This window comes from uncultured Aquimonas sp., assembly GCF_937888285.1.
In the GTDB taxonomy this organism is placed as follows: Bacteria; Pseudomonadota; Gammaproteobacteria; order Xanthomonadales; family Xanthomonadaceae; genus Aquimonas.
In genome coordinates, this window is sequence record NZ_CALART010000090.1 from 1 (window position 1) to 57,671 (window position 57,671).

Genomic DNA, 57,671 nt, shown 5'->3' on the forward strand with positions numbered 1-57,671 from the left:
GATTGGGGATTGGGGATTGGGGATTGGGGATTGGGGATTGGGGATTGGGGATTGGGGATTGGAAGAGTTTCGGCCTGAGCCGCGCCGCGAGCCACCCGAATGCCGACCTCCCCTCTCCCCTTGAGGGAGAGGGGCCGGGGGAGAGGGGTAGGAAGCTTGCGGCCAGGTTCCCCCCTCTCCCCAACCCCTCTCCCTCAGGGGGAGAGGGGCTCAACAGCGGGCTTGCGGAAGCTCTACGAATCCCGAATCCCGAATCCCCAATTCCGAATCCCGAATCCCGGTTCCCTAATCCCTAACCCCGGCTCTTGCCCACCTCGGCGCGCATCTCCGCGATCACCTTGGCGTAGTCCGGCGCGTTGAAGATCGCCGAGCCGGCGACGAAGGTGTCGGCGCCCGCTGAGGCAATTTCCGCGATGTTGTCGACCTTGACGCCACCGTCGACCTCCAGCCGGATGTCGCGGCCGGAGGCGCGGATGCGCTCGCGCGCCTCGCGGATCTTCGGCAGCACGGAGGGCAGGAAGCTCTGGCCGCCGAAGCCCGGGTTCACCGACATGATCAGGATCAGATCGATCCGGTCCATCACATAGTCGAGGTGGTGCAGCGGCGTGGCCGGGTTGAAGACCAGGCCGGCCTTGCAGCCGGAGTCGCGGATCAGCTGCAGGCTGCGGTCGACGTGCTCGCTGGCCTCGGGGTGGAAGCTGATCAGGCTGGCGCCGGCCTTGGCGAAGTCGGGAATGATGCGGTCCACCGGCTTCACCATCAGATGCACGTCGATGGGCGCAGTGATGCCGTGCTTCCGCAGCGCCTCGCAGACCAGCGGGCCGACGGTGAGGTTGGGCACGTAGTGGTTGTCCATCACGTCGAAGTGCACCCAGTCGGCGCCGGCCGCGAGCACGTTGCGCACCTCTTCGCCGAGGCGGGCGAAGTCGGCGGAGAGGATGGAAGGCGCGATCAGACACTTGGACATGGCGGGCTCGGGGTGGACGGGATTTGAATGTTCAGCGCCGCATCAGGCTTCGCGCTCGGCGCGGATGCGGTCGTAGGCGGCATTGATGGCGCGCGCGCGGGCTTCGGCGCGGCGGCGCACGGCGGCCGATTCGTTGGCGACGCGATCGGGATGGTGGCGCGACATCGCGCGGCGGTAGGCACGGTCGATCTCGTCCATGCTGGCCTCGGGATCGACGTCCAGCACCGCGTAGGGATCCTCACCGCGCTGCGGCCGCGGCGTGCGCAAGGCCAGCCAGCCGCCGTCGAAGCCCCAGCCGATCAGGAAACCCAGTACGGCACCGGCCGGATGCCGCAGCAGGATCCAGCCGAAGGTGAAACCCAGCAGGCGGCCGGCATAGCGCATGGGCTAGTTGGCGTTGTCGTTGGCGGCAGCGGCCGCCGCAGCGCGCTGGCCCTGCCGCGGCTGACTGGCATACCAGCGCGCCAGCGCATCGAGGTCGGCGTCCTGCAGGGCGCCCACCACCGCCTGCATCGGCGGGTGCCGGCGCTCGCCGTTCTTGTACTTCTGTAGTGACAGGCGCAGGTAGGCCTCGTCCTGGCCGGCCAGATGCGGGTTGCCAGGGGCGAGCGCGATGCCGTCGACGCCGTGGCAGCTGGCGCACATGCCGAGCTGGGCCGGGCGTTCGATCGGCGCAGCGCCAGCCGGCGCACCGGGGCTGCAGGCGGAGAGTCCAAGGCCCAGCAGCGGGGCCAGCATCAGGGCGCGAGGGTTCATGGCCGCGCATTCTACCGGCGCGCTGTCGGCGCGAGGTCGGCATCGCGATCGATCGCCCTGTCCGCTGGGCGTGCTCGCCGCCCCTGAGCCGCAGATCGCGCTGTGAGCCCTGCGCCTGCGTCGATAAACTATCGCGCTTCCCGCATGCCCAGGCCTCCGCCGTGACCACGACCCTGCACCAGTCCGACCTCGACCTGCCGCTGCTGCACCGGGGCAAGGTGCGCGATGTCTACGGCCTGCCGAACAATGAGCTGCTGATCGTCGCCAGCGATCGTCTGTCTGCCTTCGACGTGGTGCTGCCTGATCCGATTCCCGGCAAGGGCGAGATCCTCTGCCAGATGTCGAACTTCTGGTTCGCACAGACGGCCACGCTGCAGCCCAATCACCTTTCGGCGACGCCACTGGCCAGCGTGCTGCCGGCCGGCACCGACCTCGCGCTCTATGCCAAGCGCAGCGTGGTGGCCAAGAAGTTGAAAGCCCTGCCGGTGGAAGCCATCGCCCGCGGCTATCTGATCGGCTCGGGCTGGAAGGACTACCAGCGCACGGGCGCGGTCTGCGGCATCGCCCTGCCCGCCGGCCTGCGCCAGGCCGAGGTGCTGCCGGAGCCGATCTTTACCCCCTCGACCAAGGCCGCGGTGGGCGACCACGACGAGAACATCGGCTTCGACCGCGTGGTCGAGCTGATCGGCGGCGAGCTGGCCGAGGCCGTGCGCACGGCGACGCTGAAGATCTATCGCTTCGCGGCAGCCTACGCCGCCGAGCGCGGCATCCTGATCGCCGACACCAAGCTGGAGTTCGGCCTCGACGAGAACGGCGCGCTGATCGTGATGGACGAGATGCTGACGCCGGACTCGTCGCGCTTCTGGCCGGCCGACCAGTACCAGATCGGCATCAGCCCGCCGAGCTACGACAAGCAGTTCGTCCGCGACTATCTGGAAACCCTGGACTGGAACAAGACCGCGCCGGGCCCGCGGGTGCCGGTCGAAGTCATCGGGGCGACCCGCGCGAAGTACGCCGAAGCCCTGCTCAAGCTGACCGGCATCGTTGCCTGAGCGCTGCCCTGCCCTGCGCGACGGGCGCGGTATTCCTGAACAACTCCGGATTCGTCATCCCCGCGTAGAGCCTGTCCTCGCGAACGCGAGAACGCGGATCCAGGGTTCGAAGCGAGGTCGCTGGTCCCCGTGCCACCTTCGCGATGACAGGCGCTTCGCGGGGGCGACGCTGGCAGTGGTCAAGCAAGAGTTCTGCTTCCCGCGAAGCTCTCCGCTCGCGCCACTGACGCCACATGCGCGCTCACACGGCGCGACCTACAGCGGAATCCGCAGCCGCCGCATCAGTTTGCCCATCACCCAGGCGGGGCCAATGAGCAGATAGACGAGGTCGGTGAAGAAGCTCGGCTTCTTGCCCTCGTAGCGGTGACCGATGAACTGTCCGATCCAGGCGACGACAAACACCGCGATGGCCAGCCACAGCAGGTTCGTCGCGCCCAGCGCGCCGTACAGCAGATGCGTCATGAAGCCAAGCGCCACCAGCTTGATCGCCATCACCAGGCCGAGCGGCCGCGAGAGCCGGTAGTAGTAGATCGCCGCCACCGCCATGGCCATGCCGGCCCAGGCGCCATCGCGGCCCAGCGCGGCCGGCACCGGAATCACCCACAGCAGGGCGATCACCGACCACAGGATCAGCGGCACGCAGACGACATGCAGCGCCTGGTTGGTGGCGTTGCGGTGGTCGCCCGAGTAGTTCGCGAACCAGCGGTCGACAGGGCGCCGCTCGTTGGCGGGCAAAAGGTCATCGGTCGTGTTCATGCGCGCGGCACAGCCTTGGAGCGGGCGCCCACGGTAGGGGTTTGGCGAATCCCGGACAAGACCGTGGTGGGCGATGGCAGACCCCGCAGCGCGCGGTGCAGCTCGACAAGGTCGGCGCAAGGCGGCGTCCGTTCACCCGGTGATGCGTGCAGCCCGGCACGGCGCCTGAGCCCTCCGGTGACCGGGGCGGGCGTATGGTCCATGGTGGGCCGGGGCCCACCCTATGAAAGCGTCGGCCACGGCTTCGGCTTCGGCTTCGGCTCTCGCTCTCGCTCTTGCTCCAGCTCTTGCGGGCAGGAGCCCGCGCTTTGCCCGGGGCCCCTGGGAAGCGGCGGGAGGCGGTCGATCCGCCCGCAGGGTTGGCCGCAGGGATGCGGCCAAGGTTTTCGACAGGCCAGGGACGGCCTGTCCGAAAACCCCGACCGACTCTCGCGAACCCGGAGCGCAGGGATGCGCGTAGGGCGCGGACGAGGGGTGGCCTTTCTTTGGCCTACCTTTCTTGACTCCGGGCCTCCTGCCCTCCGCCCCTCCCGGGCCGCCTTCGGCGTTCGCGCCGCTCCTCCGGCGCAGTGACCACGCAAAGAAAGGTAGGTCGGGCCGGCCGAAGGACGGACCGAAAGCTCTTGCTCTTGGCTTCAAACGACTGAGCGACGAAGCGACGGAGCGACGGAGCGACGGAGCGACGAAACGACACCGAGGCGAGAATGGAGCCCATGGTGGGCCAGGGCCCACCCTATGACCGCCGCGGGCTCGGGCCGGCAGCGGTAACGGAAAGGGGCCCCGAAGGGCCCCCGTGATTCCGTCCCATCGCCTTCAGGCGACGCGGCGCCGGATCAGTCCTCGCCGGAGAGCATGTTCATCAGGTTCAGCAGGTGCGAGAACAGCACCACGATGCTGGAGAACAGGCTGACGGTGATCATGATCGGGTTGGCATTGGGCTCGTGGATCAGCCGGCTGACGTCCCAGAGGATGAAGCCACTCATCAGCAGCACCGCCACGCCCGAGATGGTCAGCGACAGCGCGGGGATCTGCAGGAACAGGTTGGCGACCACGGCGACGATCAGCACCAGCGCGCCGACCATCAGGAAGCCGCCCATGAAGCTGAAGTTCTTGCGCGAAACGACCGCGTAGGCGGCCAGCGCGGTGAAGATCACCGCCGTGGCGCCGAGCGCATTCAGCACCACCGACGCGCCGCCGGGAATGCTCAGGTAGGCGCCGATCATCGGGCTGAACAGCAGGCCGACCGCGAAAGCCCAACCGAAGGTGGCGAGGATCTGGGCCTGGCCGTTGCCGATGCGCGAGATCAGGAAGGGTCCGCCGATGAACAGGGCCATGAAGACCAGCCACATGCCCATGCCCAGCGGGATGCGCATCGCAAGGCCAGCGCCGGCGCCGACCGCAGCGACGCCCAGCACCAGGCTCAGCAGGATGAAGGTGTTGCGGATCAGGGTGTTGCCGGCGGTGGCGGGAAGCGCCGCGGCCACCGGTACTGCAGGACGATCATTCATCGAGGCGACTCCCATCCAAAGACCAAGGAGCCGGGATGGTACCCAAAGCGGGGTCGCCGGTCTGCATTCACCGGCGCCGGCGCGCAGGCCCGTTCGAGCTGCCTGAGCGGTTTCCCCGAGTTGGGACACTTGGGCTCGGTGCGGTGGCAGGCGGCGGTGCCACCGGCTGCGGATCGAGCACGCGGTGCTCGCCCGGGCGCAGCCCGTCCAGCGCATGCGGACCCATCGCCACGCGCAGCAGGCGCAGGGTTGGGAGTCCCACGGCGGCAGTCATCCGCCGCAGCTGGCGGTTGCGGCCTTCGCGCAGCACCACCTGCAGCCAGCTCTCGGGCACCGACTTGCGGTAGCGCACCGGCGGCTCGCGCGGCCACAGCCAGTCCGGCGGGCCATCCAGGCGCCTGACCTCGCAGGGCAGGCAGGGGCCATCCTTCAGGGTCGGGCCCGCGGCCAGGGCCTGCAGCTGCGCGGCCGTGGCGTCTCCCTCGACCTGCACCACATAGGTCTTGGGCCACTTGTGGCGCGGCTGGGTGATGCGCGCGATCAGGCCGCCGTCGTCGCTCAGCAGCAGCAGACCCTCGGAGTCAGCGTCCAGCCGCCCGGCGGGATAGACACCCGGCTGATCGATCAGCCCGGCCAGCGTCGGTCGCCCCTCTGCATCGGTGAACTGGCAGAGCACGCCAAAGGGTTTGTTGAGGGCGATCAGCATGCGCGCAGGTGGCTTGGTGGGTCGACAGTCGCGCGCCTTGCGTTCAAGGCGACGCGCCGCCTGACGGCGGATGCGCCAGCGGCCGCACGAGGCGGCCGCTGGCGGTCTTGCCCGGCGCGAACGCCAAGGTGATCGCTTCGACGATCAGTTGCCGGTCTTGGTCTCGCCCGCGGCCGGCTCGGCGCTGACTTCCGCCGCCGGCGCGGCCGGCTTGACGAAGCGCAGGGTCATGCGGTCGGACTCGCCGATGGCGACGAACTTCTCGCGGTCCTCGTCACCGCCGCGCAGCACCGGCGGCAGCGACCACACGCCATTGGGATGGTCGCGGGTGTCCTTCGGGTTGGCGTTGATCTCGGACTTCTCGACCAGCTGGAAGCCCGCGGCTTCGGCAAGGGCGATCACCTGGGCCTCGGTGACATAGCCACCGCGGCCGTCCGGCTCGGTGCCTTCGGCAGCGCGATGCTCGACCACGCCCAAGGTGCCGCCCTCACGCAGGACGTCGTAGAAGCCCTTGAAGTAGGCCGGTGCCGCGCCCGAAGGCATCCAGTTGTGGACGTTGCGGAAGGTCAGCACGGTGTCGACCGAGCCGGGCGCACCGAAGGCCGGATTGGCGGGATCGAACTGGACGACCTGCGCCTTGCCGTAGACCTCGGCATTGCCCGCCAGCTTCTCCTGATAGCTCTTCAGCGCGTTGCCGTAGTACTCGGCGGCGCGCTCGTTGGCGGCCTTGGCCGGGTCGACCACGGCGGCGATGTAGGTACCGCCGTCGCGCAGCAGCGGCGCCAGGATCTCGGTGTACCAGCCGCCGCCCGGGGTGATTTCGAGCACGGTCTGACTGGCATCGACGCCGAAGAAGCCGAGCGTCTGCACCGGATTGCGGAAGGCGTCACGGGCGACATTCTCGGGCGAGCGCCAGGCGCCGGCGACGGCCTGTTCGATCGGCGACTTGACCGGCTCGGCAGGTGCCGGCGCCGGCGCCGGGGCGGTCTCGGCGGGCTTGGGCGCTTCGGCCGGCGCCGCGGTGCTCGGCGCTTCCGACTGGGAGCAGGCGGCCAGCGACAGCACGATCAGCAGGGGCAGGGTCTTCTTCAACATGGGCGGCATTCCTCGTAGGGGCTGCAATGTCCACGCGCTGCCGGGTCGGCCGCGCGACCTGAATCAGCCCATCACGCTAGCACAGGCCCGTGAGGATGAAGAAAAGTCCGCGCCTGTTCGATCATCAGGAAGTTCGTGGGATCGGAAGACGCACACCGAGCTGCCGCCCCGGCGGCGCGCGACGCCGCCGGGAAGCGTAGTCGGACGTCAGTTGCAGACCGACTGGTAGACGCAGGCCACCCACTGCGGCTGGTCGATGAAGGGGTTGCGGTTGCCCTGGTAGCTCTGGATCAGGGCATTGCGCAGGCGCTCGGCCTCGTCGGGCGGGTCCTGCTGGTGCCACTGGATCAAGGTCGAGAGCCGGCCCATGTAGGCCACCGAGGCATTGCCCGAGCTGCCAACGACGAGACCGAGGTCGTTGGTCAGGCGCAGATCGGGCTCGGCCGCGCCGGTGCCGCCGTGGCTGCCGCCCTCGTAGCGGAGGTCCATGTAGAACATCGCGCGCGCCACATTGCCTTTCAGCTTCGACCAGACCTCGAACACGCTGCCGTTGGTCCAGTTGGAATTGCCCGGATACACACCGCTGCCGCCGCCCTGCCCGGCATAGGCGCCGGTCGGATATTCGGTACAGCCGCTGGGGCAGTTGTCATAGGCCTTGTTGCCGCGGGCCGCGTTATAGGCGATGTCGGAGGCCATCAGCATGTGCAGATCGGTGTAGGCCGAGTTGGTCGGGCCGTCATTGGGAAAGCCCAGCGAGTTCGGCCAAGTGTGCTCGCGGTTGTAGAAATCGTTGCCGCCGGCGACCTTGGCGTAGGACGCATTCCTGTAGATGTCGAGGATGCGACCGCTGTTGAGCGGATCCTGCTCGGCCCGGTCGAGCACGTCCCAGGTGTCGGTGCTGCTCGCCGTGTAGGGGATGCGCGTGTGGTCGTCGATCAGCGCGTGCAGGCTGGCGCGCAGCGCGCTGGCGCTGCCGGTCTGCACCCCGCTGTAGTAGCCGGAGGGCGGTGCGCTCGCCGCGTCGAAGCTCGGCGTAAGGCTGAGGCCACTGAAGCTCGTGTAGGCGCGGATCAGCACGTGCCAGGTGCCGGCCTGCGGGCTGGTGAAGCTGCAGGTCTCGGTGTTGCCGGTCTGGAACGGACGGCAGTCGTAGACCGTGGTGGTCGGCGCGCTGCCGAAGCGCACATAGAGGTCGGCGTCACCACTGCCGCCGCTCATCGCGAAGCGCAGGTTGCTGGCCCCGGCCGGCACGCTCAGGGTGAAGGCCAGGCTGCTGCCGGCGGTCGCCGCAAGCCCCGTACGGGCGACGCCATTGCTCAGGCTCGTGCCGCCGCCGCTGCCCGGCGCCACCAGGGTCTGGCCGCTGTTGCAGGCGCCGAAGCTGGCCGCGCGCGGCGCCTGCCAGGTGAAGTCACTGGCGCGGCTGCCGCTGCCGGCGAGCTGCAGGGACTGCCCCACCGGCGTGGTGGCGGTCTCGGCCACAGTGATTTGCGTCGCCACGCGACCCGCGGCAGGTCCGTCGCTGGCGGTGAAGCCGCCCTCGTAGCTGAGGAGCTGCACGACCGCGCCGCTGGCGTCGATCAGGGCCAGGCCATCCGGGCTGCCGTTCTGGATGCCCGGCACGTTGATCGCCACGGTGCCGTGGCCGCCGCACTGGTTGGCGGTGGTGCCCGTCAGGCTGTAGGTGGCGTACTGGCGGCCGTCGCTGCCGTTGTAGAGCACCAGCTTCCAGCCGCCCAACGAGGTGCCGGCCGGGGCGATGATCTCGACGCGTTCACCGCTGTCGGTGCCGTCGTTGTCGTAATGGAACTCGTTGATGAAGACATCGGCGCGGGCGGAGCCGGCGGCGATCAGGCACAGCGAAGCCAGCGCGCTGCAGACAGGCGCGAGACGTCCACGCAGGGACAGGGTCATGGAAACTCCGTAAGCCGCGCGCCGCGGCATCCGGCCGCGGGCACGCTGCGGAAACGAGCGGTTCCGCGTGATGCACGAGCCCTCCCCGGCTCGGCATCCGGCGGTGGCGGCCACCGCGGCCGCCCCAGCGCGCGCGGGAATCGTTCCCGACGCGGTGCGCGGAGTCTGCGGCCTCCGCGTGACGCTGTGAAGTCGGCGGGCTACACCCGCAGGCGCGCCGGATACGGCGGCACGTCGGCCAGCGCGCCGGCGCGGATGTCCTGCTGCAGGGCCAGCCACCAGCCGACAGTGAAGATCTCGCCGTGGGCCTCCAGCAGGGCTGCGCGCAGCTCGGACGACAGGCCGAGGAACTGCGGGAACTGCTCGGGGAAGACGTCGTTCTCGTCGACGTGGTACCAGGCGCCGGCGTGCATTTCCTCGTCCTCGTGGCGTGCGCTCGGCAGCGCGCGGAAGCGGCACTCGGTGACGAAGCAGAGCTCGTCGTAGTCGTAGAAGATCGCCCGGCCGGCGCGGCTGATGCCGAAGTTCTTGAGCAACAGGTCGCCGGGGAAGATGTTGCTGCGCGCGAGGTCCTTGATCGCCTGGCCGTAATCGACAATCGCGGCGATCGCGCGCGCCGGCTCGACCTCGCGCAGGTACAGGTTCAGGGGCCGCAGGCGGCGCTCGATGTAGCAGTGCGAGAACACCAGGTCCTCGCCGTCCGTCTGCACCGTCTCGCGGCAGCCTTCAAGCAGCTCCTCCAGCAGGGCCGGCGCGAACTGCCGGCGCGGAAAGCGCAGGTGGCGGAACAGCTGGGCATCGACCAGGCGGCCGACGCGGTCGTGATGGAAGACCAGCCGGTACTTCTGTTCGACCTCGGCGCGGGCCATGTTCTTCGGGTAGGCGAAGCGGTCGCGGATCAGCTTGAACACCACCGGATAGCTGGGAAGGGTGAACACCGCCATCACCATGCCGCGCTCGCCGTCGGCGTGGACGAAGGCCTCGTCAGGGTGGCGCTGCAGATGCGCGAAGAAATGCCGATAGCGCTCGGTCTTGCCCTGCTTGGCGCGACCCAGCACGGTGTAGAGCTCGTCGACCGGCTTGTGCGGCAGCAGGGTGCGCAGGAACACCACCGCGTCGCCCACGGTTTCGAGGTCGGCATGGAAGTAGCTGCGGGTGTAGCCGAACAGCACGGCGACCTGGGCGCGTTCGGTGATAAGCGCATCCACGCGCAGGCCCTGCCCGGTATGCATCAGCGCGATCACGATCGGCGCGAAGCGGCTCTCGCCGTAGACGCGGCCGACCAGATAGGCGCGGCGCTCGCGGTAGAACACCGTCTCCATCAGCTCCAGGCCGCGCACGGCAGGAGACTCCCAGTCGGCCAGCTGCTGCGCGATGCGCTGCGCCAGCTTGTGCGCGCAGTCCTGCGGATCGGCATAGGGGACGGCGAACGGATAGTCGTCGAGCACGCGCGCGAATACCGGAGCGAGATCGCCCGCCACCGCATAGCTGCGACGCGCCACCGGATGAGTGATGCGATCGGTGGGCGCGATCGACAGCGCCACGAACTCGATCGCCGCATCCACCCCGCGGGTCGCGAAGAAGCGCCGGGTCAGGGTGTTGAAGAAGGTCTTGTACAGCTCCTGGTCGAGCAGGCCGGCGATCAGCTCGGCATAGCGCGCATGGATGCGCGCCCACAGCGCCTTGTCCTGCGACTGCCCCTCAAGCTGGGCGGAGAGCCGCGCACCGGCGGCGGCGACGCAGCGGTCGTAGAGCTCGATGCGCTCGACCGCGTCGGAGCGCGCGCCCAGCCAGTCGCGCTGCTCGAAGCGCCGGCGCGCGCGCTGGGTGATCGCGCGGAAGTGGCCGTTGTAGCCCTCGAAGGCATCGCGGATCGAAGTCGCCGCCAGCTCGACGCGGGCCTCTTCGGGCGTGCGCTGCGGGAGTGCGTCGGGACAGGGCTCGATCATGTCGGCTCTCTGGGTCGTCGTACGGGTCAGCACCGATCTTCAAGGCAAGCAGCCAGCGCCAAGGTCATCTCAAGCCTTACACCACAGGCGGCATGTCAGGAACACCCTGACCTTGCATGCGACGTATCCGGCTATTTCCTTCACTAGCCGCGTGAATAATGAACCTGTGCCCGCGTTGTCCTGCGAGGCGCTCCGGACCGGCTCTCCGACCTCCCCCACGGCCCCGGTCCCATGCTCTCCCCGAAGCACACAGCCGGATCGCAGGATGCGATTCGGCTGTTTCGTTTCTGCGCCCCAGAATTCGCGTCTTTCCGAGGTCGCGGGCCTCAAGTCGGCCCACCGGCTGCCGTTATCGCTCCCGAGCCGCAGCGCGGCCCGCACCGGCCCCGGTGCGGCGGGTCATGGGTTGCCGCCTTGTTCCGCCGCACCAGGGTCAACCCCCTGCAGCGACTAGGCATGGCGCGCCCACAGGCGCTCGAACTCGGCGCCGAAGTCCGTGACCAGCTGGGCGTGCTCGATCACCAGCAGATTCTCCTCATTCGAGGTCGTGGCGCTGCGCGTCCAGTTGAAGCTGCCGTTCAACAGCAGCCGCGCATCGAAGATCGCGAACTTGTGGTGCATGTGGAAGCCGCTGCGATCCAGACGCACCGGCAGCCCCTGCTCGCGCAGCCAGCCGACGTCGCTGCCGGCATCGTGGAACTTGTCGTTGTCGGTCAGCAGGCGCACGGCGACGCCGCGGCGGTGACAGGCCAGCAGGGCCTCGGCCAGCAGGTCATCGGCAAGGGTGAACACGCAGACATCGATCTGCGCGCGCGCGGCGCGGCACAGCGACAGGATTTTCTGGCGGCAGCTCTCGCCCGGGCTGAAATGCGCGCTGGCCGGCTCGCGCGCGGCCTGCGCCTTCAAATCCAGCGTCTTGACCACCTGCTCCAGCCACTTCAGCGCCGGCTGCGCCTGCGCGGGGTCGGCGACCAGCTCGCGCACCAGGGCGAAGGCGCGATTGCGCAGGTAGCGGACCGCGTCCGGCGACAGCGACTGGCCGAGCTCGCGCAGCTCGTCGCGTTCTTCCACGCTCAAGCGCAGGTCGGCGAGGCTGTCGCGCAGTTTCTGGTCGAGCTGCTGGAAGTCCATGGGCGGCGTCCTCGATCGGGCCCGCATGATCGACGCAGGCCACCGTCGTCGTCGAGTATCCGCAGGGCTTGCCGCCGCAGCCGGGATTCGCCAGCCTGCCGGATATCCGAGCCGCAGCTGCGAAGCCGTGATGACGCCGCATCCGATCGACCGCGAATTCCTTGAGGCCTGGCACGAGGTCGGCGCCCGCGGCACCGGCGAGGCCTGCCTTGCCGCACTGCGCGCGGCCTGGCGCGAGCCGCAGCGGCACTACCACAGCCTGCAGCATCTGTCGGAATGCCTGGACCTGCTGCGCGCGCATCGCGACGTGGCCGAACGGCCGGACGAACTGGTGCTGGCGCTGTGGTTCCACGATGCCGTCTACGATCCGCGCGGCAAGGACAACGAGCAGCGCAGCGCCGACTGGGCGAGGCGAGCGCTGGGACAGGCCGGCACCGATCCCGCGGCGACGGCGCGCATCCACGCCCTGATCCTCGACACCGCGCATGCCGCAGAGCCCACGCCCGGCGACGCCAGCCTGCTGGTCGACATCGACCTCGCCATCCTCGGCGCCGTCCCCGAGCGCTTTGCCGAGTACGAACGGCAGGTGCGCGCCGAATACGCCTGGGTGCCGGGTTTCCTCTACCGCTACAAGCGCCGCCAGCTGCTGCGAGAGTTCGCCAGGCGCGAGCAGATCTACCGCACGCCGGCCCTGCGCGAACGGCTGGAGGCGCAGGCGCGCAGCAACCTCGAACGGGCGATAGGCTGACGCCGCGGGCACTCAGCGCCGGAGGCTGAAGCCCAGCGCGAAGCCCTCGCGCCGCCACACCCAGGCCAGCAGCAGATACCAGGCCGTCATCAGCGCGCCGATATGCCACTCCAGCAGGTTTTCCATGCGGTCCTTGAGCTTGGGATCGTCGAAGCCGTTGGCCACGGCCGTGTAGCCCAGCCCCAGCGCCAGCATCACCAGCGAGATCGCCAGCCAGACCGCACCGACGCGGTCCCAGCGCCCGAGCCGGCGGTGCCAGTGCCGCACCACCACCAGCTGCGCCAGGTAGACCGAAGCGAAGTAGAGCTGCGCGCCATAGCGGCGCAGGAAGCGATAGGCCTCGCCGTCGGTGCCGAGAAAGGTGACGTAGACCGCCAGCGCCAGCCCGGCAAACGGCGCCAACAGCCACAGGCTGCGCCCGGCGCGCGGATCGCCGGTGCTCCGCCGGAGCCAGACGAGCGTTGCCAGCCAATGCAGGGTGAGCAGCAGGGCCGAAGGCAGCATCAGCAACCGGAACAGGTGATTGCCCAGCCCATGCCGCGCCGCCCGGCTGATCGAGGTGCAGCCTTCGACATAGGGCACGCAAGCAGGCACATGGCCGGCCTCGATCGACAGGGCGTAGGCGAGGTGGGCGGCCAAGACCGGCACCAAGGCCACGGCGAGGGGGAGGGGCCAGATGGCGAGCGTGGATGTGCGCGGGATCATCGTGTCGTCACCCTACTGGGCGATGTGGTCGGACTTGCACCCCCGGGAGCGTGGCCAGCTATCGGGAACACGGCAGACGAGAGTACCCCCTGTTCCGGCGCCCTGGACAAGCAACTTTTGCCTGAACTTTCCGCAGTTTGGGTCGCAGCAACGAAGAAGCTCGGCCGCAAAGGGTAGAACCCGCGCGCTGGCAGAAGTGCGCACAGGCTTCGGTATTCGTTAGACGCATCGACCCTGACACTTGCAAGACGCTAAAGTCCACGGTCCTGCTCGGCGTGTTTGCTTGCGCCGCCTTGCCTCGCATCGCGAAACCCAATGCCCCCCACCCAGCTAGGCTTCAAGACCACCGCCGGCGGCGCGCATGCCGCACGTACCATGATGCTGCAGGAGCTTACGGAGCTGCTGGCTGCGACAGCGCTCGACGATCGCCCCGATCAGCTGCGTGCGGCGGTAGTCGAAGCCAACGTGTTGGGCAAGCGCTCGGTCAGCACCCGGCGACTCACCTGGAGCCACCTTGTGGACCTCTACGGCATGAGCCCGGACCTGCTGCTGTTTCGGGCACTCACCTGGTTCTGGAGGCTGGACCCGAACGGCCATCCGCTGATGGCTTTGAGCGCCGCCCTGGCCCGCGACGGTCTACTGGCTGATATCGCCCCCTTTGTTCTAGAGTTTCCGCAGGGTGCGAAGGTGGCCCGCGAAGCGGTAGAGGCCAAGCTGGAAGAGCTGCATCCCCAGAGATTCAGCCCGGCGACGCTCAAGTCGGTCGCGCAGAACATCAACTCCAGCCTCACCCAATCAGGGCACCTACACGGTCGCGCCAGCAAGACCCGTGTCTGCGCCACCGCCACCGCCGGCTCGGTCGCCCTTGCTTTGCTCCTCGGCTACGCCAGCGGCGCTCGTGGCCTCGAGCTGTTCCGCACGCGCTACATGGCGGTGCAGGATGTGCCGCTGTCGCGCGCGATGGAGCTGGCGGAGGAAGCCACCCGCAAGGGCTGGTTGGACCTCAAGCGCGTTGCCGATGTGGTCGAGGTGGCGTTTCCCCGGATCATCCGCCCGGACGAATTGAAGGCCATACATGAGCAAGCTTAAGCGCCTGCTGCAGTCTTATGAGCGTTTCATCCAGGCCCCCTGGCGGCCGGATGTGGCAGCCGCACAGCGGGTCGTGTTCTGTGTCTATGACCCTACCGAGGAACGCGCACTGCGCGCACGCGTCGAGGAGTTCGAGCTGGCCACGCGCGGCGCCGCGCACGGCTGGTGTGTGTTCGACCTCACAGACAGCTTTGCCAAGTGGCTGGCCGCGCAGCGCTACGCGCAGAAGTACTTCGCCAATCCCGAGCTGCTCACCAATCTGATGCCCAAGTACCTCGCGCATCTCGGCGAACGCTTTGCCGAGTTCCTTGCCCAGGCTGGTGCAGATGGCAACGGCGTAGTGGCCGTGCATGGCGTCGGCAGCCTGTTTGGGCTGGTTAAGGTCAAGGACGTGGTCGACCTGTTTGCGCCGCAGGTCCAGGGCCGCCTGCTGGTGTTCTTCCCCGGCAGTTTCGAGAACAACAATTACCGCCTGCTCGATGGCTACGACGGCTGGAACTATCTGGCTGTGCCAATTACCGCCGAACAAGCGCTCTGACTCCGCGTATCCGACCGGGACTCACCATGCTCAATCGCGACATCTACCTGAAAGATCCTTCGACTCGGCGCCTGATCAACCAGGGCGTAGCCACCGTCAATGACGACCGCACCCAGCCGGCCTTGGAGGTGCTGCGCTACGAGCTTGAAACCTTCGTCTGCGACGGCCAGTACGAGAAGGGCCTGCGCGACATTCTCGAAACCTTCCTGAGCAATGCAGAAAAGCCGCATCAGCCCGGCGTGTGGATTAGCGGCTTCTTCGGCTCGGGCAAATCGCATCTGGTGAAGATGATGCGCGCACTCTGGCAGGACGACCCCTTCCCGGATGGCGCCACCCCGCGCGGCCTGGCAGAGCTGCCCAGCAGCGTGCGCGACCTGCTCACCGAACTCAGCCGCAAGGCGCGCGCCCACGGTGGCCTGCATGCAGCCTCCGGCACGCTGGGCGCCGGCGCCAGCGGCAGCGTGCGCCTTGCGCTGCTGCGCATTCTCTTCAAGTCGGCCGGGCTGCCCGAGCAATACCCGGTCGCGCGCTTCGTAATGTGGCTGAAGAAGGAAGGCCAGCTCGATGCGGTCCGCAAGGCGGTGGAGGCCGCGGGCTACGACTGGCAGGAAGAGCTCGACAACTTCTATGTCGCCGATGGCATCGCCGATGCGCTGATCCAAGTCTGGCCGCAACGCTTCAGCTCGCGCGCCGCCTGCGTTGAGGCGCTGACGCATATGTTCCCGAGCGTGCGCGATGTCTCCAGCGACGAGATGATCAAGGCGATTCGCGACGCGCTCACCGTCGATGGCAAGTTCCCGCTGACCTTGGTGGTGCTCGACGAAGTGCAGCAATACATCGGCACCGACACCCAGCGCTCCATGGACGTGCAGGAAACCGTCGAAGCCTGCTCGAAGAGCATCGGCGGCAAGCTGCTGTTTGTCGGCACCGGGCAAACCGCTGTCACCGGCACCGCAAACCTCGCGCGGCTGCAGGGCCGTTTCACCGTGCGCGTCGAACTATCGGACAGCGATGTCGATGCAGTGATCCGCAAGGTCGTCCTGGCCAAGAAGCCGGAGACCATGCCGACGATTGCCGCACGCCTGCAGGACAACCTGGGCGAGATCTCGCGGCATCTTGCCGGCAGCACCCTGGCGCACAAGCAGACCGATATCGCATTGTTCGCGCAGGACTATCCCCTGCTGCCGGTGCGGCGGCGCTTCTGGGAGGCCGCGCTGAAGGTGCTGGACCAAACCGGCACGGCCGCGCAGCTGCGCAACCAGCTCTCGGTGGTACACAAAGTCATCCAGACCAATCTCGATCGGCCGCTGGGCTCGGTGGTGCCGGCCGACTACATCTACTTCGACAGCGCCGAGAACCTGCTGCAGTCCCGCCTGCTGCCGCGCAAGCTGTTTGAGAAAACCAGTCTGTGGGTTCAGGGCAGCGCAGACGAGCGCCTGCTGGCCCGCGCCTGCGCCCTGATCTTTCTGGTTAACAAGGTGGCGGCGGTCAACCCCGAGCTGGGTCTGCGCGCCACGATCGACACGCTGGCCGATCTGCTGGTGGAAGACCTACCGACCGGGTCCAGCGCCCTGCGCAGCCAGCTGCCGCAGCTGCTGAAGGGCTGTGAGCTGCTGATCCAGGTGGGCGAGGAGTACCGCATCCAGACCGATGAAAGCGCGGCCTGGAACGACAGCTTCATGGCCCAGCGCGGGTTGCTGGCCAACCAGCCGCACAGCCTGGAGCACGAGCGCGACACCCGCATCCGCAAGCTCTTCGGCGAGACCGTGCGCAAGCTGCGTTTGGAACAGGGTGACGCCAAGGTGCCGCGCGAGGCCCTGCCCCTGTTCGACGCCAATCTGCCCAAGGACGCGGATCAGCGCATCTATCTCTGGGTGCGCGATGGCTGGAGCAGCGACGACAACACCATCAAGGCCGACGCGCGTCAGGCTGGCAGCGATTCCCCCACCGTCTTCGTGTTCCTGCCCAAGCGCCACGGCGATGACCTGCGCCAGCAGCTGATGGAGTACAAGGCCGCCCGCAATACCATCGACGAGCGCGGCACGCCCGGGCCCACGGCACCGGCGGACGTGCGCGAGGCCTACGAGGCCATGCACACCACCCTGCGCAATGCCGACCAACGCATCCAGGCCATCCTGCGCGACTGCTTCAGCGATGCTCGCGTGTTCCAGGGCGGCGGCGCCGAAGTGCTGGCCAGCGATCTGCAGGCCATGGTGCTGGAGGCGGTGGAGAACGCCCTGCATCGGCTCTACCCGCAGTTCGGCGCTGCCGACCACGCGGGCTGGGCCAAGGTCTATGAGCGCGCCAAGCAGGGTGCGCCCGATGCTCTGAAGGCCGTCGGCGATGAGGGCGAAGTCGACAAGAACCCGGTGTGCAAGGCCGTGCTCGGCTTCATCGCCGGTGGCAAGAGCGGCGCTGAGCTGCGCGCGCGTTTCGAGTCCGCGCCCTACGGCTGGTCGGGTGATGCCATCGACGGCGCACTGTTCGCCCTGCTGGCCGCGGGCAGCGTCCGCGCCCAGGACGAGCGCGGCCAGCCGGTCGACTTCAAGAGCATGGATCGCAAGGCCATTGGCAAGACCCACTACCGGGTCGAGGCCACCACCATCTCCACCCCGCAGCGCATCCAGATCCGCAAGCTGATGCAGGCGCTGAGCCTCGTGGCCAAACCCAATGAAGAGTTGGCCAGCGTTCCGGCGTTCTTGGAAGGGCTGCGTGCGCTGATTGAGCACGCCGGTGGCGAAGCACCGCAGCCCGCGCGCCCGGATGCTGGCTTTCTGGATGATCTGCGCCGCAGCCTGGGTAACGAACAGCTGCTGGCCCTCTACAACCAGCGCGAAACCCTGGAAGCCGACATCCGCGACTGGCAGGCCCGCGCTGAGAAAATCCAGGCGCGCTTGAAGCCCTGGCAGCGCCTGAAGCAGCTGGCTCAGCACGCCGTGGCGCTTGAGCACACCGCTGCCCTGCGCGCCCAGGTGCAGGCCATTGAGGACAGCCGCCAGCTGCTGGCCGAGCCCGACCCCGTGCCCACACTCAGCCAGGCCCTGGCCCAAGCCCTGCGCGAGCAGCTGAAGCAGGCCGAGACGCGCTATGCCGAGCAGCACGCCGCCGGCCTGGCCCTGCTGAAGGCCGATACGCACTGGGGCTCGCTGGAGCCCGAGCAGCGCAACCAGCTGCTGGCCGCGCAGAAGCTGACCCTGGCCGATGCGCCGCAGATCAAGCTGCAGTCGGTGGATGACGTGCTGGACAGCCTGCAGGCGCATCCCCTGCCCGGCCTGACTGACCGCATCGCCGCCATGCCTGGCCGCTTCGCCCAGATTCTGGAAGAGGCGGCCCTGCTCTGCGAGCCCAAGGTGCAGTTCGTTGATCTGGGCAAACCCACCCTGCAAACCGCAGCCGAAGTCGATGCCTGGGCCACGGAGGCCGCCGACAAGCTCAAGGCCGCCCTGGCCCACGGCCCCGTGCGCCCGCGCTGAAGGATCACTCCATGCACGCACTCGAACGCAGCCTGCGCAGCCGGCTGGAATCCGCCGTCAAGCGTGCCCGTACGCTGGCCGAAGCCGGCGCGCGCGCCACGCTGGATGAGCTGGGCGTGGCCGAAACCAGCCCGCCGCCGCACCTCAGCGACGCCCGCCGCGAGCTGCGCAAGCGCCTGCGCGCGCATGGCCGCCAGCTGGGCGACAGCTTGAACGGCGGGTCTGTGCAGACCATGGAGCGCCTGGTTGAAGAAGTCGCCTACGAGCACTGGCACCGCATGCTGTTCGCGCGCTATCTGGCCGAGAACCAGCTGCTGATGTATCCGGACCCCGCCGGCCCGGTGCCGGTCAGCCTCGAAGAATGCAGCGAGCTGGCCGCCGACGAAGGGGCCGCCAACGGTTGGGAGCTGGCCGCGCGCTATGCCGCGCAGATGCTGCCGCAGATCTTCCGCGTCGATTCGCCGGTGTTCGCGCTCAAGCTGCCGGCCAACCACCAGCTGCCGCTAGAAGCCCTGCTGGCCGAACTGCCGCGTGATGTGTTCACCGCCTCCGACAGCCTGGGCTGGGTGTACCAGTTCTGGCAGGCCGACAACAAAGACCGCATCAACCGCGCTGAAGTGAAGATCGGCGCGCGCGAGCTGCCGGCCGTCACCCAGCTGTTCACCGAGCCCTACATGGTGGCCTTCCTGCTCGACAACGCGCTGGGCGCCTGGTGGGCATCGCGGCGGCTGAGCGAAGACGACCTGCGCCACGCGCCGGATGAAGCCACCCTGCGCCGCAAGGCCAGCCTGCCCGGCGTATCGCTGAGCTACCTGCGCTTTGTGCGCGAAACCGGCGCCGACGGCATCGAGCGCTGGGCGCCAGCGGCCGGTACGTTCCCCGGCTGGCCGCAGCACCTCTCCGAGCTGAAGTGCCTGGACCCCTGCTGCGGCTCCGGCCACTTCCTGGTCAGCCTGCTGCTGATGCTCACGCCACTGCGGATGGAGATGGAGGGGCTCGATGCCCTCGCGGCGGTGGACTCCGTGCTGCGCGACAACCTGCACGGCCTGGAGCTGGACCCGCGCTGCGTCGAGATCGCCGCCTTTGCGCTGGCGCTCACGGCATGGAGCTATCCCGAGGCCGGCGGCTTTCGGCGGCTGCCGGAGATTCAGGTCGCGTGTTCCGGCCTGTCGGTCAGCGTGGCCAAGGAGGAGTGGAAGGCCCTGGCCCGCGAAGGCGGCCTGGGCGGCAAGAACCTCGCGATCGCGATGGACTGGCTGCACGACACCTTCCGCGATGCGCCGGTGCTGGGCAGCTTGATCGATCCGAGCAAGTCGGATGCGGCCAAGATCGTGGCCTGGGATGATCTGTCGGCGGCGCTGCAGCGGGCGCTGGCGGCGGAGAGCACGACCGAGCAGCACGAGGTGGCGGTAGTGGCGCAGGGACTGGCCAAGGCGGCGACCTTGCTCTCGCAGCGCTACAGCTGGGTGGTGACCAATGTGCCCTACTTGGCGCGTGGCAAGCAGGATGAGCGATTGCGTCTTTTTTGCGAGCAGGAGCACTCAGTCGCCAAAAATGATTTGTCCACGGTCTTCCTCGATCGCTGCCTAGACTTCTGCCATGAAGGGGGCACAGCTAGTGTGACTCTCCCTCAGAACTGGCTATTTCTGACGACCTATCGCGCCTTTCGCGAGCAATTACTTCGGACAGCGGAATTCAATGCGACTGCGCTATTGGGGGCGAGAAGCTTTCGAACTCCGATGTTTGACTTCAATGTACAGCTATTAACGCTGAGCAAGTCATCAAGTCCTTTCGACCTAGGCCACAGCTTGGGGGCGACTGCGTGCAAACGCGTGAGCAATGAAATTCGAGGGGTAGACGTAGGCAAGTACCAGAGTGCGGACGAAAAACAAGAAGCGCTTGCATCGACACCACTTCTGTCTGCAAGAGTGATCGAATTGCTCGAGTCTCCAGGCACCAGGATTGGTTTCTCTGGCGCAACATCTAAGGGTCTCCTTAAAGATGTAGCTTCGAGCAACCTTGGCATCTGTACCGGTGACTTCTCCCGCTTTGGAAGGACATTCTGGGAAGTGGAGTGCGGCAATGGCCGCTGGTCGTTCTTGCAATCTTCGGTGAGTGAAGCGTTGCATTACGGGGGAAGGTCTTCCGTTCTTTTTTGGGATGGCGGCTGCGAAGGGGAGTTCATTGGTTTTTTGAAAGCAAGGCTTGGCGAAAACGGAATTAATGCCTGGGTTCGCGGGCATGGTGCTTGGGGCAAGAAGGGCGTTGTCATTACGGCAACTGGAAGGCTTCCTTCTACGATTTATACGGGCGAGCTGTTTGACAATAACGTCAGTGTAGTTTGTTCGGATGACTCGAGCTTGCTGGCTGGACTGTGGAATTATGTCTCTGGTCAAGATTTTTATGACCAAGTCCGAGCGTTTAATCAGCAGTTGAAGATAACCGACCAAAGCTTCGTCGAGGTCCCTTACAGCCGGGACTTGACAGATATCGGAAACGAGATTTTTCCAAAAGGAATACCTTCTCCATATTCCGACGACCCCACCCAGTGGATCTTCCACGGCCACCCCTGCGGCTCCGTCGTCTGGGACGAATCCGCCAAGTGGACCGTCTACGGCCCGCTTCGTGTCGAGGCAAACGTGCTGCAGATCGCCGTCGCCCGCCTGCTCGGCTACCGCTGGCCCGCCGAGCTCGATGCCGGGATGGAGCTGGCCGCCGAGCAGCGCGATTGGGTGAACCGATGCACAGGGCTGACGCCGCTGGCCGATGAGGACGGCATCGTCTGCATCCCACCGGTGCGCGGCGAGCCCGCCGCCGACAGCCGCCTGCGCGATCTGCTGGCCGCGGCCTACGGCAGTGAGTGGTCCGGCAGCATCGAGGCCCGCCTGCTGGCCAGCGCCGAGTTTGCCGGAAAGTCACTGGAGGCTTGGCTGCGCGAGGGCTTCTTCGCCCAGCACTGCGCCCTGTTCCAGCAGCGCCCCTTCATCTGGCAGGTCTGGGACGGCCTGCGCGACGGCTTCTCGGTGCTGCTGAACTACCACCAGCTCGACACCAAGCGCCTGGAAACCCTGATCTACACCTACCTCGGCGACTGGATCAGCCGCCAGAAGCAGGACATCGCCGCCGGCATCGACGGCGCCCAGGAAAAACTCGCCGCCGCCGAAGTGCTCAAAGCCCGCCTGGAGCTGATCCTGAAGGGCGAGCAGCCCCACGACATCTTCGTGCGCTGGAAGCCGCTGGCCGAACAGCCCATCGGCTGGGCGCCCGACTTGAACGATGGCGTGCGCCTGAACATCCGCCCCTTCCTGAGCGTGCCCGACATCCGCAAGAAGGGCGCTGGCGTGCTGCGCGACAAGCCCAACCTCCACTGGAAGAAGGACCGCGGCACCGACGTCGAATCCGCTCCCTGGTACCACCTCGGCTCGGCCTACGGCGGCAAGGAAGGCGACCGCATCAACGAGCATCACCTGAGCCTGGCTGAAAAGCAGGCGGCCCGGAACGGGTAGGATCGCGCCATGATCGAAGAGCTCTCCCTACGCAACGTCGGCCCCGCCCCCGCGATGCAGCTGCGCTTCGCCAAGCGGCTGAACCTGCTGACTGGCGACAACGGACTGGGCAAGAGCTTCTTGCTCGACATCGCCTGGTGGGCTATGACGCGGCGCTGGCCGGGTGAGTTGAATCGACGTTTGCCGACGGGTCTGCCCGCGAAGCCTCAGCCCGGCAAGTCGGGATCAATTTCCTTTTCGGTGACGGGCAAGTCCAAACCGAAGGCCTACGAGAGCACCTTCGACCGCAAGCTTCAGTCATGGACAGGGGCAGTCGGTCGACCCTTGAACCCTGGTCTGGTGCTCTACGCCCAGGCGGACGGCGGATTTGCAGCTTGGGACCCAGCGCGCAATTACTGGCGCAGCAAAGGCACCGGTGACGTTCCAGATCGCCCGCCGGCCTACGTGTTCTCCACCCAGGAAATCTGGGATGGCCTGAGAGACAACGACCGCGGCTTGCTTTGCAACGGCCTGATATCAGACTGGGCGGGGTGGCAGAAGGAACGCGGCGTGGCCTACAAGCGTCTGTGTGCTGTGCTGGCCGCGCTGTCTCCTTCAGAAGCCGAAGTGATCAAGCCGGGCGACTTGATGCGCATCAGCCTGGACGACGCCCGCGACATCCCGACCGTTCGCATGCCGTACGGACAGGATGTACCCGTGCTGCATGCCTCGGCTGGCATCCGCCGCATCCTGGCCCTGGCCTACCTGCTGGTGTGGACTTGGGAAGAGCACCTCAAGGCAGCCGCGCTCATAGGCGAGGATGCAGCCCCTCAGGTCACGTTTCTCATCGACGAGATCGAATGCCACCTGCACCCCAAGTGGCAGCGTCGCATTGTCGGCGCGCTGCTTGAGGTGATGCAGTCGCTGGCGCAGGAGGCCAGCGTGCAAGTGATCGCGGCAACGCATTCGCCGCTGGTGATGGCCTCCGTCGAACCGATCTTCGATGCAGCACAAGACGCCTGGTTTGATCTCGATTTTGAACTGGTCGGCGAGCAGCACCAGGTCGTTCTGCGACAGCGCCCGTTCGAGCTGCTCGGCGACGCCGATCGCTGGTTGACCAGCGAAGCCTTTGACCTACAGAGCTCAAGGTCGATCGAAACCGAGGAGCTCTTGCACGAGGCCGCTGCGCTGCTGGAGGCCGAATCGCCAGATCCCGATCGGGTCAAGCAGATGAACCACAAGTTGGTGCAGGCCTTGTCCCCGACGGACGACTTTTTGTTCAACTGGCGCTACATCGGCCGCACCAAGGGATGGTTGGCGTGATCCCGGTGAGCTTGCAGCCCGAGCCCGCAGATTTCGATCGCAAGGTGCGACAGCCTGGCTTGGCCTGGCTGGCCGCCCAAGGCATCCCAAGCACTGGGCCTGCGCCGCAGAAGCCGCAGCTACGCGCGTTCTGGTCAGCGAGTAACAAGGCGCTTTGGGATGCCTACAAGGGCACCTGTGCCTACCTGGCCATTTATTTTGATTGGGACACGGGCGCCAGCTCGACAGATCACTTCATCCCGAAGTCGGTCGACGTCGGGCAGGCCTACGAGTGGGCCAACTATCGTCTGTCTTGCCTGGGCGCCAACCGCAACAAGAACAAGTTCGGCGATGTGTTCGACCCGATTGGAATGCCGCCGGACGCCTTTGAGCTCAATCTTCTGTCCGGCGAGATCAAGCCAGACCGAACCTTGGCCGCCCGGCACGGGCCAGCAGCCGTGGAACTCGCTGAGAAGACGATCAGTCGGCTGAAACTGGACAGCCCCGATCTCAACTCGATGCGCTCGCGCCACTTCCGTCAGTACCTGAGGAAGAAAGACGCAGACACCCTGCGCGATCTCTCACCCTTCGTGTATCACGAGGCGCTGCGCCAAGGGCTGTTGTAGTCCAAGCCGTGCCACGCGAGTGCTTTCCTCACTTGTGTTCCAACAGCCATATTTACACTAACAATTTGATTGTTAGTGTTTTCTAGCCGTGTTAGCCTGCGCCGATGGCGCCGCTGTTCGCCCACCTTGCAAGCTATGTCCAAGCCGTCGCCGGCCGCAGAGTCGTGTGGGGTGAGCCCACGCACGCCGCTCTGCCGGCCTATCTGGACCGTGGCTACGCCGGCCACTGGATGGATGTTGGGGGCGAGGCCTGGCTCGCCGTGCTGCTGAAAGGTGAGGAACCTCCAGCGCCTCTGGTCCTGAGCAAGCAGTTGGCGCAGCTCGCCGAGCGCTTGGGCACCACACCCGAGCGTACCTGCCTGGTGGCAGAGCAGCTGCCCGCCTATCTGCGCCGACGGCTGGTGGAGCTCAGACAGACCTTTGTCATCCCCGGCCGCCAGCTGTTCTGGCCCTCCCTCGGCAGCGCTGAAACGGTGCAGCGGCCGCGCAGGTTGAAGCCGGAGCCAGTCGCGCAGTTCAGTCCCGTGGCTCAGCAACTGCTTCTGGCGCTTCTGCTTGGGCGGCTACCCCAGGCAAACACGGTCAGGCTAGCCGCGCAGGCCCTCGGCTATGCCGAAATGAGCCTTAGCCGTGCGGTCAAGGAGCTGGAGGCCACCCGGATGATCGAAACGCGGACCCGCGGCAAGTCGCGTGGCTTTGCCCTGCAGGACTCCGCCCAGGCCACCTGGGAGCGCGCTCAGCCGCTGCTGCGCAGCCCAGTGCTGCGCGCGATCTGCGTGCGCGAAGAGAGCCTGCCTACGGGAGGCCTGGCCCTGGCCGGCGAGACGGCACTGGCCGAATTCAGCAACCTCGCCGCCCCTTCCACTACGGTGTACGCCGCCTGCAGCCGCCACTGGCAGCGGGATGTCCCGAACGCCATCGAAGTGCCACTGTACGACGAAGGCTGCTGCTGGGTGCAGCTGTGGCGCTATGCCCCGGAGCCTCTGGCAGAGCGCGGTCTGGTCGATCCCCTCTCACTGCAGCTCAGCCTGCGCGATGAACATGACGTGCGCGTCCAGATCGCGCTGGACGAACTGATGGAGCACATCCCGTGGTGAAAGGGCTCGATACCTTTGCCGAGCACTTCGCGGGCGACGAGGCTTGCTACGTGCTGATCGGGGGCGTTGCCACGCAGCTCGCGCTGGACCAAGCCGATATGCCGGCACGCCGCACTCGCGACCTCGACATCGTGCTCTGCGTGGAGGTGCTGGACGCCAGCTTTGCGCAGAAGCTCTGGGCCTTCATTGACGCTGGCGGGTATCAGGTGCACCAGCACGGCGCAGAGCCACGCTGCTTTCACCGCTTCGCCAAACCTGAGACCGCGCACTTTCCAGAGCAGCTGGAGCTGTTCGCGCGTGCCCCGGATGCGTTCCCACTGAAGCCGGGCAGCCACAGCACGCCGGTACCGATCGACGCGGACATGCTCAGCCTGTCGGCGATTCTCCTGGATGACGCCTACTACGGCTTTCTGCAAGCACACAGCCGAGTACTGGCAGGAGTTCGGGTGGTCACCGAGTACGCGATGATCCCTCTCAAGGCGCGGGCGTGGCTGGACCTCAGCGAACGCAAGGCTGGCGGCATCGGCAACGTCGACAGCAAGCAGATCAAGAAGCATCGCAACGATGTGCTGGCCCTCGCGCAGCTACTCTCCGCAACCCAGGGCACGGAGATTGCTCCTGCGATCCGTGACGACATGGCCCGATTCATCGAAGCGGCAGGCACCGAGGTCACTGCCTCCCTGCTGGCCGACCTGCGCATCAACGACACGCCTGAGGACGTGTGGGCCCGCCTGCGCGCAGCCTACGGAGCCACCCCATGAGCCACACCGAAGCCAACACTCCCCTGCAGGCGCTGGCTCAAGCGCTGCGCCGCGCGGCACGGCACAACGCCGAAGTGGAGTGCGCGCCGCACTGCATCCTGTGGCCAGACAAGGACGCGCAGTGGCGACCGATCATCCAGGCGCTACAGGCTGAGCTGCCTGAGCTGCTTGTCCTAGGACCACTGGATGAGGCGCATCGCAGCGGGCCTGCCATCTGGCTGCGCTGCGCGATCGCGGGACAGGTCGAGGCCGTCTTCTTACCTCCAGGAGCCCCGCCCATCCTCTATCTGCCGGAAGTCGGTCGACAGGATCTGCGTGCGATTGAGCACTGCCCCGAGCCACTCAAACCGCTGGCCGAGCTGCAGTACCGCGGCCAGATCTTTTCACAGGTGAATGCCAAGGATTGGACGGTGCTGGCCTTCCTGAAATCCGACCAGGGCGGGCTGGACCTGGATGTCAGCCAAGACCGCGAGACCAAAGAGGCCATGCTGCTGTCATTGAGCAAACTGATGGACGAGCCGCTGCAGGTACTGAGCTCCCGGCGCTTGGACGCGGCCTGGTTCAATGCCCTGCTCAGCGGCGGCGACCCTGTGCGCGATCTGCTGCAGTGGCTGGACAACCCAGCGGGTTTCCGGGCTTCGCGACAAGGCAACGCCTGGTCGGCCTTCGAAAGTGTGTGCAAGGCGCAGTTCGCCTTTCATCCCAAAGAGGGCGAGCTGGCCGCGGCAGCCAAGCTGGCAACGCGCAGCGGCCCCTGGGCCTTGGCATGGGACCGCTACGCCGAAGCGCCCAAGCGCTATCCGAACCTTCCGGCCCTGATTCGGCGCTGCCAGCCGCCGATGTTCGACATGCTGACCGAGGCCAACACAGCGGGTGGCTGGCCGCAATGGAATGAGAGCAAGGAGTCCGATCTGCGCGCGAGCCTGTGCGCGCTGGATTCAGTACCAGCCCATGTTGCGCGGGAGCAGTTGCAACGGCTTGAGCGCGAGCATCGACAGCGCCGAAGCCTGGTGTGGGCAGAGCTGGGCCAAGCGCCCTTGGCGCTGGCCATGGAACATCTCGCCGAGTTGGCACACCTGACCGCGCAACCTTTGGCTGCAGGGGAGCTGCATGACCTGCAGTCAGGCTATGTGAGTTGGGGCTGGAAGGCCGACGCTGCAATGCTGCGAGCCTTGGAACACGCTCACACGGGCCAGGACTACGCGGCGCTATCGGCCGCCATTCGCAGTGTCTACCTGCCCTGGGCCGAAGCCAGCGCTCGCCATCTGCAGACAGTCGTTGAGCGCAGCGGTCCGCCCGGCGGTGTGAGCGAAGGGCGCCCCCCAGCGTATGTGCGCAAAGAGCAGTGTGTGCTGTTCGTCGACGGGCTGCGCTTCGATGTCGCCAAGCGTCTCGCGCAGCAGCTGGCCGCGAAGGATTTGAACGTTGCAGAGGCGCAGCACTGGGTGGCGCTGCCCAGCGTCACGGCGACTGGCAAGGCTGCGGTTTCGCCCGTGGCGCACCGTATTGGCGGCGCAGCGAGCGCTGTTGAATTTGAACCCCTCGCGCTGGACTCTGGAGCGAGCCTGAGCGTACAGCAGCTGCGCAGATTGCTCGGAGAGCAGGGCTGGCAGGTGGTGAGCGGCGATGCGACCGGTACGGGTCAGGGTCAGGCCTGGTGCGAGTTCGGCGATATCGACGGCGAAGGCCATGCGCGAGGCTGGAAGCTGGCCCAACACCTTGAGCCCATGCTCAAGGAGATCTGCGAACGCATTGAGGCACTGCTCGCCGCGGGATGGCAGCAGGTGCAGGTGGTCACCGACCACGGTTGGCTGCTGATGCCAGGTGGTCTACCAAAGATAGAGCTGCCCAAGGCGCTGGTGGACACCAAATGGAGTCGCTGCGCGGCGATCAAACCCGGCGCGGCCTCGGAGGAGCGCCGCTACCCCTGGTATTGGAATCCGAGCCAGAGCTTCGCCTTGGCGGATGGCATTGCTTGCTACAAGGCAGGCGAAGACTACGCGCACGGCGGCCTGAGCTTGCAGGAGTGCCTGACGCTACAGCTGAGCATAAGCAAGCCCGCGAATCACGAACGACGTGTAGAGATCGAACACTGCGTGTGGAAGGGCCTGCGCCTCAGCGTGTCGGTGCTGGGCGATTCGCGCGGGTTGTCGGCTGACATCCGTCGTCAACCCGGTGATGCCACCACTCGGGTAGCCATGGCGCCAAAGGCGCTTTCGGCAAGCGGCACCTGTTCTCTCGTGGTGGAGGACGAAGACTTGCTTGGCCAGGCGGCCTTCCTGGTCATTGTGGATGCGGAGGGCGGCTTGATCGCCCAGCGCGCCGTCAGTATTGGTGCTGAGGACTAGACATGCAGCTTGATGAGATCGATCGCAAAGCCGTCGCAGCGCTGGATGGCAACCTGGTGCGCAAGGATTTGGTGCGCACTTTCAGCCGTCAGTTCCCTGTGCCCACGTATGTGGTCGAGTTCCTGCTTGGGCGCTACTGCGCCAGCGTTGATCCTGCCGAAATCGAGGAAGGGCTTGAGATCGTGCAGCGTCAGCTGCAGTCGCGCGCGGTGCGAGCGGGCGAAGAGGAGCTGTTCAAGTCGCGCGCTCGCGAACAGGGCCAGGTCAAGCTGATCGACATTGTCACTGCGCGGCTCGACACCAAGACCGACAGCTACCTCGCAGTGCTGCCAAGCCTGCAGATCAAGGACGCGAGGATCACCCCTCAACTCGTTGCGGAACACGAGCGCATGCTCACCGGCGGCTTCTATGCTGAGATCACGCTGGAATACGACGCCGGCATTGCGCAGGAACGCAATGGGCGCCCGTTCGGCGTCCAGGCCATTCGCGAGATTCAGCTCTCAAGCCGAGACGTGCTGCAGCGCCTTGGTGAGGCGCGCGCACAGTTCAGCACGGCCGAATGGAAGGACTTTCTGCTGCGCTCGATTGGCATGGAGCCCGCGGGCCTCTCAGAAAGGCAGAAGGACGCGCTTCTGCTGCGCATGGTTCCCTTCGTCGAGCGCAACTACAACCTGGTCGAACTGGGCCCGCGCGGGACAGGCAAGAGCCATCTGTTCCAGCAGGTTTCGCCCTATGCGCACTTGATCTCGGGCGGCAAGGCGACCGTCGCCAAGATGTTCGTCAACAACTCCACCGGCCAGCGCGGATTGGTCTGCCAGTACGACGTGGTCTGCTTCGATGAGGTGTCCGGCATCTCCTTCGATCAGAAGGACGGCGTCAACATCATGAAAGGCTACATGGAGTCGGGCGAGTTCAGCCGGGGCAAGGAGAGCATCCGCGCGGATGGCAGCATCGTGCTGGTGGGCAACTTCGATGTCGATGTGGAGCATCAGCAGCGCATCGGCCACCTGTTCGGGCCGATGCCGCCTGAGATGAAGGACGACACCGCCTTCATGGATCGCATCCACGCCTTCCTTCCCGGCTGGGACGTGCCCAAGATCAGCAAGGATCTGCTAACGAGCCATTTTGGCCTGGTGAGCGATTTCCTCTCTGAGTGTTGGAGCCAGCTGCGCGCGGAGAGCCGCGTTGCCTCGCTGCAGGGGCGAGTGCAGTACGGCGGAGCCCTGTCGGGCCGCGATACGACGGCGGTGAACAAGACGGTTAGCGGGCTGCTCAAGCTGCTCTATCCCGTCTACGCCGATGCCTCAGTCGAAGACATCGAGTGGGCGGTGCGTATTGCCATGGAGGCCAGACGCCGCGTCAAGGAGCAGCAGAAGCGTATCGGTGCGGCGGAGTTCCGCAACACGCACTTCAGCTACGTCATGGGCGAGGATGGCGTAGAGCGCTTCGTCGCCACGCCCGAGCTGCAGAGCACGACGGGCATCGGCGACGACCCGCTGGAACCCGGCCAGGCATGGACGATCAGCCCCGGCGCGGGGGATGAACACCCCGGACTGTTCCGGATCGAGGTCAATGAGGGCCCCGGATCAGGCGTGCGCATCTTGAACAAGCCGGTTCCGCCAGCCTTTCGCGAGAGTATGGGCTTTGCGGAGCAGAACCTGTACGCGCGCATGCAGCAGCTGGTCGGTGACAAGGATGCCCGTCAGCATGAATTTTCCGCCCAGCTGCGGGCCTTTGATGCCGCCAAGTCGGGGGGAAAGACTGGCGTGGCTAGCCTTATCGCGCTCTGTACTGCGCTGCTGAAGCGCAGCGTGCGCGGTGGTTTAGTGGTAGTGGGTGAGGTCAATCTTGGTGGATCAATCGAGCCGATTCACGATCCGATCAACCTCGTAGAGCTCGCTGTTGAGAAGGGCGCAACCGCCGTCTTGATGCCCGTCGGCTGTCGACGCCAGCTGTTCGATCTTTCCGACGACATGGCAACGCGGATCGACATCCAGTTCTATTCCGATGCGCGCGATGCCCTGCTGAAGGCGATCGCCGAATAGTCGGTCGATCGGTCTCTGAAGCTCAAAACGCACAAGGCCGCCCGAAGGCGGCCTTGTGTTTTCAAGTGTCGCAGCGCCCGCTTACATCGCCTTGATCAGCGCGTCCGCGAACTCCGAGCACTTCACTTCGGTGGCGCCGTCCATCAGGCGGGCGAAGTCGTAGGTGACGGTCTTGGCGGCGATGGCGGCGTCCATGGCGTTGATGATGGCATCGGCCGCTTCGGTCCAGCCCATGTAGCGCAGCATCATTTCGCCGGACAGGATCACCGAGCCCGGGTTGACCTTGTCGAGGTTGGCGTACTTCGGCGCGGTGCCGTGGGTGGCTTCGAACACGGCGTGGCCGGTCTTGTAGTTGATGTTGCCGCCCGGCGCGATGCCGATGCCGCCGACCTGCGCGGCCAGCGCGTCGGACAGGTAGTCGCCGTTGAGGTTCAGGGTCGCGATCACGTCGAATTCGTCCGGACGGGTCAGCACCTGCTGCAGGGTGATGTCGGCGATCGCATCCTTGATCAGGATCTTGCCCTTGGCCAGCTCGGCCTTCTGCTCGGCGTTCGCCTCGGCCTCGCCCTTGGCGGCCTTGGTGCGCTCCCACTGTTCCCAGGTATAGACCTGGCCACCGAATTCGCGCTCGGCCAGGGCGTAGCCCCAGTTGCGGAACGCGCCTTCGGTGAACTTCATGATGTTGCCCTTGTGCACCAGGGTCACCGACTTGCGCTTGTTCGCGATGGCGTATTCGATCGCCGCGCGGATCAGGCGCTCGGAGCCGTCCTTCGACACCGGCTTGATGCCGATGCCCGAGGTCTCCGGGAAGCGGATCTTGCCGAATTCCTTCGGGAAGTTTTCCTTGAGCAGGGCGAGGAACTTGGTGTTCGCTTCGCTGCCCTGTTCGAACTCGATGCCGGCGTAGATGTCTTCGCAGTTCTCGCGGAAGATCACCATGTCGACCTGGTCGGGACGCTTGACCGGGCTCGGCACGCCCTTGAACCAGCGCACCGGGCGCAGGCAGACATAGAGGTCGAGCATCTGCCGCAGCGCCACGTTGAGCGAGCGGATGCCGCCGCCGATCGGCGTGGTCAGCGGGCCCTTGATCGAGACCAGGTAGTCGCGGCAGGCCTGCACGGTGGAATCGGGCAGCCAGGTGCCGAACTGGTTGTTGGCCTTCTCGCCGGCATAGATCTCCAGCCAGTGGATCTTGCGCTGGCCGCCGTAGGCCTTCTCCACCGCCGCGTCGAGCACGCGCACCGAGGCGCGCCAGATGTCCGGGCCGGTGCCGTCGCCTTCGATGAAGGGGATGATCGGATTGTTCGGCACCTGCAGCTTGCCGCTGTCGATGGTGATCTTGGCGCCGCCGGCGGGCGGGGTGAGGGTCGGTTCTGCCATGGGGATCCTCCCGGTTGCGGCCTCCGTCGCGAAGACGGGGCCTTTGGATGAAAGGGTTGTCTGCCGAAATGCAGGATGCGCGCGGCCTGGGCGCCGCGCGGCGCAGCGCGCCATTGTCGCCTGCGGGAACGTGAGCGTGAAGTGCGACCTTCGGCAGGCGCGCTCGCAGCGCCCTCAGGAGCGCCTTCGCGCCGGCAGCTCGGGGCCCATGCGTTCGAGGTCGATGCCGCCCACTTCGTAGCGCAGGCTCTGCATGCCGCCGCGGATCGGCACTTCGATCTCGATCCAACGCGCGCTCTCCAGCGCCTCGAAGAAGCGCCGGTCCTCCTCGATGAACATGGCCGGCACCGGCGCGCCCTCGGGCTGGCTGGCCTCGAAGCGCACCGGGTTGGCCTCATCGATCCGGATGTTGACGTTGCAGCGCGCGCCGCAGGCGATGCGGCCGCCGGGCAGCAGGATGTAGACGTTCTGGCCCCACTCCGGGTGCCGGCGCAGCACCAGCTGCGGCCGCTCCTCGCGCGGCTTCTGGGCGCTTCCGGCTTCGTACATGAAGGCGGTGTAGGTGGTGCCCTTGACCTCGCCCACGGCGTGGTAGACCCACATGTTGGCAAGCCGCGTGCGCTCGCGATCGGCGGCGGCCATCCCCTCGACCTCGGGCATCGCTGCCTGGACCTTGGCGGCCGCCTGGGTGCCCGGGTACTTGGCGAGGATGTCCTGGGCGTAGGCCCGGGCCAGCTGGCCGCGGCCCTCGGCCACGGCCTGGTCGAACAGCACCACGGCTTCGTTCGCCGCCGCGCTGTTGATGGTGGGGCCGCTGGGCGGCGGCGGCGGCGGCTCGGAGCAGGCGGCGAGAACGGCGCAGAGGGCGAGGCCGCTCAGGGATCGACGGGTCAGGCGCATGGAATCGGCTCCGTTGGGTGGGTTGCCGCAGGTCGTGCTGGGTGAATTCAAACAGCAGCTTCTTTCAGAAAACAGAACTCTCGCCCAGACCCCCGTCACCGTCGCCCCCGCGAAGGCGGGGGCCCAGAGGCCTGGCCCCGGGTCCCGGATCCCCGTCCCCGCCTTCGCGAGACAGGCTGTTCGGGGGGATGACGACCTCAGGTTGTTTCAAGAACATTCGCTGCGCCGCGACGCCGGGCATGGACGGTCTCAGGCCGCGGCCATGTCCGGGTACAGGTGTTCGGCGCGACGGAACAGGATCCAGCTGGTGGCGATGTACTTGTCGCCGCGCTGCGGCCGGTTGCCGCGATGGGTGTGGGTGAACGCCGCTGGCGCGATCAGCAGGCTGCCGGTCTTCGGCTTGACCTTGCGGTCCTGGTACAGGAACTCGGTCTCGCCCTCGTCGAAGCGGTCGTTGAGATAGACGGTCCAGAGCAGGGTGCGGTGCAGGCATTCGGCGTCGCGATCGCGGGGATACAGCTCGCAGTGCCAGTAGGGGTAGCCGCCCTCGCCGGCGCGGTAGCGCTGCAGGTTGATCGAGCCGGGGCGGAACACCTGCTGCACCACCGGGCCGAGCTGGGCGGCGTCCATGCGCTCGACATCGCTGGCGTCGACGCGCCGCAGCTGGCCGCTGGCGGCGTCCTGCATCTGCAGCATCAGCGGCGCGATCAGGGTGTGCGGGTAGCGCCGCAAATAGGCCAGCAGGCTGTTGAACATCGCGCCATTCAGGGCCATCTCCGCGTCCTGCCACTCGGGCCGGCCGGAAATGGTGAGGTCGCTGCTGTGCTTCAGCTCGGGATAGATGCCGCCACCGACCGCGCCCGGCTGCAGCTGGTTCGAGCGCTCGAAGCGCTGGATCAGCGCCTCGCAGTGCTCGCGGCTCAGGGCGTTGTCGTAGACCTCGATGAAATCGTTGTGGCTGTGGCTCATGGACGGGTCCGCGCGGCGTGATGGCCGATTCTACGCACAGGCCACGGCCCTTCGGCGAGCCCGTCGCCGATGCGCTGGCGTACACTGCGCGCCCTCATGGACCCCCGCCTTGACCTGCGCCAGGTGCGCCGCGCCTTCGGCCGCGCCGCCTCCGACTATGCCGCCATCGCCGTGCTGCAGCGCGAGGTGGAATCGCGCCTGCTGGAGCAGCGGGTGTTCGCCAAGACCGAACCCACCCGCATCCTCGACCTCGGCTGCGGCCCCGGTCGCGCCAGCGCCGAGCTGCGTCGTCTCTACCCGAAAGCCGAGGTGGTGGCGCTGGACCTTGCCCTGCCGATGCTGGCCGAGGCCGGCCGCGGTTGGCGCTGGTACACGCCGAAGTCGAAGCGCTTCCACCGGGTCTGCGCCGATGCGCGCGCCCTGCCCTTCGCCGAGCAGAGCTTCGACTTCGTGTTCTCCAGTCTCTGCCTGCAGTGGATCGAAGACCTGCCGGCCGTGCTCGACGGCCTGCGCGGGCTGCTGCGGCCGGGCGGCCTGCTGCTGTTCTCCAGCTTCGGGCCCGACACCCTGTACGAGCTGCGCGAGTCCTTCGCCGCCGCCGATCGCGCGCCGCATGTCTCCAGCTTCACGCCGATGCAGGCCGTGGGCGATGCGCTGATGAGCGCGGGCTTCCGCGATCCGGTGCTGGACACCGATCGCTTCACCCTGACCTATCCCGAGGTCCGCAGCCTGATGCGCGAGTTGCGCGGCATCGGTGCCGGCAATGCCTGGTCCGACCGCCGCCGCAGCCTGACCGGCAAGGCGCGCATGCAGCAGGTGTTCGAGGCCTATGAGCAGCACCGCCGCGACGGCGTGCTGCCGGCCACCTACGAGGTGTTCTACGCGCAGTGCTTCGCGCCCGAGCCCGGCCAGCCGCGGCGGCGCGAAGGCGGCGGCGAGATCGCCAGCTTCCCGGTCTCGGGCCTGAAGATTCGCCGCAAGGTCTGAAGCGGCGCAGCGCGCTCACGCCGCCTGCGCGCGCGGCTCACGCCCGCTTGGCTGTTCCGCGCGCAGACTCCGCGCATGCTCAATGCGCTCGCCAGTCTGTTCTTCTACGCCCGCTTCCTGCCCAGCTTCTCAAGGCTTGGCCATGTCCGCCGCGCACGCGGCTTTGAAGCGCTCGACTTCGACTTTCGCGGCCAGCGCTGGGTCGTGAGCGGTGCGACCGGCGGCATCGGCCGCGCGATCGCGCTCGGCGCAGCAGCAGCCGGCGCCGATGTGGTTGCCCTCGGGCGCGACGGCGCGCGCCTGCAGGCGCTGGAGGGCGAAGGCGCCGGCCGCATCCACGGTTTCAAGGTCGATCTGTCCAGCGTCGCCGCCACCTGCGCCACCGCCAGTGCGCTGGCGCGCGCGGGCCGCGTCGACGTGCTGGTCAACAATGTCGGCCTGATGCTCCACGACTTCCAGCGGACCGCCGAGGGCATCGAGTCCGGCTTCGCCACCAACCTGCTGAATCACTTCGTCCTGACCGAGGGTCTGCGCGAAGCGGGCGCCCTGGATGCGCGCAGCGCGGTGATCTCGATGAGCTCCGGCGGGCTGTACGGCGCTCGGCTCGACCTCGCCGCGCTGGAGGCCGCCGACGCCGACAGCCACAACGGCCTGGCCGCGTATGCGCAGCACAAGCGCGCGCAGGTGGAGCTGACCCGCTGGTGGAACGCGCTCGGAGAAGCAGCGCCGCGCGCCTATGCCATGCACCCCGGCTGGGTCGATACCGACGGCGTGCGCAGCGCCCTGCCGCAGTTCCGCCGGATGTTGGGCCGCTGGCTGCGCAGTGCCGAAGAGGGCGCCGACACCGCCCTGTGGCTGGCCGCGAAGCGCCCGCCGCTGGCGTCCAAAGGCGGGCTGTGGCTGGACCGCCAGCGCGAGACCGAGCACGCCTTCGGCTTCACCCGCGGCGGGGCCAGCGCCGAAGCCCTGGTCGCGCATCTGCGCGCGCGGCTGCAGGGCATGGCGCCCTGGGCCTCATAGCCTGAGATTCCATGCGTGAGTCGACGCGACTCGGGCAGAGCTAGCAGCTTGTTGAAAAACTCCCTTCCGGGGAGTTCTTCAAGTCGGCGGTCCGGCGCAGGTCCGTACCGCCTCACGACAAATCAATCGCTTACGCGCTTGCTTCGTCGTCCCGGCCATCCCTGGCCGGGCTAGCAGCCTGTTTTTCAACAGCCTGCTAGTTCAGCGTCACCCGGCCCGGATCCAGACTGCGCCGGCCTTCCTGCGCGAAGGCCGCGATCGCGGCGGCGATGCCCGGATCCGCCAGCAGGCGGGCATGGCCGAGGCCTTGCGTGGTCAGCAGCGGTACCCGCGCAGCGCGGGCGATACGTGCGCCGTCGGCGTGTGGGATCACCCGGTCGGCGTGGTCGTGTACCACCAGCAGCTCGCCGCTGAAGCGCTGCGCCAGCGCGGCGATGTCCAGCGCCGCGGCGGGCACGCCGGTCAGGCGCTCCATGCGGGCGACGAAGGCGGCTTCGGCGCGCTGCGGCAGGGCCAGCCGGCGGCTGGTCCGCTGCAGCACCTCGGCGTAGTGGGCGGGGGCTGCGACCACCACTGCACGCTCGGCGCGCAGGCCGTGGGCCAGTGCATACAGCACGGCGCCGCCGCCCATCGAGTGGCCGATCACCGCCTCGACGCTGCCCAGCTCGGGACGGCTCTCCAGCAGGGCGTCGGAGAACACCGTCGGCGAGGCGAACTCGCCCGGCGTGCGGCCGTGGGCGGGCGCGTCCAGCGCCAATACCTGCAGGCCGCGGGCGACCAGGGCGCGGGCGATCGGCGCGAACTGCGCGGCACTGCCCTGCCAGCCGTGCAAGGCGAGCACGCGCGGACCGCTGTGGCCCCAGCGCAGGCCGGTCAGGCCGAAGCGCAGGGTCACCGGCTCGGCGTCCTCGGGCTGCGGACGCGGCGGCAGCGGGCGCGGGCGAGTGGCATAGCCGGCAACCAGCTCGGCGGTGAATTCGGGGAACAGTCGGCCGAGGGTGGAGCCGAGCGGACGCAGGGCGGCAGGCGACATGGGGTGCTCCTTGGACGCGGGTCCAGATCAGTTGCAATGTGCAACCGCAGAAGACGCTAGCGCGATCAGTTGCAGTTTGCAACCCAACCCGCCATGCTCGCGTTCATGAGCCCGCATCTCGCCCTTGGCGCCAGCCCTGCCGCCGATCCCCACTCGCCCTGCCCGATCGCCCGCGCGCTGGAGATCGTCGGCGAGCGCTGGTCGCTGCTGATCCTGCGCGAGGCCTTCATGGGCCAGCGCCGCTTCAACGATTTCGAGCGGCGCCTGGGCATCGCCCGCAACATCCTGTCGGCGCGGCTCAAGCACCTGGTCGAGCGCGGCGTGCTGTCGCGCGAGCCTTCGCGCGAGGACGCCCGGCAGATCGAGTACCGGCTGACGCCGATGGGCAAGGCCCTGTTTCCGGTGCTGGTGTCGATGGCGCAGTGGGGCACGCAGTGGGCGCCCTGCGAGGAGACCGCGCTGGAGCTGCGCAACGCCGACACCGGCGCGCCCCTCGCCGCCCTGCGCGCCTTCGACGCCGAGGGCAGCGAGCTGACCCCGCGCAACCTGCGCCTGCACTGGCGCGAACCGGGCTGAAGCGGCACGCCTCGCGCGACGCGCAGGCACACTTCACGCGTCTCCGCTTCGAACCCCACGCGCATGCGCCGCATCGTCCACGTCGACATGGACGCCTTCTACGCCTCGGTCGAGCAGCGCGACGACCCGAGCCTGCGCGGGCGCCCGGTGGTGGTCGCCTGGAAGGGCGCGCGCTCGGTGGTCTGCGCGGCCAGCTACGAGGCCCGCGTGTTCGGCATCCGCTCGGCGATGCCGGCGATCCGCGCCGAGCGCCTCTGCCCAGACGCGGTGTTCGTGCCGCCCGACTTCGCCCGCTACAAGGCGGTCTCGGCCCAGGTGCGGGCGATCTTCGCCAGGCACACTGCGCTGATCGAGCCGCTGTCGCTGGACGAGGCCTATCTGGATGTCAGCGCCGACCTGCAGGGCCTGGGCTCGGGCACGGCGGTGGCCAAGGCGATCCGCGCCGAGATCCGCGACACCACGCAGCTGACCGCCAGTGCCGGCGTGGCGCCGAACAAGTTTCTGGCCAAGATCGCGTCCGACTGGCGCAAGCCCGACGGCCTGTTCGTGATCCGGCCAGAACAGGCCTTGGATTTCCTGACGCCGCTTCCGGTGGGCAAGCTGCCCGGCGTCGGCAAGGTGATGCAGGCCAAGCTGGCCGAGCTCGGCATCCAGCGCGTGGGCGAGCTGCGCGATCTGGGTGCCGAGGCGCTGATCGCCCGCTTCGGCCGCTGGGGCCGGCGCCTGCACGAGCTGTCGCTGGGCATCGACGAACACCCCGTCGAGCCGGAACGACCCAGCCTGCAGATCTCAGCCGAGGACACCTTCGCGGTGGATCTGGACCTCGACGCGATCGGCGCCGAGCTGGAGCCGCTGGCGCGCAAGGTCTGGGCTTCGGCGCAGCGCTCGCAGCGGATCGGCCGCACCGTGGTGTTGAAGCTCAAGACCACCGACTTCCGCATCCTCACCCGCAGCCTCAGCCCGGAATCACCGCCGGCGTCCTGGCAGGAACTGCTGGAGATCGCACTGGCCCTGCGCACGCGGGTCGAGCTGCCGAAGCGCACGCGCTATCGGCTGGCGGGCGTCGGGCTGGCGAATCTGGTGGAGGCGGAGAGCCTGCCGCGGCAGGGCAGTCTGTTCGGGCGCGGGGAGTGAGCCGCCGGATGTGGTGCCTGCTGCTGCAGGTCTTGGCTTGAGCGTTGCGCAGCAGGGCGAACGAGGTTCGCAGCGCCAGCGCGCGGGGACCGCTGGGTCAGCGACGCGCCAGCAGGTAAGCCGCGCCGTCGCAGATCGCGAGGCCCCAGTACCAGGCCGGCACCAGCACTTCGTGGCGAACGCGATCCAGCGTGTGCAGCAGGGTGAGGGCGAACATGGTGAGCTCCGTGGGCCGCTTCGAGCAGCCGGGATGGGCTTGGGCGATGCCTGTGACCAGCAGCTTCCGTGCCAGAGTCCGGAAAGCGGAACCGCTCACACTTCGCCCCGTCCGCGCGCCGACCGGTGCACCGGTCACGGCGGAAAACCGTCCGCTGGTCGATGCGCGGCTGAACCCCGAAACACTTCCTTACAGTCGCAGGACAAGCGCGTGCGCGCTGCGGCACTAGCTGACGCGGCTTGACAGCCCGCCGCACAGGACACACACACTCGCCCGCTACCCACGCATGGACGCCCGCATGGCCGACGCCCCGCAGACCTCGCAGTTCGCCCTGCTCGCGCAGCGCCGCTTCCTGCCGTTTTTCCTTACCCAGGCGCTCGGCGCCTTCAACGACAACCTGTTTCGCAACGCGCTGATCGGCCTGGTCATCTACCGCGTCGGCACCGATCAGGAGCAGAGCCTGCTGTACTCGAACATCGCCGCGGCGCTGTTCATCCTGCCCTTCTTCCTGTTTTCGGCCAGCGCAGGGCAGATCGCCGAAAAGTACGAGAAGGCGCGGCTGATCCGGATCATCAAGTTCGCCGAGATCCTGGTCATGATGGCGGCCGCGGTGGGCTTTGCCTTGGGCTCGGTCGAGCTGCTGCTGGGCGTTCTGTTCCTGATGGGCACGCAGTCGGCCTTCTTCGGCCCGCTCAAGTACTCGCTGATGCCGCAGCACCTGAAGCCCTGGGAGCTGGTCGGCGGCAATGCCTGGGTCGAGGCCGCGACCTTCATGGCGATCCTGCTCGGCTTCCTCGCGGGCGGGCCGCTGATGCAGCTGGAAAACGCCGATCTCTGGGTGTCGGTCTGCGTGATCGGGCTCGCCCTCGTCGGCTGGCTGGTCAGCCTGGCGATCCCGCCGGCGCCGCCGACCGCGCCGGAGCTCAAGTTCAACTGGAACGCGATCAGCGAAATCGGCCACACGCTCGGCACCCTGCGCGGCCGCACCGCGGTGCTGAACTCGGTGCTGGGCATCAGCTGGTTCTGGTTCTACGGCTCGCTGGTGCTGGCCCAGCTGCCGGTCTACGCGCGTGACACGCTCGGCGGCGAGGCCGCGGTGATGTCGGTGCTGCTGGCGGTGTTCGCGGCCGGCATCGGCGTCGGCTCACTGCTGTGCGAGAAGCTCTCGGGCCACAAGATTGAGATCGGCCTGGTGCCGCTGGGGGCAATCGGCCTGTCGGTGTTCGGCATCGATCTCTATTTCGCCCAACCCGCAGACGTCGGCGCACTCGGGCAGTCGGTGAGCGAAGTGTTCGGCCAGCCCGGGCGCTGGCGCGTGCTGATGGATCTCGCCCTGATCGGCCTGTTCGGCGGCTTCTTCATCGTGCCGCTGTTCGCGCTGATCCAGTCGCGCACGCCGCGCGAGGAAGTCTCGCGGGTGATCGCCGCCAACAACATTCTCAATGCCCTGTTCATGGTGCTGGCGGCCGGGCTCGCGATTGGCCTGACCGCGCTGGAGCTGAACATCCCGCAGATCCTGCTGGTCACCGCGATACTCAATGCGCTGGTGGCCTGGCACATCTTCCGGCTGGTGCCGGAGTTCCTGATGCGCTTCCTGGTCTGGCTGCTGATGAGCCTGCTGTACCGCCTGCGCGTGCGTGGCGTCGAACAGGTACCGGACGAAGGCGCCGCGCTGGTGGTCTGCAACCATGTGAGCTTCATGGACGCGCTGCTGATCTCGGCCTCGGTGCGGCGTCCGATCCGCTTCGTCATGTACTACAAGATCTTCAACATCCCGGTGCTGAGCTGGGTGTTCCGCACCGCCAAGGCGATTCCGATCGCCGGCGCCAAGGAAGACCCCGCGCTCATGGAGAAGGCCTTCGCCGAGATCGATGCGGCACTCGCCGCTGGCGAGCTGGTCGGCATCTTCCCCGAGGGCCAGATCACCCGCAGCGGCGAGATCAACCCCTTCCGTTCCGGCGTCGAACGCATCCTCGCCGCCCGCCCGGTGCCGGTGGTGCCGATGGCCCTGCGCGGCATGTGGGGCAGCCTGTTCAGCCGCCGCGACTCGGCCCTGCGGCGCATGCGCCTGCCGCGCCGTTTCCGTGCCCATATCGAGCTGGCGATTGCTTCCGCCCTGCCGCCCGAACAGGCGACAGCCGCGGCGCTGCAGGACCGGGTGCAGGCGCTGCGGGGGGAGTGGGCTTAGGGTGGGCCCTGGCCCACCATGAGCTCGACGCTCGCCCCGGTCTTGTTTCGCCGCTTCGTCTCTCGAAGCGAAGAGCTGAAGCTTTCGGTCAGTCCTTCAGGCGGCCGGACCGAGCGCTCTTCATAGGATGGGCCCTGGCCCACCATGAACTCGACGCTCGCCCCGGTCTTGCTTGGTCGCCCGGTCGCCCTGTCGCTTGAAGCGAGGAAGCGACGAACCAGGACCGAGACGAGCGTGGAGCTCTCGGTGGGCCAGGGCCCACCCTATGGCAGCCGCGAGGGCGCAGCCCGCAGGGCTGTCCGCAAGCACTTGCTCTTCGCTTCCAGCGACAAACGCACAGAGCCAGACCGAGGCGAGCGTGGAGCTCATGGTGGGTCAAGACCCACCCTGTGAGATCGGAGCACCAAGGCCGAAGCGGAGCTCATGGTGGGCCAGGGCCCACCCTATGACAGCACCGAGGTCGGTGCCGCCCGCACGCGGGAATGGCCATGGATGGCCATGCTTTGGGAGCGCGGAAGTGCTCACGGAAAGCTCTTGCTCTTCGCTTCGAGCGACGAAGCGACGAAGCGACGAAGCGACGAAGCAAGACCGAGGCGAGAGCGGAGCCCAGGGTGGGCCAGGGCCCACCCCATGAGATCAGAACACCGAGGCTGAAGCGGAGCTCATGACGGGTCTCGACCCACCCGATCGGCGAAACCGCGCAGACCCCCTGCCCTTCGCCTCTGGACAACACCCTGCCCCCACGGCAGGGTCGAAGGTTCCCGAACCACAGTCGAAGGAGCTGCGCATGTTCCGATCCCTGGGCCTGCTCGTCGCAGGCAGCTTCGCGTTCAGCGGCGCGCAGGCCGCCGAGCAGCGTGTGCTGAATCACGAGGACCTGTGGCTGATGCCACGGGTGTCCGCACCCGTGCTGAGCCCGGACGGTCGCCACGTGGTGTTCACCCTCACCGAGCCCGCCTACAAGGCCGAGGATCAGGTCAGCGACCTGTGGCTGGTGCCGGCCGATGGCAGCGCCGAGCCGCGTCGCCTGACCGCCTCGCGCGCGCCGGAAGCCGGCGTGGTCTGGAGCCGCGACAGCCGCCGCATCGCGTTCTCGACCAAGCGCGAGGCCGATGCGCAGAATCAGATCTACGTGCTCGACGTCGATCGCGCCGGCGAGGCGCAGCGCGTCACCAGCCTCAGCACCGGCGCGCGCACGCCGCAGTTCTCGCCCGACGGCCAGCGCATCCTGTTCGTCAGCAACCTGCACCCGGATGCCGCCAGCGAAGAGGACAGCAAGCGCCTCGCCGAGGAGCAGAAGAACCGCAAGTACAACGCCCGGGTCTACACCGGCTTCCCGATCCGCAACTGGGACCGCTGGCTGGACGAGACCCGCCCACGCGTCTTCGTGCAGACCCTCGGCGAAGCCGAGGCCCGCGACCTGCTGGCCGGCACGGCGCTGCTGAAGAACTCCGGCTACGACGGCCGCACCACGCCGGGCAGCTCGGAGCTGGAGCCGGTGTGGGCGCCGGACGGCGAGTCCATCGTGTTCGTCGCCACCACCAACCGCGACCGCTCGGCCTTCGACTTCACCCATGCCGATCTCTGGCAGGTGCCGGTGGCCGGCGGCGAGCCCAGGCGCCTGACCAATGCCGGCGTGGATGGCGTCGGCGACAGCTATGCCACGCCGCGCTTCACGCCCGACGGCCGCCAGCTGCTGGCCTTGGTTAACGCGCGCAGCGGGCGGATCTACACGACCACCGATCTCGCCCGCATCGACTGGCCGGCAGGCAGCGAGTCGCGACTGCGCGTTCCGGGTGATCTCGCGGTCAGCAGCTATGCGGTCAGCGCCGACAGCCGCAGCGTGTATCTGTCCGCGGAGCATGAGGGCTACGAGAAGCTGTGGCGCGCGGATGCGCGCAGCGGCAAGGTCGAACTGGCCTTCGCACCCGAGCGCGGCGTCTACACCCTGGTCAATGCAGGCGGTCGCGGCGGCGAAGCGCGGATCATCGCCCTGCATGAGCACGCCGCGCAGCCGCCGGAAGTGGTGCGCATCGAGCGCGGCGGCCGCGCCGTGCCGCTGACCCGCTTCACCGCCGAGCGCGTGGCGGCACTCGACCTGCCGCCGGCCGAGCACTTCTGGAGCACCGCGCCCAACGGCAAGCAGATCCACAACCTGCTGATCCGCCCGCCGGGCTTCGATCCTGCGAAGAAGTACCCGCTGTTCGTGGTCATCCACGGCGGCCCGCACACCATGTGGCGCGACATGTGGGTGCTGCGCTGGCATTACCACCTGCTGGCCGCGCCGGGCTATGTCGTTCTGCTGACCAACTACACCGGCTCGACCGGCTTCGGCGAGGCTTTTGCCCAGGGCATCCAGGGCGATCCGCTGAAAGGGCCTTCGGACGAGATCAACGACGCCGCCGACGAGGCCATCGAGCGCTACGCCTTCATCGACGGCGAGCGCCAGTGCGCCGGTGGCGCCAGCTACGGCGGTCATCTCGCCAACTGGCTGCAGGCCAGCACCACCCGCTACCGCTGCCTTGTCAGCCATGCCGGCCTGATCAACCTGGCCTCGCAGTGGGGCACCTCCGACATCGCCTACGGCCGCGAAGTGGCGCAGGGTGGGCCGCACTGGGAGGACATTCCGCTGTGGAACGAGCAGAGTCCGATCCGTTACGCCGCCAACTTCAAGACCCCGGTGCTGGTGACCTTCGGCGAGAACGATTTCCGCGTGCCGATCAACAACGGCCTGGAGTACTGGGCGGTGCTGCAGCGCCAGCAGGTCGAGAGCCGGCTGGTGGTCTTCCCCGACGAGAACCACTGGATCCTGAAGGGCGAGAACAGCCGCTACTTCTACCAGGAAGTCCACGACTGGCTGGCGCGCTGGCTGGGGGCGGGCGGCTGAGGCCGCGTCCGCCGATGCTGCGCTGCGCGAACGGGGCCTGCGGGCCCCGTTCGTCTGTGCAGGGCAGGCAACGCACACGGCACAATCGTTGCACGCGGCTCATACTTGGCCTGATTCCGTCAATGTTCTGGCGTGCGACCTTCCGCCGCCCTCCCGTGCAGCGAGTGCGAGGCTTATGAGCTCCGATGACGTTCTCCGGCTGCTGGACGAGCCGCCGCCACAGCCCGAGCTCGAACCCTGGCATGTGCTCGTCGTCGACGACGATCCCGAAGTGCACGAAGCCACCCGCCTGGCCCTGCGCGGCACGCAGCTGCTGGGCCGGCCGCTGCAGCTGGAGCACGCCCATTCCGCGCGCGAGGCGCGCACGCGCCTGGCCGAGCCGGGCGAGCTCGCGGTGATCCTGCTCGACGTGGTGATGGAAACCGAACAGGCCGGCCTTGAACTGGTCGATTTCATCCGCAGCGCCTGCGGCCTGCTGCAGACGCGGATCATCCTGCGCACCGGCCAGCCCGGCTATGCGCCGGAGCTCGGCATCGTCGACCGCTACGACATCAACGACTACCGCACCAAGTCCGAGCTGACCCGCACGCGGCTGATCACCGCGCTGTCCGCGGCCCTGCGCAGCTACGAGCAGATCCGCACCATCGCCGAGAACCGCCGCGGTCTGGAGCTGATCGTGCGCGCCGCGCCCGGCCTGCTGCGGCCGCAGGCGCTGGGCGCCTTCGCCGAGGGCGTGCTGGTGCAGCTCGCCGCCCTGCTGAAGGTGCGCATCGAGGGCATCGTCTGCGCCCAGCGCGGCTCGCCCTTCGACCGCGGCGATCGCCGCATGTACGTGGTCGGCGCCGCCGGCCAGCTCGGCAGCCACGTCGGCCAACCGCTGGATGCACTGCCGGACAGCGCCGCGGTCAGCGCCCTGCAGGCGGCCTTCGAGCGGCGCGCGCACGTGTTCAACGGCCACCAGAGCGTGCTGTTCCTCGACTGCGGGAACTGCGATGCGGCGGTTTACATCGCCTGTCCCGAGCGCCCGCTGGAAAGCGTCGACCGCCAGCTGCTGGAAGTGTTCGGCGCCAACATCACGGGGTGCTACGCCAACCTGCGGCGCTTCGAAGAGGTGACCTTCACCGCCTACCACGACGGCCTGACCGGCCTGCTCAACCGCAGCGGCTTCCTGCGCGCGCTCAACGAGCGGCCGATGCCGGCCGGCGCGCGCTGGATCGCCCTGATCGATCTGCGTCAGTTCGCCGATCTCAACGATGGCCTGGGCCAGGACGTCGGCGACCTGCTGCTGCAGGCGGTGACGCAGCGGCTGCAGCAGCAGCTGGGCGAACACTGCAGCCTCGCGCGCATCGACGGCGACGTGTTTGCGGTCGCCGGGCCGAGGCGCTGGGTCAACGTCGACACCCTGCAGAGCCTGTTCATCGATCCCTTTCCCTGCGGTGGCCACCGCCTGCCCACCCAGGCCGCCCTGGGTCTCGCGGAGTGCGTCGCCGGCCCCGACGGCGCCCTGGCCAGCCTGCGCCGCGCGGGCATCGCGCTGAAGCGCGCCAAGAGCGGCGGCCACGCCGGCCATGCCTTCTTCCAGCCCGAGATGGAGGAGCGCATGCGCGAGCGTCTGGCCTTGGCCCACCGCCTGCGCGATGCCCTGGAAGCCGGCGCCCTGGAAGTCTGGTACCAGCCCAAGATCGAGCTGGCCAGCGGCCGCCTCGACGGCCTGGAGGCGCTGGCGCGCTGGCCGGATCCCGAGGCCGAGGGCGGCATGCGCTCGCCCGCGGTGTTCATCCCGCTGGCCGAGTACACCGGCCTGATCGGCCGCCTCGGCGAGTTCGTGCTGGAGCGCGCCTGCCAGGCCCTGCAGGTGCTGGACGCCGATGGCCAGCCGCCGCACCGCCTCGCCGTCAACGTCGCCATGCCGCAGCTGCGGCAGGCGCGCTTCGTCGGCCGCGTGCGCAGCCTGCTGCAGCGTCACGGGCTGGAGCCCACACGACTGGAGATCGAGATCACCGAGTCGGTGGCGCTGGAGGACCCGCGGGTAGTGCGGGCCTCGCTGGAGGCCCTGCGCGCGCTCGGCGCCACGGTGGCGATCGACGACTTCGGCACCGGCTATTCCTCGCTGGCGCAGCTGCGCGACATGCCGATCGACGTGCTCAAGCTCGACCGCAGCTTCGTGCAGGCGCTGGACGCAGCACCCGGCGTCGCCTTCGCCGAGACCATCGTGCGCATGGCCCACCGGCTCGGGCTGGCGACGGTGGCCGAAGGCGTGGAAACCCCGGAACAGGCGCAGACCCTGGAGCGTCTGGGCTGCACCAGCGCGCAGGGCTTCCTGTTTGCCCGCCCGATGCCGCTGCCGGCCCTGCGCGACTGGCTGGCGCGGCGCGCGCCAGAAAGCGCCTGAGGCGCTGCCCGATGCTGCGACCGGCCAGCCTCGCCAGCCTGTGCCTGCTGCTCGGCGGCCTGCTGCTGACCGCGCTGGTCGACCTCACGGACCAGAAGTCGCAGGAGGCGCTGTGGAAGACCCAGGCGGTGGCCGAAGCCGAGCGTGTCGGCAACGAGCTGCGCTATCGCGTCCTGCGCGAGCGCGCCTCGCTGGTCGCCGTGGCCACCCTGTACTCGGGCTCCGAGCACGTCACCAGCGCCGAGCTGCGCGAATCGGTCGAGGTGATCCGGCGCAGCCGCGGCAGCGCCCGCCTGCCTCTGGTCGCCTGGCTCACCGACTCCGCCGACGGCGCTTGGCAGGTCGAGCAGAGCTCGGGTCCGGGGGGGCTGCTGGCCGAAGGACGCCCGCTGCAGGGCCCGCAGCCGCTGCTGCGGACCCTGGCGCTGGCCCGCAGCGCCGCGCCCGAGCTGCAGATCGGCGAGCTGTTCGAGCAGGAGGGCCGCAGCCTGCTGGCGCTGGCGGTGGCGGCGCCCAACGCCGGCCGCAGCGGCGTGCTTATGGAAGTGATCGCCTTCGACGAGCTGCTCGGACAGGTCGGCATGGATCGCCTGCACCAGGGCATGCACCTGCGCATCCTGCACCCGCTTTCGCCGGCGACCGATCACGCGCGCCTGCCGGCGCTCACCTCGGCAGCCGAGGCGGAACACCGGCAGTCGATCGACATGGGCGCGCACGCCTGGCTGCTGGAATGGTCCTTCGACCGCGATTTCAACGGGCGCCTGCCGCCGTCGCGGCGGTTGGCGCTGTGGCTGGCCGGCGCCCTGGTCTCGCTGTCGCTGGCCTATGCCTTCCACAAGACCCTGGACCAGAAACGTCGGGTCGAGAACGAAGTGCGCAAGCAGCGGGCCGAGCTGGAGGCGACCTATGCCGAGCTGCATGCCGCCGTACGGTCGCTGGCCGCACAGGAGCGGATGGCGGCGCTGGGCCAGCTGGTCGCCGGCGTCGCCCACGAGCTGGGCACGCCGATCGGCAACGCCCTGCTGGCGGCGACCACGGTCGACGCCCGCAGCCGCGAGACCCTGGCCGAGCTCAAGCGCGGCCAGCTGCGCATGTCGGTGCTGGTCGACCAGCTGGAGGCCAGCGGCGATGCCGCCCGCCTGGTCGAGCAGAACCTCGAACGCGCCAGCGAGCTGCTGCACAGCTTCAAGCAGGTCGCGGTCGACCGCGCCAGCGAGCGGCGCCGCGAGTTCGACCTGAAGACCACTCTGGAGGAGATCGTCGCCAGCCTGAGCCCGCAGCTGCGCGGCACGCCGCACCGGCTGACGCTGGAAGTGCCGGCGGGCATCCGCCTGCACAGCTACCCGGGTCCGCTCGGCCAGATCATCAGCAACCTGGTGATGAACTCGCTGAAGCACGGCTTCGCCGGCGAGCGCGCCGGCCACATCCGGATCGCCGCCGAATCGCCGGCGGGCAAGCGGGTCCGCCTCGTCTACAGCGATGACGGCGTCGGCATCGATGAGGCCGTGCGCGGCCGCGTGTTCGAGCCCTTCTTCACCACCCGGCTGGGCAGCGGCGGCAGCGGGCTCGGCCTGCACATCGTCCTGAACCTGGCGCGCGACGTCCTCGGCGGCGAGATCCGCTGCGAGCCGGCCGCACAGGGCGCACGCTTCGTACTGGAGCTGCCCCTGCAGGCACCGCTGTCCGGGCCCCCTGCGCCCTCCGCGTGAGCAGCGCCAGCACTGCCGCCCCCCTCACGCCCCGATTGCGCGCCGTTCACGGGAGTGAGCTAATGCGCGGCGGTACTCCATGGGGGAGGACCGGGGCGCTCTTCGTGGGCGCCCGAACCGGATCCAGAGTTTTCAGGGGGAAGCACACATGCGCAGGCATTCGCCGCGTAAATCCTTGGTGTGGCTGTGTGGCTGCCTGATCGGCGGCCTGGGCGCGTGGTCGGCCCTTCCGGCCCAGAACGCCGGCGCGTTCGAGTACGAATTCGCGGAGATCAGTGAAGGCGAGGCCCTCGCGGCCCCCGGCAAGCCGGGTGCGCCATCGAACGGCTCGACCCTGCGCGCGGCGCCCGCCCTGCTGGGCATGGGCTACGACGGCGAAGTCGAGCCCAACAACAGCAGCGCCAGCGCCAGTCCGCTGGCCGGGCGCCAGGGCGTGGTCCGGGCCAAGCTCTGGCCGGCCGCCGACATCGACTTCTTCGCGATCGAGGCACAAGCCGGCGACCGTCTCTACGCGGGGGTGATGACCTCCGCCTCCGCCGGCTCCGGCAGCGATTCGCTGCTGCGGGTGATCGCGCCCGACGGCACCACGGTCATCGAGGCCGACGACAACGACGGCACTTTCGCCGCAACTTCGTCGGGCCTCGCCGGCACCACCCTGGCCAGTGCCGGCACCTACTACCTGCAGGTGAGCTCGCCCAGCGCGACGGCCACCGTGCGGCCGTACGAACTGCACTATCGCCTGCAGGCCGGCACGCCTACGCCGGAAGTGGAGCCCAACGACACGCCGGCGACCGCCACCCCGCTGCCAGCCAGCGGCTGGGTCAGCGGCGCGCGCGGCGTGGCCGCCGCCACCGAGCAGGACTGGTACAGCCTGAGCCTCAACGCCGGCGACACCGTCTTCCTGTCGCTGGACCTCGACCCCGAGCGCGACAACGTGCAGTGGGATGGTCGCCTGGGCTTCGGCCTGTTCGGCGACGCCAGCAACCAGATCCTGGTCGCCAACGACGCATCCACGGGTTCGGTGACCAACCCGCTGTCGGAATCCATGTTCATCACGGTCAAGGAAGCCGGCACCTATTTCGCCTTCGTCGACTCGGCCAGCGCGGCGGTTGGCGGGCCCACCGCCACCTACCAGCTGAGCGTCACCGTGCAGCCGGCCGCCAACGAGGGACTGAACTGCACGACCTACACCAGCACCAATGTGCCGGTGGCAATCGGCCCCAACGCCGGGCTTGCGACCTCGACCATTACCGTGCCCGGCAATCCGCGGATCGCCGACCTCGATGTCAGCATCCAGCTCAACCACACGTTCATGAGCGACATCGACGCCCAGCTGGTCTCGCCGGGTGGCAACAGCATCGGCCTGTTCACCGACATCGGTGCCACCACTGCCGGCGGCCAGGCGCAGATGGATACCGTGTTCGACGACGAGGCGGCGATCCCGCCCGCGTTCACCGCCCTGCGCGGCCTGGCGCTGAAGCCGGAGCTCGCCTACCGTCTGGCCTGGTTCGACGGCACCGATGCCGGCGGCACCTGGACCCTGGAGCTGCGCGACGACGCTGCTGGCGACGGCGGCAACCTCACCGGCTGGAGCCTGCGGGTCTGCGAAGCGCCGCCGCCGCCGACCTGCGCCGCCGGTTTCACCCCGGTCACTGTGTACAGCACCGATTTCGAAGCGGGTGCGGCAGGCTTCACCAGCAGCGGCACCGCCAACGAGTGGGAGCTGGGCCTGCCCGCGACGGCGGCGACCACGACCGCCAATCCGATCGCTGCCTTCAACAGCTGCGCCAGCGGCAGCAGCTGCTGGAAGACCGACCTTGACGGCACCTATGACGTCAGCAGCTCGCAGGACCTGCTGTCGCCGAACATCGACCTGAGCGGCCTGCAGCCGCCGGTGCTGGTGCGCTGGTCGCAGCGCTACCAGATGGAGAGCGCCAGCTTCGACCGCTACCACGTCGATTACCGCCAAGTCGGCGGCGGCAACGGCCTGCGCCTGTTCGAGTGGGCGGATGCCACCATGGCCAATGCCGCGGGCAGCCCCGCGGTGAACATCCCGGCCGCCGCCGGCTGGAGCCAGAACCTCGTGCGCGCGGACGCGCTGGCCGGCCAGAACACCGAGCTGCTGTTCCATCTGGACAGCGACACCACGGTGAACTTCGCTGGCGTGGCGATCGACGACGTCAGCGTCACCGCCTGTCGTGCGCTGAGCGCCGACCTTGCGATCACCAAGACCAATGGCAGCACCACTTCGGTGCCCGGCGGCAGCACCACCTACACGATCACCTCGAGCAATGCCGGCCCGGATGCAGTGACCGGCGCCACCGTGGCAGACACCTTCCCGGCCGCGCTGAGCTGCAGCTGGACCTGTGTGGGCGCCGGCGGCGGCACCTGCACCGCCGCAGGCAGCGGCAACCTCAGTGATTCGGTGAACCTACCGGCCGGCGGCAGCGTGACCTACACCGCGACCTGCACGATCGATGCCTCGGCCACCGGCACGCTCAGCAACACCGCGACGATCAGCAGCACGGTGACCGACCCGACGCCCGCCAACAACAGCGCGACCGACACCGACACGCTGAGCCCACAGGCGGATCTGTCGATCACCAAGACCGACGGCCAGACCGCGGTCACCGCGGGCGGCTCGACCGTGTACACCATCACCGCCAGCAATGCCGGCCCCAGCAATGCGCCGGGCAGCACGGTCGCGGACACCTTCCCGGCCGCCTGCACCAGCGTCAGCTGGACCTGTGTCGCCGCGGGCGGCGGCACCTGCACCGCGGCGGGCAGCGGCAACATCAGCGATTCGGTGAACCTGCCGGTCGGCGCCAGCGTGAGCTACACCGCGACCTGCGCGATCTCGGCGGCGGCCAGCGGCACGCTCAGCAACACCGCAACCGTCAGCAGCGCCGTGACTGACCCGACGCCGGGCAACAACGCGGCGACCGACAGCAGCACCCTGCTGCCGCCCGGGGCACTGGGCGCCAGCCCGAGCGCACTGGCCTTCGGCACGGTGAACGTCGGCAGCACCAGCCCCAGCCAGACTGTGACGCTGACGAACAGCGGCGGCAGCCCGCTGACGGTGTCCAGCCTGAGCGCAGCGGCTGCGCCCTTCGCCCTTGCTGGCGGCAGCTGCGGCGCGGTGCCGATCGTTCTCGCCGCCGGTGCCAGCTGCACGCTCGACTACAGCTTCAGCCCGAGCGTCGCAGGTCCGGCCGCGCAGTCGCTGACCGCGGACGCCGGCATTGCCGGCAGCACCAGCATCGCCCTCAGTGGCACCGGTGGTGTCGGCAGCCTGGGCCTGCTCGGCAGCAGCCTCGACTTCGGTCGAGTGCAGGTCGGCGCCGGCGGCCAGCTCAGCCTTACCCTCACCAACACCGGCAGCGGCAGCCTGGATGTCACGGCGCTGTCGGCGGTAGGCGCGCCGTTCGAGCAGGTTGCCGGCGGCAGCTGCGGTGCTGTGCCCTTCACCCTCGCCGCAGGCAGCAGCTGCACCCTGCTGTACCGCTTCGCGCCGACGGCGACCGGCAGCTTCAGCCAGACGGTGACGGTGGGCTCGACGGCGGGCAGCGCCACCGCCAACCTGGTCGGCATCGGCTTCGTGGTCACCGCGGTCGACGCCATGGATCCGCGCGGCCTGAGCCTGCTGGGCCTGATCCTCGGCCTGGTCGGCTGGGTGGCCCTGCGCCGACGGGGCTGATCAACCGCCAGGACGTGGCGCGACGACGCCCCCGGGCCTTCCCCGGGGGCGTCGTCGTTTGTGGGCTCCAGTGGCTTCGGACGCGCGCCGCACTGCTGCTAGAGTCCGCGCCCATGACCCCTGCCGACAGCGACATCACCGTGCTGCTCGATGCCGCCCGTTCCGGCGACGGTGCGGCCTGGCATCGGCTGGTCGAGCTCGTCTATCCCGAGCTGAAGCGGCTGGCGCGCAGCTCGCTCAGCGCCAACCGGCACCACACCCTCGACACCACCGGCCTGGTCCATGAGTGCTATCTGCGGCTGGCGCGTGCCGAGGGCACGCCGCGCGACCGCGGGCATCTGCTGAGCCTGGCGGTGCGGATCATGCGCCAGGTGCTGATCGACCATGCGCGCGAGCGGCTCGCGCAGAAGCGCGGCGGCGGCGCGATTGCGGTCACCCTCGACGACGAGGCCGCGGCCGAACTGCAGCAGTTCGAGCTGCTGGTCGAGATCGATTCTGCCCTGCAGCGCCTGGCGGCGGTCGAGCCGCGCCAGGCCGCGGTGTTCGAGCATCGCTACTTCGGCGGCCTGAACGACGAGGATGTCGCGGAGGCGCTGGGCATCTCGCCGCGCACCGCGCATCGCGACTGGGACGCGGCGCGGGCCTGGCTGGCAGAGGCGCTGAACGCGGGCAACTGAGAGACTCTCAGCGCGGCGCCGCCGCGCAGGTGTTCTTGAAGAAGCGTGGATTCACCGGCGCGCGCTGTGACTCACCCGCTCGCGGTCTGTGTAGGAGCCTGCTTGCAGGCGACCGCAGCCTGCGCCCTCCACTACCCAGCGGGTTGCGAGCAAGCTCGCTCCTACAAACAGCCGGCCTTCGCGGTGGCAAGGCGACAGCTGCAGAGGGGGTTGAGGGGTCTGCTTCTTGAGAGCTTCTCAGCCCCGCGTCGCGGGGCGGGTGTTCTCGAAGAAACATGGGGGCGTCATCCCCGCGCATGCGGGGATCCAGTGATCTGGCCGCTGCTGCAGGTCCGGTCTGGGCCCCCGCCTCCGCGGGGGCGACGAGCCAGGGGTCGCTAGACGCTGTTTGGGCCGGATTTGCACGCCGTGCTGCCGCGAAGGCGATCCAATACCATCAACCACTTACGATTCTGTTTCTTGAGAGCATGTGAGAACCATCCGCCTACTGCGGCCGCCTCTGGGCGCCTCGCTACGGCGTCCGGGTTTCCTCTCACGCTCCGAAGGTTCTCGCGCTCACGCCATAACGCTCGCACGCCTCGGCGCTGACTGCCGTCCTGCGCCGTATCGCCGCCCATGCAAGGTGAGCACTCAAGGCCGCGCGGCGCGGGCCTCATCGCGGATCTCGATCGCACGCAGGGTCCGCGCATGCTCGGCCCCGAGGCTTTCACCGAGGATGGCGATGGCTTCGGCGAAAGCCGCATCCGCAGCCTGGGGCTGCGCCGCGGCCTCGAGCGTCAGGGCACGGCCGACCTCGAACATGCCGGTCTGCCAGGCGCGCGCGCCGAGCTTGCGGCTGGCGCCTTCGATGGCCCGGGCGTGCATCGCCAGCGCGTCGTCGAAGCGCCCTTGGCGGCGATACAGGCCGCCGAGGTTGTGCATCAGGCTGAGCGTGTCGGGGTGGTCGGCCTCCAGCCGTTCGAGCTCCAGCGCCAGCACGCGCTCGTACAGCGGCGCGGCCTGGTCGAGCTGCCCCTGCAGCACAAGCAGCAGGCCGAGGTTGGCCATCGAGTTGCGGGTCAGCGCGCTGGCCTCACCGAACAACGCAAGGCGCCCGGCCAGGGCCTGCTCGAACAGCGGCTGGGCCTCGGCGTAGCGCTTCAGCTCCTGCAGCACGGTCGCAGTCTCGCTGGCGTAGCGCAGGCTGATCGAATGCACGCCCCCCAGCACGGCCTCGGCGCGCGCATGCCCGTCCTGCAGCTGCTGCAGGGCCTCGTCGAAGCTGCCGGCGTGGCGCAGGGCCACGCCGAGATCGAGCTGGGCTGAGATGGTGTCGGGATGCAGCTCGCCCAGCGTGGCCGCATAGCTCGCGCGCAGCCGGCGCAGGGTGGCCACGACCTCGGCGTCGCGGCCCAGCATGCGCAGCGAATCGGTGTGCTCCTGGCGGATGCGCGCGGTGCGCAGCGCGTCCTCGCCGAATCGATCGGCACTCAGCGCCAGCAGTTCGACCTGCAGGGCCTCGGCTCGGGCGAAGTCACCGCGGTGCCAGGCCAGCAGGGCGCGCAAGCGCTGTCGGTCCATCGCCATCGGCAGGGCGCTCGCATCGAGGCGATGGAATTCGGGCACCGCCTGCCCATCGACGTAGGCGGCCAGCGCATCCAGCTCGCCGCGATCGAGATCCAGCCAGGCGCGCTGCAGGGCGAGATCGGCCTGCACCGCCGGACGGCGCGCCTCGGCCAGCTGCGGCAGCAGGACCTGCGCCTGCTCGAGCTCGCGCAGGGCTTCGTCCAGACGCCCGAGCCGCTGGTACAGCGCGGCCAGCGCCTGGCGCACGGTCAGCTGCTCCAGCGGCGCCTGCGCGAAGCGCGTGCCGACGCTCGCGGCGGCGCGGTCCAGCGCTTCGCGCACGCTGATCTCGCGGCTCTGCGCCACCTCGGGCGAGGCCGCGGCCAGCAGGTCCTCGGTGAGGAACTGCAGGGCGCTGGTGGCCACCTGCGCCTGGTAGCTGGCGAGATCGCGCTCGGCGCGCACGCGCAGCGCCGACCAGGTGCCGAGCCCTGCCAGCACGGCCAGCACCAGGCCGGCCGCCAGCGCGGACAGCCGATGGCGCTGCAGGAACTTGCGCAGGCGGTAGCCACCCCGCCGCGGCAGCGCGCGCAGCGGGCGCTGCTCCAGGAAAGCGCGCACGTCCGCCATCAGCGCCTCGACCGTGGCGTAGCGCCGAGCCGGCTCGGTGGCGCAGGCGCAGTCGATCAGCGCGCGCAGTTCATGCGGCAGGGCCGTCACCTCGGAGCGTCGCTCGACGGCCTCCGCGTGCAGCAGGGTGGTGGCGCGGGTCAGGGCTTCGGCCTCGGCCTCGCTGCCGGCGAGCAGGCGCTGCAGCAGGCGGCCGAGCTGGTAGATGTCGGCGGCGACGGTGAGCCGCTCGCCGCGCACCTGTTCGGGGCTGGCATAGCCGGGCGTGTGCGCGTGGCTGGCCAGCGCGTCGTCCTCGCCGATCAGCTGGACGATGCCGAAGTCGAGCAGCTTGGCCTCACCGTCAGCCGCCACCAGCACGTTCGAGGGCTTGATGTCCCGGTGCAGCAGGCCGCGCGCATGCGCGTAGGCCACCGCCCCGCAGACCTGCAGGAACAGCCGCAGCCGCGCGTGCTGATCCAGCCCGGCAGCGCGCGCGAGGACATCGATGCGCTGGCCTTCGATGTACTCCATCGCCAGCCAGGGCTGGCCGTCGGCGCTGTGGCCGCCGTCCAGCAGCCGCGCGATATGCGGGTGGTTGAGGTCGGCCAGGGCCTGGCGCTCGCGCCGGAACAGGGCGCGGGCGCCCTCGTCGCTGCTGCCGCCGCCGATCCACTTCAGCGCCACGGTCTGCGCGTACTCGCCGTCGGCGCGCTCGGCGCGGTAGACCACGGCCATGCCGCCGCGGCCCAGCTCCTCGACGATGGCGAAGGGGCCGATGCGTTCGCCCGGCTGCGGCAGCCGGGCGCGCTCGCGTTCGCGCAGCAGCGAGGCGGCCGCGGCGCCCAGCAGCGCGCCGCCGGTGGCGAAGTCCTCGGGTCGGATCGGCATGCGCAGCCCCCTGCCTGATGCAGGTGCGCAGCCTAACCGGGATGTAGGCGGTTCTGCCGGCACGACGCGGATACGGACGACGCGCTCGCCTACTCGAAACCGTCGGCGAACAGCGCCGAACCCTGGAACAGCAGCACATCGGTGCGCAGCGCGGAGCTGCCGCTGCCGGCGGGTGCGGCGGCATGCGCGGCGTCGATGCGCAGCAGCACCTCGGTGTCCAGCGGCAGGGCGAGGCTGCTGCGCCACAGGCTGCTCTGGCGGACCATTGCCGGCAGCGGCGTGAAGCTCTGCCCGCGATTGAAGGACACGCTGGCGCGCGGCGCTGTGGCCACCTCGGGCGCGGTCCCGCGCACGCCCCAGAACACCCGGCTCAGCGCGGCGCTGTAGGCGATCGCCTGCGGCGCGTGTCGATCCGGCGGCGTGATGCGTGCGATGCCCGAACGGGCGACGCCGTCGAGACTGCTGAAGCTGCCGATCACCCACAGCCGGCCGTCGCTGCCGAAGCTCAGGCCATCGGCGCTGCCGGTGAAGGCCAGGCTCCAGGCCGGATCATTGGCGCCGCTCGCCTCGACCCGCTTCAGCAGCCCGCCGTTGCCGCCGAGCAGCACGCGCCCATCGGCCTGCAGGGCGATGGCGCTGACCCGCGTGGTGCCGGCATTGACGGTCGGCGCGAAGCTGGCGAGGCTGCCGTCCGCATTCAGTCGCGCGACGCGGCTGCGCGGCTGTCCGCCGATGCTGGTGAGGGCGCCGCCGACATAGACCTCGCCGTTCGGCGCGACCAGCAGGCTGTCGACGCGGCCGTTGGGATTCGGCGCGAACAGGGCCTGGGTGACGCCGTCGGCGCGGACCTTGGCGAGGTTCTGCCGGCTCTCGATGCCCAGCGCGCTGAAGCTGCCGCCGAGCACGAAGCCGCCGTCCGGGGTGATCGCGATCGCGCGGACCACCGCACTCGGATCCATCACCAGGTTGAAGCCGGTATCCAGGCTCAGGTCGGCGTTGAGCCGCGCGATCGCCCGCCGCGAAACGCCATTGATCGCGTTGAAGGCGCCGCCGACGAGGATCTTGCCGTCGGCCTGGCGCACCAGCGCATGCACGGTGCCGTCGGCGCCCACCGACAGTGGTAGCCGCGCGCCCGAGCTGTTCTCCACCAGCAGCAGATGACTGGCCACCTGCGCGCCGACTTGGGTGAAGTCGCCGCCGGCCAGCAGGCGGTCGTTGTCGAGCGGCAGCAGGGCCAGCGGCGGGCGGTTCAGCGCCGGGCTCTGCGCCGGCGCCCGGCGTCCGCGATGGTCGAGCTTGACCAGCCGACCGGCGGCGCTGCCCGCGACCTGGGCCATGTCGCCGCCCAGCCAGAGGCCGTCCTCGAAGGTGGCGAGGGTGGTGAACACGCCGGTGTCGCTGAGCACGCGCAGCTCGGCATCGACCGTGCCGTCGGCCAGCACGCGGCCGAGGTTGCGCTGCTCGACACCGTCGAGCGTGTCGAACACGCCACCCACCACGACGCTGCCGTCGGCCAGCTCGATGAGATCGGTGACATCAGGACCCGAAGGGCGCGCGAACGGCGCCACGCTGCCGTTCAGCCGCAGCAGCGGCACGCGCAGAAGCCTGTCAGCGCCGGAGGACGTCGCGCCGAAGCTGCCGGCGACCAGCACCTCGCCGTCGCGGCGCTCGAGCACCCTGCGCACGCAGCACGAGATCGGCAGCGCGACATTGTCCGGGCTCAGGCTACCGTCGGCCTTCAGACGCGCATAGCCGGTCTGCGGATTGCCGTTGACCTGGGTGAAGCTGCCGCCGACCAGCAGGTCGCCGGTGCGCGTGCGCCGCAGGTCGAGCACGTTGCCGTTGAGGCGTGCGCGGAAGCTCGCGTCGAACCGCCCCTGTGCATCCAGGCGCACAAGGGCACTGGCCTCCGGCGGCCCGGGATGCTGCCTGCCGACCAGCAGGCGACCGTCAGGCAGACGCTGCAGCGCAAACACCGTGGTGAAGGCCAGCTCCGGCTGCAGCGGCCGGCGCTGGAAGCTGCCGTTCGCGGCGAGCTCAAGGCGCGCCAACACCGCGAACTCGCTGTCGAGGAAGAACGCGCCGCCGACCCAGGCACCACCCTCGCCATCGGACTCGATCGCGTGGACGTCGCCGAAGCTCAGCGCGCGCTCGGTGCTGAGCGCCTCGCCCGCGGTGTCCAGCACCAGCAGGTCGCCGCGATCCGCGCCCCCGGCGAGCAGTCCGCTGCCGCCTACCCACAGGCGGCCATCGATCAGGGCCAGGGCGTGGATGTCGAACGCGCTCACGCGATCGGCAAAGCCCATGTCGCGACGACCGTCCGGCAGAAACCGGCGCAGCGAGGCGTTCGTGCCGTCGAAGCGCGCCGCCACGTAGACCCTGCCATCGCCGGCCTCCAGCAGCGCCTGCACGTCGGCCTGTGCGTCCAGCACCGGCGCCCAGCCATCGCGCGCGCTCTGCGCGTCTGCATCATGGGGGCCCAGCACACACAGGGCGAAAAGTAGGGCAGTCAGGGCGCATCGGATCGACATGGCGGAGCCTCGGCGTGGGTCGATCGGGGTCACGCGAAAAGGCCACGGGTTCTGCCACCGCAGACGATCGACGCGTGCAACGCTCGCGAGACAGGCGGCGCCGCCCTACTGCGGACAGCTGCCCTCGAAGCCATCCGCGAAGCCGCGCACCGCGCCATCGACAATCCGCACCTCCAGCAGGCCGAAGGGCAGCAGGGCCGCGCCGACCGGATCGGACAGCCTCAGGCGGAAGCTCTCGTCGGGCTCGCCGTCGGCATCGGCCGCGATGGCGATGGCGA

At 68.5% G+C, this 57,671-nt stretch carries 39 protein-coding genes and 1 pseudogene (1 of these 40 running past the window's edge); 22 read left to right on the forward strand and 18 right to left on the reverse strand.

Annotation, left to right across the window (positions count from 1 at the left end; genetic code table 11):
* Positions 1–292: 292 nt before the first annotated feature.
* The 3 genes from rpe to Q0654_RS16445 are packed head-to-tail and all read right to left on the reverse strand — an operon-like array spanning position 293 to position 1,723.
* On the reverse strand, positions 293–967 hold the full coding sequence (gene rpe, locus Q0654_RS16435) for a ribulose-phosphate 3-epimerase (RefSeq protein WP_298855904.1): 675 nt from the start codon (positions 965–967) through the stop codon (positions 293–295).
* 42 nt (positions 968–1,009) lie between these two features.
* Positions 1,010–1,351 (reverse strand): J domain-containing protein, encoded by a 342-nt coding sequence (locus Q0654_RS16440; RefSeq protein WP_298855905.1) that lies wholly within the window; start codon positions 1,349–1,351, stop codon positions 1,010–1,012.
* A 3-nt stretch (positions 1,352–1,354) separates the two neighbouring features.
* On the reverse strand, positions 1,355–1,723 hold the full coding sequence (locus tag Q0654_RS16445; protein ID WP_298855907.1) for a cytochrome c: 369 nt from the start codon (positions 1,721–1,723) through the stop codon (positions 1,355–1,357).
* 161 nt (positions 1,724–1,884) lie between these two features.
* Here Q0654_RS16445 and Q0654_RS16450 point away from each other — a divergent pair, with 161 nt between their 5' ends.
* The gene (locus Q0654_RS16450; RefSeq protein WP_298855909.1) at positions 1,885–2,775 is read left to right on the forward strand and encodes a phosphoribosylaminoimidazolesuccinocarboxamide synthase; all 891 of its coding nucleotides are present in this window, start codon (positions 1,885–1,887) and stop codon (positions 2,773–2,775) included.
* Positions 2,776–3,030: 255 nt separating this feature from the next.
* On the opposite strand, the gene Q0654_RS16455 is transcribed toward Q0654_RS16450, so the two are convergent.
* The 7 genes and pseudogenes from Q0654_RS16455 to Q0654_RS16485 all read right to left on the reverse strand — a co-directional run bounded on the left by Q0654_RS16455 (position 3,031) and on the right by Q0654_RS16485 (position 11,834).
* The gene (locus tag Q0654_RS16455) at positions 3,031–3,531 is read right to left on the reverse strand and encodes an Mpo1-like protein (RefSeq protein WP_298855911.1); all 501 of its coding nucleotides are present in this window, start codon (positions 3,529–3,531) and stop codon (positions 3,031–3,033) included.
* A gap of 833 nt (positions 3,532–4,364) precedes the next feature.
* Positions 4,365–5,039 carry a Bax inhibitor-1 family protein gene (locus tag Q0654_RS16460; RefSeq protein WP_298855913.1) on the reverse strand — a complete coding sequence of 225 codons (675 nt, stop codon included), beginning with the start codon at positions 5,037–5,039 and terminating at the stop codon, positions 4,365–4,367.
* Between the two features lie 175 nt (positions 5,040–5,214).
* Positions 5,215–5,745: pseudogene (locus Q0654_RS16465) on the reverse strand (pseudouridine synthase); the annotation flags it as partial.
* Positions 5,746–5,889: 144 nt separating this feature from the next.
* Positions 5,890–6,840, reverse strand: a complete 951-nt coding sequence (locus tag Q0654_RS16470) for a methyltransferase (RefSeq protein WP_298855915.1) — start codon at positions 6,838–6,840, stop codon at positions 5,890–5,892.
* Positions 6,841–7,047: 207 nt separating this feature from the next.
* Positions 7,048–8,754, reverse strand: coding sequence for an endonuclease (locus Q0654_RS16475; RefSeq protein WP_298855917.1), 1,707 nt, complete (start codon positions 8,752–8,754; stop codon positions 7,048–7,050).
* A gap of 200 nt (positions 8,755–8,954) precedes the next feature.
* Positions 8,955–10,703: a bifunctional isocitrate dehydrogenase kinase/phosphatase gene (gene aceK, locus Q0654_RS16480; protein ID WP_298855919.1), complete on the reverse strand. Its 1,749-nt coding sequence runs from the start codon at positions 10,701–10,703 to the stop codon at positions 8,955–8,957.
* Between the two features lie 450 nt (positions 10,704–11,153).
* Positions 11,154–11,834, reverse strand: coding sequence for a phospholipase D-like domain-containing protein (locus tag Q0654_RS16485; RefSeq protein ID WP_298855922.1), 681 nt, complete (start codon positions 11,832–11,834; stop codon positions 11,154–11,156).
* A 130-nt stretch (positions 11,835–11,964) separates the two neighbouring features.
* Here Q0654_RS16485 and Q0654_RS16490 point away from each other — a divergent pair, with 130 nt between their 5' ends.
* Entirely contained in the window at positions 11,965–12,582 is a 618-nt protein-coding gene (locus Q0654_RS16490) for a hypothetical protein (RefSeq protein ID WP_298855925.1), read from the forward strand.
* A 12-nt stretch (positions 12,583–12,594) separates the two neighbouring features.
* Here the strand turns inward: Q0654_RS16490 and Q0654_RS16495 are convergent, their stop codons facing one another.
* Positions 12,595–13,221, reverse strand: coding sequence for a hypothetical protein (locus Q0654_RS16495; RefSeq protein ID WP_298855927.1), 627 nt, complete (start codon positions 13,219–13,221; stop codon positions 12,595–12,597).
* A gap of 381 nt (positions 13,222–13,602) precedes the next feature.
* On the opposite strand from Q0654_RS16495, the gene Q0654_RS16500 reads away from it, so the two are divergent.
* The 10 genes from Q0654_RS16500 (at position 13,603) to brxL (ending at position 30,051) form a co-directional block, all read left to right on the forward strand.
* Positions 13,603–14,376 (forward strand): hypothetical protein, encoded by a 774-nt coding sequence (locus tag Q0654_RS16500; RefSeq protein ID WP_298855929.1) that lies wholly within the window; start codon positions 13,603–13,605, stop codon positions 14,374–14,376.
* On the forward strand, positions 14,363–14,914 hold the full coding sequence (locus Q0654_RS16505) for a BREX protein BrxB domain-containing protein (RefSeq protein ID WP_298855931.1): 552 nt from the start codon (positions 14,363–14,365) through the stop codon (positions 14,912–14,914). The genes Q0654_RS16500 and Q0654_RS16505 overlap by 14 nt, the downstream gene beginning before the upstream one ends.
* Positions 14,915–14,940: 26 nt before the next feature.
* Entirely contained in the window at positions 14,941–18,387 is a 3,447-nt protein-coding gene (gene brxC, locus Q0654_RS16510; RefSeq protein WP_298855934.1) for a BREX system P-loop protein BrxC, read from the forward strand.
* 11 nt (positions 18,388–18,398) lie between these two features.
* Complete coding sequence (locus Q0654_RS16515) at positions 18,399–21,893, forward strand: DNA methyltransferase (protein WP_298855936.1); 3,495 nt, start codon at positions 18,399–18,401, stop codon at positions 21,891–21,893.
* A gap of 9 nt (positions 21,894–21,902) precedes the next feature.
* On the forward strand, positions 21,903–23,195 hold the full coding sequence (locus Q0654_RS16520; protein WP_298855938.1) for an ATP-binding protein: 1,293 nt from the start codon (positions 21,903–21,905) through the stop codon (positions 23,193–23,195).
* Positions 23,192–23,800, forward strand: coding sequence for a hypothetical protein (locus Q0654_RS16525; protein WP_298855940.1), 609 nt, complete (start codon positions 23,192–23,194; stop codon positions 23,798–23,800). The genes Q0654_RS16520 and Q0654_RS16525 overlap by 4 nt, the downstream gene beginning before the upstream one ends.
* A 104-nt stretch (positions 23,801–23,904) precedes the next feature.
* Positions 23,905–24,897 (forward strand): hypothetical protein, encoded by a 993-nt coding sequence (locus Q0654_RS16530; protein ID WP_298855942.1) that lies wholly within the window; start codon positions 23,905–23,907, stop codon positions 24,895–24,897.
* Entirely contained in the window at positions 24,894–25,658 is a 765-nt protein-coding gene (locus Q0654_RS16535; protein WP_298855943.1) for a hypothetical protein, read from the forward strand. Before Q0654_RS16530 ends, Q0654_RS16535 begins: the two co-directional genes overlap by 4 nt.
* Positions 25,655–28,006 carry a BREX-1 system phosphatase PglZ type B gene (pglZ, locus tag Q0654_RS16540; protein ID WP_298855945.1) on the forward strand — a complete coding sequence of 784 codons (2,352 nt, stop codon included), beginning with the start codon at positions 25,655–25,657 and terminating at the stop codon, positions 28,004–28,006. Before Q0654_RS16535 ends, pglZ begins: the two co-directional genes overlap by 4 nt.
* 2 nt (positions 28,007–28,008) lie before the next feature.
* Entirely contained in the window at positions 28,009–30,051 is a 2,043-nt protein-coding gene (gene brxL, locus Q0654_RS16545; RefSeq protein ID WP_298855947.1) for a protease Lon-related BREX system protein BrxL, read from the forward strand.
* 81 nt (positions 30,052–30,132) lie between these two features.
* Here brxL and icd read toward each other — a convergent pair whose 3' ends face one another.
* The 3 genes from icd to Q0654_RS16560 all read right to left on the reverse strand — a co-directional run bounded on the left by icd (position 30,133) and on the right by Q0654_RS16560 (position 33,300).
* Positions 30,133–31,431 (reverse strand): NADP-dependent isocitrate dehydrogenase, encoded by a 1,299-nt coding sequence (gene icd, locus Q0654_RS16550; protein ID WP_298855949.1) that lies wholly within the window; start codon positions 31,429–31,431, stop codon positions 30,133–30,135.
* A 174-nt stretch (positions 31,432–31,605) separates the two neighbouring features.
* The gene (locus Q0654_RS16555; RefSeq protein WP_298855950.1) at positions 31,606–32,331 is read right to left on the reverse strand and encodes a hypothetical protein; all 726 of its coding nucleotides are present in this window, start codon (positions 32,329–32,331) and stop codon (positions 31,606–31,608) included.
* Positions 32,332–32,580: 249 nt separating this feature from the next.
* Positions 32,581–33,300: a 2OG-Fe(II) oxygenase gene (locus Q0654_RS16560; protein WP_298855952.1), complete on the reverse strand. Its 720-nt coding sequence runs from the start codon at positions 33,298–33,300 to the stop codon at positions 32,581–32,583.
* Between the two features lie 96 nt (positions 33,301–33,396).
* Here Q0654_RS16560 and bioC point away from each other — a divergent pair, with 96 nt between their 5' ends.
* Positions 33,397–34,287, forward strand: a complete 891-nt coding sequence (bioC, locus tag Q0654_RS16565; protein ID WP_298855954.1) for a malonyl-ACP O-methyltransferase BioC — start codon at positions 33,397–33,399, stop codon at positions 34,285–34,287.
* A 75-nt stretch (positions 34,288–34,362) separates the two neighbouring features.
* Positions 34,363–35,307 (forward strand): SDR family NAD(P)-dependent oxidoreductase, encoded by a 945-nt coding sequence (locus tag Q0654_RS16570; RefSeq protein ID WP_298855955.1) that lies wholly within the window; start codon positions 34,363–34,365, stop codon positions 35,305–35,307.
* A 196-nt stretch (positions 35,308–35,503) separates the two neighbouring features.
* Here the strand turns inward: Q0654_RS16570 and Q0654_RS16575 are convergent, their stop codons facing one another.
* On the reverse strand, positions 35,504–36,340 hold the full coding sequence (locus Q0654_RS16575) for an alpha/beta fold hydrolase (protein WP_298855956.1): 837 nt from the start codon (positions 36,338–36,340) through the stop codon (positions 35,504–35,506).
* Positions 36,341–36,445: 105 nt separating this feature from the next.
* Between Q0654_RS16575 and Q0654_RS16580 the strand changes: the two genes are divergently transcribed.
* The 8 genes from Q0654_RS16580 (at position 36,446) to Q0654_RS16615 (ending at position 51,817) form a co-directional block, all read left to right on the forward strand.
* Positions 36,446–36,916, forward strand: a complete 471-nt coding sequence (locus Q0654_RS16580; RefSeq protein ID WP_298855957.1) for a helix-turn-helix domain-containing protein — start codon at positions 36,446–36,448, stop codon at positions 36,914–36,916.
* Between the two features lie 63 nt (positions 36,917–36,979).
* Entirely contained in the window at positions 36,980–38,050 is a 1,071-nt protein-coding gene (gene dinB / locus Q0654_RS16585) for a DNA polymerase IV (RefSeq protein WP_298855958.1), read from the forward strand.
* Between the two features lie 515 nt (positions 38,051–38,565).
* Positions 38,566–40,455, forward strand: a complete 1,890-nt coding sequence (locus Q0654_RS16590) for an MFS transporter (protein WP_298855959.1) — start codon at positions 38,566–38,568, stop codon at positions 40,453–40,455.
* Positions 40,456–41,242: 787 nt separating this feature from the next.
* Positions 41,243–43,342, forward strand: coding sequence for a S9 family peptidase (locus tag Q0654_RS16595; protein ID WP_298855960.1), 2,100 nt, complete (start codon positions 41,243–41,245; stop codon positions 43,340–43,342).
* A 175-nt stretch (positions 43,343–43,517) separates the two neighbouring features.
* Entirely contained in the window at positions 43,518–45,734 is a 2,217-nt protein-coding gene (locus tag Q0654_RS16600; protein ID WP_298855962.1) for an EAL domain-containing protein, read from the forward strand.
* An 11-nt stretch (positions 45,735–45,745) separates the two neighbouring features.
* Complete coding sequence (locus tag Q0654_RS16605) at positions 45,746–47,443, forward strand: HAMP domain-containing sensor histidine kinase (RefSeq protein ID WP_298855964.1); 1,698 nt, start codon at positions 45,746–45,748, stop codon at positions 47,441–47,443.
* A gap of 148 nt (positions 47,444–47,591) precedes the next feature.
* Positions 47,592–51,140 (forward strand): choice-of-anchor D domain-containing protein, encoded by a 3,549-nt coding sequence (locus Q0654_RS16610; protein ID WP_298855966.1) that lies wholly within the window; start codon positions 47,592–47,594, stop codon positions 51,138–51,140.
* 113 nt (positions 51,141–51,253) lie between these two features.
* Complete coding sequence (locus Q0654_RS16615) at positions 51,254–51,817, forward strand: ECF-type sigma factor (RefSeq protein WP_298855968.1); 564 nt, start codon at positions 51,254–51,256, stop codon at positions 51,815–51,817.
* A gap of 630 nt (positions 51,818–52,447) precedes the next feature.
* Here the strand turns inward: Q0654_RS16615 and Q0654_RS16620 are convergent.
* From Q0654_RS16620 to Q0654_RS16630, 3 genes are all read right to left on the reverse strand, one after another.
* Positions 52,448–54,862: a serine/threonine-protein kinase gene (locus Q0654_RS16620; protein ID WP_298855970.1), complete on the reverse strand. Its 2,415-nt coding sequence runs from the start codon at positions 54,860–54,862 to the stop codon at positions 52,448–52,450.
* A gap of 89 nt (positions 54,863–54,951) precedes the next feature.
* The gene (locus tag Q0654_RS16625) at positions 54,952–57,393 is read right to left on the reverse strand and encodes a delta-60 repeat domain-containing protein (RefSeq protein ID WP_298855972.1); all 2,442 of its coding nucleotides are present in this window, start codon (positions 57,391–57,393) and stop codon (positions 54,952–54,954) included.
* Positions 57,394–57,498: 105 nt separating this feature from the next.
* Positions 57,499–57,671 carry the end of a Calx-beta domain-containing protein gene (locus Q0654_RS16630; RefSeq protein WP_298855974.1) on the reverse strand. Its footprint extends 2,140 nt past the window's final position, so 173 of the gene's 2,313 nt are visible here — the last part of the coding sequence; its start codon lies beyond the right edge, outside the window; it ends in the stop codon at positions 57,499–57,501.

What these genes read in the sequence shown, in the direction of transcription:
- rpe (WP_298855904.1), bottom strand. Translation starts at nt 967, where the DNA reads ATGTCCAAGTGTCTGATCGCGCCTTCCATCCTCTCCGCCGACTTCGCC.
- Q0654_RS16440 (WP_298855905.1), bottom strand. Translation starts at nt 1,351, where the DNA reads ATGCGCTATGCCGGCCGCCTGCTGGGTTTCACCTTCGGCTGGATCCTG.
- Q0654_RS16445 (WP_298855907.1), bottom strand. Translation starts at nt 1,723, where the DNA reads ATGAACCCTCGCGCCCTGATGCTGGCCCCGCTGCTGGGCCTTGGACTC.
- Q0654_RS16455 (WP_298855911.1), bottom strand. Translation starts at nt 3,531, where the DNA reads ATGAACACGACCGATGACCTTTTGCCCGCCAACGAGCGGCGCCCTGTC.
- Q0654_RS16460 (WP_298855913.1), bottom strand. Translation starts at nt 5,039, where the DNA reads ATGAATGATCGTCCTGCAGTACCGGTGGCCGCGGCGCTTCCCGCCACC.
- Q0654_RS16470 (WP_298855915.1), bottom strand. Translation starts at nt 6,840, where the DNA reads ATGTTGAAGAAGACCCTGCCCCTGCTGATCGTGCTGTCGCTGGCCGCC.
- Q0654_RS16475 (WP_298855917.1), bottom strand. Translation starts at nt 8,754, where the DNA reads ATGACCCTGTCCCTGCGTGGACGTCTCGCGCCTGTCTGCAGCGCGCTG.
- aceK (WP_298855919.1), bottom strand. Translation starts at nt 10,703, where the DNA reads ATGATCGAGCCCTGTCCCGACGCACTCCCGCAGCGCACGCCCGAAGAG.
- Q0654_RS16485 (WP_298855922.1), bottom strand. Translation starts at nt 11,834, where the DNA reads ATGGACTTCCAGCAGCTCGACCAGAAACTGCGCGACAGCCTCGCCGAC.
- Q0654_RS16490 (WP_298855925.1), top strand. Translation starts at nt 11,965, where the DNA reads ATGACGCCGCATCCGATCGACCGCGAATTCCTTGAGGCCTGGCACGAG.
- Q0654_RS16500 (WP_298855929.1), top strand. Translation starts at nt 13,603, where the DNA reads ATGCCCCCCACCCAGCTAGGCTTCAAGACCACCGCCGGCGGCGCGCAT.
- Q0654_RS16505 (WP_298855931.1), top strand. Translation starts at nt 14,363, where the DNA reads ATGAGCAAGCTTAAGCGCCTGCTGCAGTCTTATGAGCGTTTCATCCAG.
- brxC (WP_298855934.1), top strand. Translation starts at nt 14,941, where the DNA reads ATGCTCAATCGCGACATCTACCTGAAAGATCCTTCGACTCGGCGCCTG.
- Q0654_RS16515 (WP_298855936.1), top strand. Translation starts at nt 18,399, where the DNA reads ATGCACGCACTCGAACGCAGCCTGCGCAGCCGGCTGGAATCCGCCGTC.
- Q0654_RS16520 (WP_298855938.1), top strand. Translation starts at nt 21,903, where the DNA reads ATGATCGAAGAGCTCTCCCTACGCAACGTCGGCCCCGCCCCCGCGATG.
- Q0654_RS16530 (WP_298855942.1), top strand. Translation starts at nt 23,905, where the DNA reads ATGGCGCCGCTGTTCGCCCACCTTGCAAGCTATGTCCAAGCCGTCGCC.
- pglZ (WP_298855945.1), top strand. Translation starts at nt 25,655, where the DNA reads ATGAGCCACACCGAAGCCAACACTCCCCTGCAGGCGCTGGCTCAAGCG.
- brxL (WP_298855947.1), top strand. Translation starts at nt 28,009, where the DNA reads ATGCAGCTTGATGAGATCGATCGCAAAGCCGTCGCAGCGCTGGATGGC.
- icd (WP_298855949.1), bottom strand. Translation starts at nt 31,431, where the DNA reads ATGGCAGAACCGACCCTCACCCCGCCCGCCGGCGGCGCCAAGATCACC.
- Q0654_RS16555 (WP_298855950.1), bottom strand. Translation starts at nt 32,331, where the DNA reads ATGCGCCTGACCCGTCGATCCCTGAGCGGCCTCGCCCTCTGCGCCGTT.
- Q0654_RS16560 (WP_298855952.1), bottom strand. Translation starts at nt 33,300, where the DNA reads ATGAGCCACAGCCACAACGATTTCATCGAGGTCTACGACAACGCCCTG.
- bioC (WP_298855954.1), top strand. Translation starts at nt 33,397, where the DNA reads ATGGACCCCCGCCTTGACCTGCGCCAGGTGCGCCGCGCCTTCGGCCGC.
- Q0654_RS16570 (WP_298855955.1), top strand. Translation starts at nt 34,363, where the DNA reads ATGCTCAATGCGCTCGCCAGTCTGTTCTTCTACGCCCGCTTCCTGCCC.
- Q0654_RS16575 (WP_298855956.1), bottom strand. Translation starts at nt 36,340, where the DNA reads ATGTCGCCTGCCGCCCTGCGTCCGCTCGGCTCCACCCTCGGCCGACTG.
- Q0654_RS16580 (WP_298855957.1), top strand. Translation starts at nt 36,446, where the DNA reads ATGAGCCCGCATCTCGCCCTTGGCGCCAGCCCTGCCGCCGATCCCCAC.
- dinB (WP_298855958.1), top strand. Translation starts at nt 36,980, where the DNA reads ATGCGCCGCATCGTCCACGTCGACATGGACGCCTTCTACGCCTCGGTC.
- Q0654_RS16590 (WP_298855959.1), top strand. Translation starts at nt 38,566, where the DNA reads ATGGCCGACGCCCCGCAGACCTCGCAGTTCGCCCTGCTCGCGCAGCGC.
- Q0654_RS16595 (WP_298855960.1), top strand. Translation starts at nt 41,243, where the DNA reads ATGTTCCGATCCCTGGGCCTGCTCGTCGCAGGCAGCTTCGCGTTCAGC.
- Q0654_RS16600 (WP_298855962.1), top strand. Translation starts at nt 43,518, where the DNA reads ATGAGCTCCGATGACGTTCTCCGGCTGCTGGACGAGCCGCCGCCACAG.
- Q0654_RS16605 (WP_298855964.1), top strand. Translation starts at nt 45,746, where the DNA reads ATGCTGCGACCGGCCAGCCTCGCCAGCCTGTGCCTGCTGCTCGGCGGC.
- Q0654_RS16610 (WP_298855966.1), top strand. Translation starts at nt 47,592, where the DNA reads ATGCGCAGGCATTCGCCGCGTAAATCCTTGGTGTGGCTGTGTGGCTGC.
- Q0654_RS16615 (WP_298855968.1), top strand. Translation starts at nt 51,254, where the DNA reads ATGACCCCTGCCGACAGCGACATCACCGTGCTGCTCGATGCCGCCCGT.
- Q0654_RS16620 (WP_298855970.1), bottom strand. Translation starts at nt 54,862, where the DNA reads ATGCCGATCCGACCCGAGGACTTCGCCACCGGCGGCGCGCTGCTGGGC.
- Q0654_RS16625 (WP_298855972.1), bottom strand. Translation starts at nt 57,393, where the DNA reads ATGTCGATCCGATGCGCCCTGACTGCCCTACTTTTCGCCCTGTGTGTG.